Origin of the sequence: Pseudomonas sp. ADAK13, assembly GCF_012935715.1 — a bacterium.
Lineage (GTDB): Bacteria > Pseudomonadota > Gammaproteobacteria > Pseudomonadales > Pseudomonadaceae > Aquipseudomonas.
Window position 1 is genome coordinate 6779251 of sequence record NZ_CP052860.1, and the last position, 55733, is coordinate 6834983.

Below are 55733 nucleotides of genomic sequence, written 5' to 3' on the forward strand. Positions count from 1 at the left end.
CCCTATGACGATATTGCCGAAGGCATGCGCATCGCGTTCATTCCTGTCGCCCGCCAGCACTACCGCGAATACCTCGGTTATGCCGGCTGGTTCTACGGTTCGGTCCAGGCGGATTTCCCCGCGCTGCAAATGGTCTGGCCGGACAAGCAAGGGCGCTTTCCGTGGGAGCCGACCTACGACCAGTCGTTCTCACGGCTCCAGCCGCTGCTGGACAAGTAGGGGTTACTTGCGCGCAAGCTTGTAGCGCACACAATCCTGATAAAAACTCTGGCGAATCACCTCGGGCTTGACCCGCGAGCGGCTGTCATAGGTCTGCTCGGTGATGCCCATGGCCATCATGTGCATCCAGGGTTTCTTGAACTGGTAGGTCTTCAGTTTCTGGCGCGCGGCATACAGCGACACCCCCGACAACTTCAATTCCTGCGCCCGGGCCGCCGTGCCCGCGCCCCAGCTGCACATGTATTTGTCGTTGTCCCGCAGCTCCCGTGCCTGAACCGAAACTGCCCCACCCGCCAGGGAACAGGCGATCAGCATGATTCCAACCTTGCGCATTTGCATCCCGCCTAACCACCTGAAAATAAAAGTGATTTTGGCGAGGATTTTGTTACAAAGGGGCCAGCAAATTGCCTTCTCGATGATTTTTCCGGCAGGGAAGCGGGTCAAGCGCCTACGCAAGTTTTAAGGCCTTTTGCCACTATTTGTTGCCGCCCGGCCATTGCCTGACGATAATCGCGGCGCTCTCCCACACTCACGCAAGGAAACGCCGTGAAAAAGCTTCTACTGTTGACCCCATTGCTCGCGCTGCTGTTGCAAGGTTGCGGCGTCACCATGACGCAATACGAGCCGAACTTCGACAACGTCCAGATCCTCAAGCAAAAAGCCCCGCTGCAACCCGTCAGCAATGCCCAAGTCACTGCTGCGTCGGGCGAAGGTTCGCTGACGGTACGTGCCAATCCAATCCGCTCACCCAGCGGCAGTATCCCGGCGCATATCCAGGCCGCAATCACTCAGGAACTGCAATTGGCAGGCCTGCTGAACCCGCAAGCCGAACGTCATCTGCAAGTGTTGGTGGTGAAGAATTCGCTGACGGCAGGCATGGGCTCCGGCAACGGCACGCTGGCCGCACGGTTTACGCTGCTCAAGGGGACTGACGTGGTGTACGACGCGACCAAGGAAGTGAATCACACCTGGTCCAGTTCGTTCTTCGGGTTCATTGCGATCCCGAATGCTGCCAATGCCTACAACCCGATGGTGCGGGATTTGCTCAAGTCGCTGTACAGCGACCCGCTGTTTATCCAGGCGCTGAAGTAAGGCCTGGGCTGCGAGGGCCGTTCACCCTGCCCTCGCAGCTGTTTCAGCTTATTGCTTGCAACGTGTCACGCCCGTGGCACGCCGGCATCCAGTGCCGAGTACTTCAGGTTATTACCGTCGACCATTTGCTTGAGCAAGGCATTGACCTGGCGGGTGAAGGTGTCGGTCACCGCGTCTTTTGGCGTGTTGGCCATCAGCGGGATAAACCAGATACCCATCCAGGTATTGATCGCGTCATGGTTGGTGCCGGTGCTCAGCGTCTGGCCTTGTGCGTCCACCGACTCCAGCTTCATGGTGTACTGATCAGTCCCCAGCGCCGGGATGATGGTGAAGGTAAAGCCGCTGATAAACGCCAGGGCCAGTTGGCCGCCACCCGGTGGATGGTTGTAGACCTTCAGGCGCAGGTTGTAATCGCCCGGCTGCTTCTGGAATTCATCCAGGGTAACGCGACCAAACAGGCCGGAGTCGGTCAAGACTTTCTGCAGCTGAGGCTTGAGCATTTCCCGCGCTTGCGGAACCTCGGCGGCGGCGGCGTTGGTCGGCTCGCCCTGGTAGAACTTGAAGTCTACGTAGACGTTAGGTTTGTTGGCGTAGCTGGCCTTCGACGGCAGCGTGACCGGTGCTACTTCGTCCTTCGTGAAACTGGCGCAGCCGCTCATCGACAACGTGATCAGGGCCAACCCCAGCATTTTTCCAATGTGCATTACGACTTCCTTAGTGAATGGAGCGTCTCCATGGCCGGAGTGCTGGGGCGGATGATAAAGAGTGAGCCGCAATGTTAAAAGGCCATCTCTGATAAATACCTGCTCATACCGGCACTAATTGGCCGAGACCAGCTTGAGGCCGATCACGCCTGCCAGGATCAGCACGATGCACAGCACCCGCAACGGCGCGGTGGAGTCGCCCAGCAACGCCATGCCGAGGATCGCGGTGCCGGCGGCGCCGATTCCCGTCCAGACCGCATAGGCGCTGCCCACTGGAAGGGTGCGCAGCGACATCGAAAGCAGGATCACGCTGGAAACGCCGGTCACCACGGTGAGCAGTCCGGGGGTAAATCGGGTGAAGCCATCCGAGGCCTTCATCGCGAACGCGAAGGCGATTTCAAGGATGCCGGCCAAGCCGAGGAGTAGCCATGCCATGGGGTGAACCCTCAGGAAACTCATTGGGTGTGTGGCGAGGGGCCCAGCCGCCTCGCCACCGCGAATCCGCTTCGGCTTAGGCCTTGGCGGCAGCCGCTGGCGTGGTGCGGAAGGTGATGCCCAGCCGGTTGAAGGCATTCATCAAGGCGATGCCGTAGGTAAGATCAGCCAGCTCCTTGTCACTGAACTCGGCGGCCGCCGCCGCGTAGTCCGCGTCGGAAACATCACTGGCGGTAACGGCTTCGGCAAAGGCCAGCGCCACGCGCTCACGCTGGGTGAAGACAGCGCCAGCGTCATGCCACACCGGCACCAGCACCAGCTTGTCCACGGCCAGGCCTTGCTTGAGCAGGTCCCGCGAGTGCATGTCGATGCAAAAGGCGCAGCCGTTGACCTGGGAAACCCGCAGGTAGACTAGGTCGATCAGCTCCTTGGACAGGCCACTGTTCTGCAGGTAGACGTAAACCCCGCCGAACGCTTTGTAACCTTCAGGGGAAGCTTTGGAGTAGTCGAGACGCGTTGTCATGGTGAAATCCTGTAGCAGTGGGATGAAGCCGCCATCTTGCGGCGCCATGGCCTACTCCAAAAGATCCATGATCTGGCTTGAACACCAGGCCATGAATGCGCCGGCATGGCCTACTCTGAATCTTGATTCTTGGCCCTTTGGCATGGGTCATGGGGTTCGTAGACTGAGGGCCATCCATCCAGGAAGCACCGCCCCATGAATATTCTGCATGTCAGTGCCAGCCCTCGCGGGCAAGCGTCGGAGAGCACCGCGCTCTCCCACAAGATCATTGAATGCCTGCGCCAGCGGCACCCGGCTGCCGAGGTGACCCGGCGCGTTATCGCCGGGAATGCGCTGGCGCCGCTGGACGAGCCTTATGCAACGTCCCAGCAGTCGCCGGTGGATGTCTCATCAGAGGGTTCGATGGCCCAGTCCGAGCAGCTTGTTCGCGAAGTGGAACTGGCCGATATCGTGGTGATTGCCACCCCCATGCATAACTACTCGGTGCCCGCAGCCCTCAAGCTATGGCTCGATCACATCGCGCGGGTGCGCCGCACCTTCGATATCTCCGCCCAGGGCAAGGTCGGCTTGTTGCAGGACCGGCCCGTGTTCGTCGCCGTGGCCTCGGGCGGGCGATTTTCCGGGGAGCGTGCGCACCAGCCGGACTTCCTGACGCCGTACCTGAAAACCATCCTGGGCATGATCGGCCTGCATGACGTGACCTTCTTCACCGTCGAAGGCACCGCTTCACGCCCGGAAACCCTGGCCCAGACCCGCCTCCAGACCGACCAGGCGCTGCACGACTACTTCGCCACCTGAACAGGACTCGCCGCCGGATGAGCACTTCGATCAAGGCCTTTTCGCCGCTGGACGCCGGCTCTGCCGAGCCGATCTACCGGCAACTTTACTGGCGGTTCCGCAGCGCGATTGCCGACGGTCTGCTCAAGCCGGGGGAACGCATACCGGCGGCCCGGGCCCTGGCCAAGGAGCTGGGTCTGGCCCGGGGCACCATCGACACGGCGTATTCGCTGCTGGCAGCCGAAGGCTATATCCAGGCGCGTGGCCAGGCCGGCACCGTGGTGGCGGAAGGGATCAAGTCCAGCCTGCCGGAGCGCCCCGCCACCGCCAGCGATCACAACGCCGTGAGGCAAAAGGCCGCCGTGCTGCCGTTTCAAATGGGCCTGCCGGCACTCGATGCGTTCCCGCGCAAGATCTGGTCGAAAATCGCCGCCCGCTGCGTGCGTGCCACCCAGGTCGCAGACATGGCCAACCCCTGCGTCTATGGCCTGAACTCCCTGCGCACGGCGATTGCCAGCTACCTGCAGGTCGCCCGGGGTATCCATTGCTCGCCTGCGCAAGTCTTCGTCACCTCGGGCTACCGCAACACCCTGGGCCTGATCGCCCATGCGCTGCTGGAACCGGGCGACCGGGTGCTGGTGGAAGACCCGGGCTACCTGTTCACCCGACCGTTGCTGGATTACCTGAATATCCACGCCATACCGGTACCGGTGGACCAGGACGGCATGCAGGTGTCCCAGGCCGTGCAACCGGGCAAAGGCGCCCGCGCCGTTGTGGTCACGCCGGCCCATCAAAGCCCGCTGTGCGTCTCGCTGTCGTTGCCCCGGCGCCTGGAACTGCTGGATTGGGCCAGCCGCCAGCAGGCCTGGATCATCGAGGACGACTACGACGGCGAATACCGCTACGTGAGCCGCCCGCTGCCGGCCCTCAAGAGCCTGGACCGCGACGGCCGGGTGCTTTACGCCGGGACGTTCAGCAAGGTGTTGTTTCCCGGTATCCGCCTCGCTTATCTGGTGGTGCCGGCGGCGCAGGTGGAACGCTTCGAACACGTCAGCCAGACCTTCCTCGGCGGTTGCCCGGAATTGACCCAGGCGATCGTCGCGACGTTTATGGCCGAAGGGCATTTTGCGCGGCATATCCAGCGTATGCGCAAACTCTACGGTGAGCGTCGGGAAGCCACCGCCAGGGGCCTGCGCAAGGCCTTGGGCGCGCATATTTCGATTGATGCCCAACCGGGCGGAATGCACCTGATCCTGCGCCTGAACGCGCAACAGTCAGACCGCCTGTGCGTGGTGCGCCTGGCGCAGGCCGGGATTTATGCAGAAGCCTTGAGCGACTGGAATATTCAAGGGCAGACCGGCCCCGGCCTGCTGCTGGGCTTTGCCAATATCGAATCCGAGGCCGTCGCCGAGGCCCTTGGGAAACGCATCCTGGATACGCTCATGGCCTGATCGGCGAACGCTCTGTTTTTTGGCCTTGGCGCTGCTGCTCCCGAATCCTTTCGCCAAGGCCTTTTTTATTTACCACTGATACGTGGCACTCGCCTGCACGGTGCGCTGTGAGCCATACCAGCACCACGAGTAGGAATAGCACGACGCGACGTACTCTTTGTTCGCCAGGTTGGTGGCGTTCACCGCCAGGCGCAGGTTGTCACCCTGGCGGTTGATGTGCGGAATGTCGTAGTGCACCGCCGCATCAAACAAGGTGTAGCCCGGCACTTTCAGGGTGTTGGCGGTATCGCCCCACGACGAACCGACATACCGCGCACCCGCCCCGACACCGAAGCCTTTCAGCGTGCCGTCGTGCAGGGTGTAGTCCGCCCAGGCCGAGGCGGTATGGCGCGGTACGGCGTAGGTGGTGGTGCCTTCGGCCGCGATGGCCGGGCCGACGCCGATGTCGCTGATGGGCGCATAACGCACGGTGTTGTTGGACTTGCTGATGCGGTTATCCAGGTAGGCATAGGCCGCGGTAATGTCCAGGTTATCGTTCAGGCTGGCCTTGCCTTCCAGTTCGAAGCCACGGGACTGCACTTCACCGTCCTGCACTTGGCAGCGCGAGCCGTTGCACAGGTGGGAAGCGTCCGGGTCCAGTGTCGGCACGTTGGTCTGGCGCAGGTCGAAAATGGCCGCAGTGATGAAGCTGTTGCTGCCCGGCGGCTGGTACTTGATGCCGATTTCCGTCTGTTTGCCTTCGGTAGGCTGGAACGTCGAACCGCCGTAGCCCGTGCCGGATTGCGGCTGGAAGGATTCCGAGTAGCTGACATACGGCGCCAGGCCGTTATCGAACAGGTAGACCAGGCCCAGGCGGCCGGTGAAGGCTTTGCTGTCCTGGGACGACTTGGTCTTTTTCTGGGTGGTCATGGCCAGGGTGCTGTTGTCGGTGGTGGCCCAGTCATAGCGCCCGCCCATCAACAACACCCACTTGTCCCACTTCATCTGTTCCTGCAGGTACACGCCGGTTTGCTCACTGCGCGAGGTGGCGTCGCTGGTGTAGGCCGGCACCGGCACTGCTGCTCCGTAGACCGGGTCGAAAATATCCAGCGTAGGCCCGGCGGTGTACACACCGCTGCCCGACTTGGTGTCGGTGCTGGTGTTCTGGTAATCGGCGCCCATCAGCACGGTGTGCTGCAACGGCCCGGTGTCGAATTTGGCCTGCAACTGGTTGTCGAGGGCGTAGGCGTCGATGTTCACGTCGCTGGCAGTGGTCGAGCGCCGAATGGTGCGGTAGTCGCTCTCCAGGTAGTTGCTGTAGAGGCTGCGGTACTGCCCTTCGCTGCGCAGGTACCGGGCGTTCTGGCGCACGGTCCAGACATCGTTGAAGTGATGTTCGAAGGCGTAGCCGATGGAATAATACTCGCGGTCACTCTTCTCGAAGCTTTTCTCGCCGTCGTAGAAATCCACGTCGATCTTGCGCCCGGTCGGGCTGTGCAGCACCGAGCCCCAGGCCGGCATCGAACCGTAGGACGCGCCCTTGGGGTCCTTCTGGAAATGCCCGAGCAAGGTCAGCGAGGTGTTGTCGTCCGGGCGCCAGGTAAAGGCGGTGGACAGGGACTGGCGACGGGTTTCGGTGTGGTCGATCTGCCCGTCGGCATCGTCGAACAAGCCGGCGACGCGGTAGGAATACACGCCTTGATCGTCCAGCGGGCCACTCAAGTCGAAGGTGGTGCGCTTCTTGTTGAAGGTGCCGTACTCCACGCCGACCTCATGGAACGGCGTGTCCAGCGGGCGCTTGCTGACCATGTTGATCACACCGCTGGGCGTGCCCTGCCCGTACAGCACCGACGCCGGCCCGCGCAGCACTTCGACGCGCTCTAGGTCAAAGGCGTCTTTTTGCGGCAAGGCGTCCCGGCTCGAGGGCATGCGCAGGCCGTCGAGGTAGGTGGCCGGGGCGAAGCCACGGATGGTCAACTGGTCGAGGCGCGAGGCGGTGGAGCCACGGGTTTCCGGAATCACGGCGGCGCTGTAGCGCAAAATCTGGTTGAGGCTTTCGGCGTTCTGCGCGCGCATCTGGTCTTTGGTGACCACGGAGATCGACTGCGGGGTTTCGATCAGCGCGGTGTCGGTCTTGGTGCCCGACAGGCTGCGGGTGGCCACGTAGCCGGACACCGGGCCGGTGGGGCTTTCCGACTGATAGGCGCCGCTGATGGTGGTGGCCTGCAATTCCATGGCGCCATCGCTGGGCGGGATGGCTTCGAGGCGGTAGCGGTTGTCGGCAATCTTCAGGGCTTGCAAGCCGCTGCCGGCCAACAATTGGGCCAGGGCGGCGTCGGTGCTGTACTGCCCGTTCAGGCCATTGCTGTGCTTGCCACGGGTCAGGCTGGAATCAAACGCCAACACCAGGCCTGCCTGTTCGGCGAGACTGTTGAGGGCCCGGCTCAGGTCGCCGGCGGGAATGGAGAACGCAGCGCTTTGCGCCGCGTAGGACGCTTGAGGGGTCAGCAGGGGTACGGCGGCAAATGCCATCGCCACTGAAAGGGCCAGTGGCGGTAAGGGACGAGCAAGGCGCGACATGAGAAGTCCTGGGAAATGGGGGTTCTATTAGTCATGACGGTCATGTCGGAAAATCGGGTATGAATGAGAGCGGTTTTTATTCAGATTTTTTACAGCGGCTTGATCACCACCACCAAATCGGTGAAGTACTCCACCTTGATTGGCAGGTTATCCGCCAGTGACGCCAGCGCTGCGCCGGTGTCGTCGAGCTTGAATACCCCCGACACGCGCAGCCCTTGCAGTGCCTGCGGGTCAAAGCGCACCAGGCCATGGCGGTAACCGGCGAGGGTTTGCAGCACCTCGCTCAAGGGTTGGTCATCGACCTTGAGCAGGCCGCGGGTCCAGGCATCCGGGTCGGCATTGCCGATGGCGTGCGGCTCGCCGGCCTGTCCGTCACGGAGCGTGGACGTCTGCCCCGCCGGCACTTTCACCTCGCCTGCACGGTTGCCTTTGACGGCCACGGTGGACTCGATCACGGTGACCACGGTCGATCCGTCTTCGGCCTTGCGCACCAGGAATCGCGTGCCCAACGCCGTGGCCGTGCCCTGGTCGGTGTGCACCACGAACGGCCGTTGCGCGTCCTTGGCCACCTCGACCCACATCTCGCCCTGCAACAGGTCGATCACCCGTTGATGGCCATCAAACTTCACGTCCAGCGCCGAGTTGCTGTTGAGTTGCACCTGGCTGCCGTCCGTCAATGCCACCTGGCGCCGCTCCCCCACGCTGGTGCGCTGGTCGGCCATCCACACCGGCATCCGCTCAAAGCCGGCCCAGCCGCACAACAACACACCCAGCAGCGCGACGGCCTGGGTACCACGGGCGGCAAACCTGGTTTTCTGCGGTGCAAATGCACGGTTCAGGGCCATGCGCGCCGGCGCAGCGGGCAGTTCGTCGAGGCTGCCCCACAGGCTGCGCATACGCTTGATGGCGACGGCATGCCGTGGGTCGGCCTGGCGCCAACGCTCGAAGGCCGCGCGGTCGGCCTCGGTCACGGGGTCGTCGTGCAACAACGTCAGCCAGCGGGCGGCTTCACTGATGATCTGCTCGGAACTCACGACAGCGGGTCCGCCCCGTGCAGGGTGTGATAGCAGTGCACCAGCGCGCTGGAAATGTAGTTCTTCACGGTGCTGGGTGACACCTGCAGTTGTGCGGCGATTTCGCTGTAGGTCAGCCCGTCGAGACGGCTGAGCAAGAAGGCTTCGCGGGCCTTGGCGGGCAAGCCGGTGAGCATCTCGGCGATGCGCTCCAGGGCCTGGAGCGCCACATGAATCGCCGCCGGGTCGGGCATGCCGGCGTCTTCACTCTGAATCGCCAGGGCTTCCATATAGGCCTTTTCGATCCGCCGCCGCCGCGCGCCATCAATCATCAGGCGCCCCGCCGTCGTTGCCAGAAACGCCCGTGGTTCCTTGATGGTGTGGGGTTCGGCCAGCAGCAGGATGCGGATAAAAGCGTCGTGGGCCAGGTCTGCCGCATGTTGCGAACAGCCAAGTTTCTTGCGCAGCCAACCGTGCAACCAGGAATGGTGGTCGCTGTAGAGGGTGGCGATGGTCTGCTGGCGACGGGCTGTATCACCCTCAGCTACAGGAAAGTCATGCATGCGCAAAAATTTCTCAAACAAGAAAGATTACCAATTGCGCGAACGATGACAGTAAAACGAAGGGGGAGCAAGAGGCCCGGCGACCGAAGCCACCGTGTGTGAGGTGCAGCGAGCCGGCTGCGGGTAGACGATAACGGGCTGTTAATACCTTACTTGGTTAAAACAATCCTTAGTTGGCAGGCACTCCCGCGCCTGCCAACTTAATAGGTGGATGATAACAATCGACTAACGTCTATAACACTGCGCTTACTTGCAGCCAATTCTCTGAGGCAGTTGCCCCTGCTTTGACTTAAGTGCAGTTTGCACCGCTTGCGGCAACGTGCTCCAGAATGTCAGCCCGGAACGTTGCTCAATCTGTTCGACCGTTGCGCGGTAGTCACAGAAGTTGGCGCCCTTGGGTGTGTCCTGATTCATGATGAACGAGGCATAAAGACCGTCTTGCGGCGACTTGCCCACGGAAACAATCTTCCAGTAACCACTGGGAATCGTGTGGACCTTATTAGTCCCCGGCAAGCTGCCGATGAATTTCTCATACAGTGGGCCGGTCATCACATACACCTCATCCACTGCGGCGTCCTGGCTCAGGTTGCGCTCCTGATCCTCCAGGCGTGCCCACGGCCCCTGGTTCAGATCGGACTTTTGCGGAGTGATGTTGGATAGGTAATTGAGGGTCTGCCAGTCGGCGACGCCGGCCATCGACGCGAGGTTTGCCTGGTGCCCGCGATCGACCTTCAGTGCCACGTTGGCGCCATTATAGTCAACCGGGTCAAGGGTTTCGCCCGCAGGAATGTCCGGATCGGTCTGCCAATTGCGCGGTTTTCCGCTGGCTGGCGTGGACTTGGTAATCCGGTAGGCCACCCAGTTGGCGAACTTGGTCGAGGCATTGTTATTGAGGGTGTAGGCCTGGCGATTCAACGTCAGCGGCCCACCGCCGGAAGGGCAGCCCTGGGAGCAGTTATCGACTGCGGCGGCCTGCTCCACGGGCGCCTGGATGGCGCGCTCCGGCACCCGTGAAGGCTGGGTGCTGATACAGCCCGCCATCAGCGGCACCCACAACAACGCGACGTATTTGAACAGTGCTTTCCTTTGCATGGTAATACTCCATTTACAACCGATTAATTAAGTTTAAAGCGATAAAACGAGCGCAATTGATCCCGGCAGTGCGAAAGCCACTTCGTGATGAAATGACAACACTATCAAGTTGATTGCTGACAGTTGGATAACTGTGTTTGCGCGTACGGCGACATTCCATGTGCGTACCCGCTTAAGTACCCACGCCGGTGGCGCAAGGAACTAACTGCTCCTGAAGAAGCATCTTTCAGTGGAGCAGGCTTTATCTTATACAGGTAATTGTTACAAAAAAACTAGCACTAAAAGCAAAAAAACCGGCTCGTGGACGGGGGCGCTGAACTTGAAACCCCTTCTCGGGAACGCGACACTGCACGCCCCCGAAAAAGGCTGATTTTCATGACTCCATCCCCCTCGACCGTCTCTGCGCGGGAGGCTTACCAGTTGCTCAAGGACATCGCCCTTGGCACCCGCACCGTGCAGGTTGCAGCGTCCCCGATCGAGATCGAGGGAACACTGTTTCGCGCCGATGGCTGGCAGATCACCCTGCTGGCGCACGATGGCGTACTTCGCGGCTGTCTCTCCTGCGAATCCCCCGACGGCAGGACCGGCAGCCCCGAGAACTGGCAGCGTTTCGGCACCGATCCGGTCAGCTTGCTGAGTGCCTGGGAGCAGGCGCAAATCGAGGCCCTGCTTTAACGCCAGCTCCAGGAAACGCCGGTGTACACGCCCATGCCATCCCCCGGCGTCGACCGCGCCACGTCCATCCCTTTGTCGTCATAACCCGGCGTGACCGTATTCGCGTAGCGCCGGTTGGTCAGGTTGCGCAGGTCGACCCAGGCTTGCCAGTCATGCTTCGGCGCGTCATACCCGAGCGTCGCACCGAGTAAGGTGTAGGCGGCCGCGTAGTAGGAATTGGCGTAGTCCACAGCCACCCGCGATGAATGCTCGCCGTTGAGGCTGGTGTAGAAGCCGCTCGGGTGGCTGTAGCGCAGTTGCGCCTGGTAGTAGTGCTTGGGAATGCCGGGCAAGGTGTTGTCGCCGAAGCGGTCGTCGTTGCGGTAGTGGAAGTCGCTGTAAGTGTAGGCCTGACGCAAGTCGAACCGGCCAGTGCGGCCACCCTCCCACAGCGGGCTGATCAGGCTCAGTTCCACGCCTTGGTGCACGGTAGGGCTGGCGTTGGATTCGGCGATGATCGCAGACGTGGTGGACGTTGCGGCCTGGGTTTCAACGCTGAGCAGTTCGTGGCGCACCTCGGAACGGTACAGCGCCAGGTCCCACTGGCCGAACCACGCTTCACCGCGCCCACCGACTTCCAGGGTGGTGGCGGTCTGGTTTTTCAGTTTCACGCCTTCACGTTGCAGGCCGCTCGCCGGGCCGCTGCCCTTGGGGAAATACAGATTGGAACCCCAGATCATCGACCACGCATGGGGCGGCTCAACCGAACGGCTCAGGTTGCCGTACACCTGCAGTTGCGGGCTGAAGTCATAACGCAGGCCCACCCGTGGCGCGTAATCCCAATCGTGCTGGCTGACCGGTGTGTGGGTCTCTGGGTAGCTGACTTCGGTTTCGCGACGGGTGTAGATCGCCGCCAGGCCGGTGGTCAGCCAAAGGTCCGGCACCAACTCAAGGTCATTGCCGATATGCAGCACGCTGTCGGAACCCAGGTAGCTGTAGTCGCGGGTCTTGGTGCCGGGCGCGTAGCCGGCCGTATTGCCGGTCGGGATCCGTACGAACTCCGAGCCACCGTTATTCGGCATCGCCTGGGTGGTGCGCAGGCCGAGGGTGGTCTTGCTGTCGCGCCCGAACAACGTGTCCTGGCGGATGTAATTCACGGTGCCACTGACGTCGGTGTACGCGACCTTCAGGCGGTTGGTGCCCTCGCGCAGGTCCATCGGGTAATCGTGATACGCCAGCCCGACCTCGACCCGGGCGTTGTCGTCCAGGTGCAAGGTGGTTTTGTTGGCGATCCAGGTCGAGCCCGGCTGCGTGCGTTTCGAATCCCGCGCCACGTTGAGGGCGGCAGCGGCGCGTGGATCGTGGCTGATCTGGTCGCGGGTCAGCTTGCCGGGGGAATCGTTGTCGGTTTCGCGGTAGCGGAAGTAGAAGCGGGTTTCCAGGTCGGGGTTGAAGCGGTAGCCAAAATTGGCCGCCATGCCTTTGCCGCTGCCGGCGCTGTGGTTCTGGAAGCCGTCGTAGTGCGAGTCGGTAAGGCTGATGTAGTAGTCGGCGTCCCCCAGCACCTGCCCCGAGCTGATTTCCCGCTGGCCGTAGCCATGGCTGCCGGCTTCGTAGCGCACCTGCAACGTGGGGGCGTCGTAGCCGGTATGGGTCACGTAGTTGACCGCCCCGCCCAGGGCCAAGGCGCCCTGGTCAAACCCGTTGGCGCCGCGCAGCACTTCAACGCGGCTGAGCCACAACGGGTCCTTGAGCTCGTAGGGCGTGCCACCCGGGCCGGTCAGCGGCAGGCCGTCGAAGGTCTCGTACAGGCCGGAAGCGTGGGCACCCGGGCCACGGTTGATGCCCGAGCCACGGATCGAAAGCTTCACCCCTTCGTTGTTCGCCGCCTTGGCGTACACGCCAGCCTGGTATTTGAACACGTCCTCGTTGGTGCTCACCCGCCCCTGGTCGACGCTGCCCATGTCGATGTAGTTGGTGGCGCCGGGCACGCTTTTAAGTTGAGCCTGAGCCAGTTCATCGGCGCTGAGTTCGGCGCTGCTGACTTCGACGGGTGCCAGTTGCAGCGTGTCGTCGGCCTGGGAGACCGGGCTGAAGCTCAGGGCAGCGCCAAAGCCGAGCAAGGGCCAGGCTTTTCGGGCGGGGAACAGAAACGCGGGGGGCATGGGGGTAAATCCTTGGAATTCGTTTTTGCGACGGGCTTGGTCCGGCGCAAGGTCTGTGGTGTGATGCCGGTGAGGCTCTCCGGGTCACCCCTAATGAACGGACAGCCGTGATTCGGCGTTAAGTCCAAAATCGAATTACCAAATGCAAACTCAGTATTTATGGAAATAAGTAGTACGGATTACTGTAGGGCCATTGAGTCCCCAGAGATTTACGTCATGCAAGCATCTGCCACCGTCATCGATTTCACCCTCCACCGCAAACGCCGCCAGGCTCGCGCAGCGGCTGAGTTGATGTGGGCGATGTACGCGGCACGGGCCGGGGTCGCGGTGTTTACCGCACACGTCACCTCCTCCAGCGATACCCGCCGGGCGTGAGGCGATGAATTTCCTGCATGCGATTCCCGAAGTGCCCGACCTCCCCTCCAAATCCAAAGACTGCAACAGCGGCGACGACGACGCCATCGGCCAGTGCGTCGCCCATAACCTGCAACGCCTGCGCAGTAAACGCTACCTGTCGCTGGATGCCCTGGCACGCAACTGCGGCGTGAGCCGGGCGATGTTGGCGCAGATTGAATCCGGGCGCAGCGTGCCGTCGATCAAAGTGCTGTGCAAGATTGCCAAGGGTTTGAAAGTGTCGGTGGCGGCCTTCCTGGAAAACCGTGCGTTCGAAGGGGTTGAACTGCTGCCGGCGCAACAGAGCAAACGCCTGGTGAGTGCCGATGGCACCTTTATCAGTCGCGCGCTGTTTCCCTACGATATGGCGCGCCAGTCGGAGTTCTACGAGATACGCCTGAAGGCCCTCGGCGAGGAGATTTCAGAGGGCCATGGGCCAGGCATCCAGGAAAACCTGGTGGTGGCCCAGGGCGTGCTGGAAGTCAGCGTGAACGAGGAACGCTACCTGCTTTCCACCGGTGACTCGATCCTGTTCTACGCCGACCAGCCCCACCGCTACCGAAACCCCGCAGACAGTGAGGCGGTGGCGTTCCTGGTGATCACCTACCCGGAACGGCTGGACTGAAACGCAAAAAGCCCCGGCACTCGCCGGGGCTTTCTGGTTTCACGCCAAACGAATCAGCAGGTGCAGCACATCATCGGCATGCCGTTGCAGCTCATCATCATCGGCATGGCGCAGTCGTTCATCATTTTCATCATCAGCATGCAGCAGTTGTTCATCATGTCCATGCTCATGCCCGGCATCGGCATCATCTTGCAGGTCACGCAATCTGCTTCCATCTTGCATTCCATGACGCACTTCATCATCGGCATAGGCATGCCCATCGGCATCATCATCGGCATGTTCATGGCAGACATGCTGCTCATCATCGCCATGCCGTCTTCAGACATGCACATCATCGACATGTTGGCGCACTGCATCATCATCGGCATGCCGCAGTTCATCATCATCGCCATCATTTCGGCGTTGTTCTTGAACATCGCCATGTCCATGCCCGCGGCCGGCTTCATGGTGCACATCATGGCCTCGTCGGTCATCTTGCAGGTCATGGTGGCCATCATCATCGGCATGCCCATCATCGGCATCATAGGCATCGCGTTGTTCATTGGCATCTGCATGGCGTTCATCATGTTCGAAACTCCGTAATCGACAGGAAATGAGTAAGTTCTGGGGCCGATTCTAGAGATGCCGTACAACGGCGCAAGGCGCTGGCCCAGCAGCAAGAATAGATGCTGGATGGGGATTTATCGGAGCGAGGCAGCCGATAATTCCGTGATAACAGACCCTATGACGCGATCACGCCGGACAGCTCCGTTATCGGGGCTGAACCGGCGCGATGGATATGCGTTTGGGGAATGGCCTCCAATCAGAAGGAAATAAACGATCTAACCACGGTAAAAATACCCGTTCACCCGGCGAAGAATCGGTTCGCCGGACGCGGCAACCCGAGGTTTTCCCGCAGGGTAGAGCCTTCGTACTCCCGCCGGAAGATCCCGCGCCCCTGTAACTCGGGCACTACCTTAGCGACAAAATCATCGAGGCCGCCCGGCAGCCACGGGAACATGATGTTGAAGCCATCGCTGCCCTCTTCCTCCAGCCACTGCTGCATCTCATCGGCAATGCTGTGGGCCGTGCCGACAAACGACAAGCCGGCATACCCGCCGAGGCGCTGGGCCAGTTGGCGCACCGTCAGTTGCTCCCGATCAGCCAGCGCCAGCACCCGCTCCCGGGAGCTTTGGCTACCGTTGGTTTCGGGAATCGCCGGCAGGTAGTGGTCAGGATCAAACTGGGTTGCGTCGGTACCCAGTGCTATCGACAGCGAGGCAATCGCACTTTCGTAATGCACCAGGCTGTCGAGGTGAGCACGAATTCGGCGGGCCTCTTCCGGTGTATCGCCGACCACCACAAACGCCCCGGGCAGAATCTTCAGGTGGTCGGGATGCCGCCCCACCGCCCGCATCCGGCGCTTGATATCGGCATAGAACCTGCGCCCCTCCTCGAGCGTGCCCGGCGCGACAAAAATCACCTCGGCGGTTTCTGCCGCCAGTTGCCGCCCGGGCTCCGAGGCACCGGCCTGCACGATCACCGGCCAGCCCTGCACCGGCCGGGCAATGTGCAGCGGGCCGCGCACGTTGAGGTAGCGGCCCTGGTGATTGAGGGTGTGCAGCTTGTTGGGGTCGAAGTACACGCCGCTGTCGGCATCGCGGATGAAGGCGTCATCGGCCCAACTGTCCCAGAGGCCGGTCACCACATCGTAGAACTCCCGCGCCCGGGCGTAACGTTCGTCGTGGGCGTAGGCCTGTTCCAGGCCAAAATTCTGCGCGGCATCCGGGTTGGCGGTGGTGACGATGTTCCAGCCGGCGCGACCGTTGCTCAAATGGTCCAGGGACGCGAAGCGCCGGGCGATGTGGAACGGTTCGTCGTACGTGGTCGAGGCCGTGGCCACCAGGCCGATGTGCTCGGTGACCTGGCTCAGGGCCGACAACAGGGTGAACGGTTCAAATGAGGTGGCCGTGTGGCTGCGCTTCAACGCCTCGATGGGCATGTTGAGCAGGGCCAGGTGGTCGGCCATGAAGAAGGCATCGAAACGCGCCTTCTCCAGGGTCTGCGCAAACTGCTTGAGGTGCGTGAAGTTGAAGTTGGCGTCGCGGTAAGCGCCGGGATAGCGCCAGGCGCCGGTGTGGATGCTGACCGGGCGCATGAACGCGCCCAGTTTCAGTTGGCGTGGAGTGGTCATGGAAAGCCCCTGATCGAGAGGGGCTCAGCATCGGATGGGCGAACGGCGTCTGTCTAATAACGAAAGGATCTGGCTTATGCCGGGACTGACCGGCTGTGGTAGTCCGCCAGAAACTCTTCGGAGGCAACATGATCCGCCATGCCCCGCAGTTGCGCCGCCGAATCATGCCCCAACACGTCCTCCACCCGGTTATTGGCTGAGGCCCAGTACACCAGCGCCTCACTGAAAAGCGCCTGGCCCTTGGGTGTGAGTACGCAACGTTTGGTGCGCTTGTCCAGAGCGTCCGGGCGCAGCTCGACAATCCCGTCGCGCACCAGCGGCTTCATGGCATGGGTCAGCGCAGACATCAGGATCGCCAGGCGTCCGGCCAGTTCCTGCAACGTCGGCCCACCCTGCTCATCCACCGCCGCCAACCGCGTGATTTCACCCAGCAAGCCGACCTGCGTGGCCTTCAGGCCAATCGGCGCCAGCGCTTCGTCATACAGCTGCCCCAAGCGCCTGGCGGCACGGCGCAGGGCGTTGTTGGTGCACGCCACGTCGCCCAGTAAATCCAAAAGGTCGGCGCGTGCTTTATCGGTGTTGATCTTCTCTGTTGGCATTTTCAGCTCCTCCATGCCGCTAGAATGATTGAGTACTAAACCATTGACAAGGACAAATCCCAAGCTTATAACTTGAGCCCTCAACAATATTGGTTGAGTACTCATCTATTGGAGCCGTTCATGTCGACCCCCGCTTCCACAAAAATTACCCTCATCACGGGCGCGTCCTCCGGTATTGGTGCGGTGTATGCCGACCGACTGGCGGCTCGCGGCTACGATTTGATCCTGGTCGCCCGCCGTGAAGACCGTTTGAAAGCCCTGGCGGCGAAGATCACCCAGGCCCACGGACGTCAGGTGCAGACGATCGGCGCCGACCTGGTCAACCCTGCGGACCTGGCCCGCGTAGAAAGCCTGCTCGCCGGCAACCCGGCGATTCAGGTGCTGGTGAATAACGCCGGCCTGGCCCGCCTGCACCCGCTGGCACAGTCCTCGGTCGAGGACTCCATGACCCAGATTGCCCTGAACATCACCGCCCTCACCCGCCTGACCCACGCAGCGCTGCCCGGCATGCTGGTGCGTAATGAAGGTGTGATCATCAACGTGGCGTCGGTATTGGGCGTGCACTCGCTGCCGGTCAGTTCCGTATACAGCGGCACCAAGAGCTATGTCCTGGCGTTCAGCCGTGGCTTGCAGGCAGAGCTGGCAGAAACCGGAGTGAAGGTGCAGATCGTGTTGCCGGCGTCCACCGCCACCGAGATTTGGGACGAGTCGGGCATTCCGCTTTCCGCACTGCAAAAAGAGTCGGTCATGACCACTGAAAATCTGGTGGACGCGGCATTGGCCGGGCTTGACCAGGGCGAGTCGATCACCTGGCCGTCGGTGGCCGATGGCGGGTTGTGGGATACCTACGATGCCGCACGCGGCGCGTTGTTTGCGGCCACGCAGACGGGTAAACCGGCACCTCGGTACGGGATTGTCTGAGGCGCCCGCAGGTCTTACTGAATACCGATGGAAATGCGCCGCACAGTCTGCTCCTCACGGGGCAGGCTGATGTCGCCTTCGTAGGTGCACTCGCGGCCGGTGCAGCTGTTTTCCACGGTCACCGGCGCAAGGCTTTTGACCGGGAAACGCGGCTTGGGCTCAGCCTGCGGCGTGAGGGGTACAGCGCTGAGGACGGGGGCCTCGTAGGTCAGGTCCAGGTTGGACGCGTGGGCCTGGGTGGCCAGAACGGCGAGCAGTGCGCTCGCCATGACAGTCCTTGTAAACAACATCGAAATCTTTCCGGGCAGCAAAAAATGAAGGGGCCATGATAAACCCTTGAGCCACCGGATTGAAGTCAGAGCGTCTGGACGGCGGGTTCCAGCACCAGAACGTTGGAGGGGCCGGCACGAAATGTCGGGTTGTGCTTCGCGGCTTCCAGCATGTGGGGCGCTGCGTGGTGATCCTTGAGCGCCGCCTTTGACGCCCACGTCTCGATCAACACAAAACTGTCGCTGTTGCCTTCCACCGGATGCAGGTCGTACTGGATGCAACCCGCTTCGGCCCGCACCAGCGGAGCGAGCCCGGCAAACGCGTTCAACTGGTCCGCGCCCCGCCCAGGCTGGGTATTGATGATGACGACAAGCCGCACTTCATCGGACATAAACAGCACCGTTATCGATAAGGGAATTGAGGGGCCACAGTAAGGGATGCCATGCTCTGGCGCTACGAAAAATCTATCAGTAAGCTACTTTCACTGAATGGATTGAGTCAGCACTCAAGCCCTCCCCTTTTCTGCACCCGGCGATAACCACGTGATCGAAGTAACCGAAGTTTCCATTGCCCAACTGCGCGCCGCGCTCGAGTCCGGCCAGACCACGGCGGTGGAGCTGGTAGAGGCCTACCTCGCCAGGATCGACGCCTACGACGTGCCCAACACGCCTACCGCCCTCAACGCAGTAGTGGTGCGCAACCCGCAAGCGCTGGAGGAAGCCCGGGCAGCCGATGCTCGCCGGGCCAGCGGCACAACTCTGGGGCCGCTCGACGGCATTCCCTATACGGCTAAGGACAGTTATCTGGTCAAGGGCCTCACCGCCGCTTCCGGCAGCCCGGCGTTCGCGAACCTGACCGCTTACCGCGATGCGTTCACCATCGAACGGCTGCGCGCAGCGGGCGCCATTTGCCTGGGCAAGACCAACATGCCGCCCATGGCCAACGGCGGCATGCAGCGCGGCGTGTATGGCCGGGCCGAGAGCCCGTACAACGCCGACTACCTCACCGCACCGTTCGCCTCGGGCTCCTCCAACGGCGCCGGCACCGCCACCGCGGCGAGCTTCGCGGCATTTGGCCTGGCGGAAGAAACCTGGTCCAGCGGACGCGGCCCGGCCTCCAACAACGGCCTGTGTGCCTACACCCCGTCCCGTGGCGTGATCTCGGTGCGCGGCAACTGGCCGCTGACCCCGACCATGGACGTCGTCGTGCCCTATGCCCGGACCATGGCCGACCTGCTTGAAGTGCTCGACGTAGTAGTCGCAGAAGACCCCGACACACGCGGCGACCTGTGGCGGATGCAACCCTGGGTGCCGATCCCCGGCGTGGCCTCGGTACGCCCCGAGTCCTATGGCGCCCTGGCCGCGACCGGCGATGCACTCGCCGGCAAACGCTTCGGCGTGCCGCGCATGTACATCAACGCCGACCCCGAAGCAGGCACCAGCGACGACCCGGGAATCGGCGGCCCCACCGGCCAGCAAATCAAAACCCGTGCCTCGGTGATTGACCTCTGGGAAGCCGCGCGCAAATCCCTCGAAGCGGCGGGCGCAGAAGTGATCGAGGTGGATTTCCCGCTGGTCTCCAATTGCGAAGGCGACCGCCCCGGCGCGCCGAAAGTGTTTACCCGTGGCCTGGTGTCCAAGGAATTTCTCCACGATGAATTGTGGGAACTGTCGGCCTGGGCGTTCGATGATTTCCTGCGCGCCAACAACGACCCCACGCTGAACCGCCTGGCCGATGTCGACGGCCCGAAAATCTTCCCCCACGACCCCGGCACCCTGCCCAACCGCGAAGATGACCTGGCCGCCGGCATGGACGAGTATGTGCGCATGGCGGAGCGCGGCATCACGCCATGGGACAAGATCAGCACCGTGCCCGACGGCCTGCGCGGCCTGGAACAGACACGACGCATCGACCTTGAAGACTGGATGGACACGCTGGGGCTGGACGCCGTGATCTTCCCGACCGTCGCCGACGTGGGTCCGGCGGATGCGGATGTGAACCCGGCCTCGGCGGATATCGCCTGGAGCAACGGGGTGTGGGTGGCCAACGGCAACCTCGCCATCCGCCACCTCGGTGTGCCGACCGTGACGGTGCCCATGGGCGTTATGGCGGATATCGGCATGCCGGTGGGGCTGACCTTTGCCGGCCGTGCGTATGACGATTCGGCGCTGCTGCAATTGGCGTCGGCGTATGAGTCGACAGGGAGCAAGCGTCTTGTGCCGCCGCGCACGCCGAAGCTGGTGGCGGGCACGCCGTAAACCAAAAAGGGATTGGAACCGTTCAGGCTCCAATCCCTTTCGTTGCAGCATCAGCATCATCGCCCAGTTTGCGCATCAACTGATCGGCTTCCGACCCGGGCTCAAAGCGAAAGCCGCGCATCTCGTCGAGCAGCAACGTGTCGCTGATTGCCCCCCACAACTGCTCCGGGCTCGGCTTGTTGCGCAGCAGGATGTAAGAAAGCAACAGCCGCTCGATGGGAACGCCTCGATGGCAGGCGGTTTCAATAATTGCCAGCAGGATAAAGCGCAGTCGAACTTCCCGCTCCGTGGGCCAAACCGTTTTTCGCTTACCCACTGCAGGGCCTCAGTTTCAGGAAAAGCGTGAGGCTATGGCCGAGTGGTTTTTGTTTCAAGCGCTGCAGGGGGAGAAAGCCCTGCTCCTACGAGAAACAGAGAAAGGGCTTACGAAATCGCCCTTACCCACGCTTACCCATCAACGGATCGCTGATACTGTGCGCGCCGGTTTCAATCCGCCCCGCCACCCGCCGCACCCAACCGTGTTCGTCACGCAACTTGAAGTCGTACCAACCACCGTTCGGCTGGCACGAGAACGTGCGCTGCACGGTGCTGCCGCCGGCAATCTCAAGCAACCAGGGCCCTTGTTTGGTGTAGGGGCAGCGCTCGATGGTCACCGACGCGGTGCGCTTACCAGGGTTGACCAGGGTCAGCAGCAACGTATCGCCGTGATAGGCCAGGGATAACTCGGGCTCACGTCGCAGCAGATTCCCCTTGAATGCACGGTGGAAGCCGTTCGGCCCCAACAGCCAGAGCTTGTAGGCCCCGGCGACTTGCCAGGTGTCGCTGAGGTGCTTGCCGGCCTCCACGGTGTAGCGCCGGGGTATGTCATCCAGGTGCAGGCGGTCGTAGACGTGGAACACCACCCCTTGTTCGCCATGGTTGAAGAAGTCCAGGCTCACGGAACTGGCGCGACGGTCAACTGAACCCTCGACATTCAATTGGTACGGCAGCGCCCGGGAGGGCCGCGCCATGCGGGCCTGGAACGGTGCCTGTTGCTGGCCCACGGTTGGCACGGCGACCTGGGGGAGTTGTTCCTGGCGTTGGCGCAGGGTGTCGGCGGCCTGGCGACTGATGGTGTGCAGCGGCGGCAGGGTTTCGGTGTTGGGGTTGACGAAGTTGAAGGCTGATGTGAGGTCGCCGCATACGGCCCGGCGCCAGGCGCTGATATTGGGTTCGCGCACGTGGAAGCGCTTTTCCAGAAATTGCAGCACAGAGGTGTGGTCGAACGCCTGGGAGTTGACCCAACCACCCCGGCTCCACGGCGACAGCACCAGCATCGGCACCCGTGGGCCGGGCCCGTACACCCCGCCGTCGGGCGCGGGTTGCTCGGTTGAACCGGGTGGCGCCGGATGGGTGAAGATCTCGCTGTCGAACTTCACCGTGGACTTGCCGGCAAAACTGCCGTCCAGCCGTTTGGACGGTGCGGATGGTGACGGCACGTGGTCGAAGAAACCATCGTTTTCATCGTAGTTGACCAGCAACACGGTCTTGCTCCAGACCTCCGGGTTGGCGGTCAACGCCTTGAGGATTTCCTGGGTGAACCAGCCACCCTGCACCGGGCTGGAAGGCCCGGGGTGTTCGGAGTAATCGGCCGGGGCCACCAGCCAGCTCACCTGCGGCAGGCGACCGTCGTTCACGTCCTTGCGAAAGCCCTGGATGATCGCTTCCAGGTCGCTGCCGCTGACCGCCGGCAGTGTGTTGCCGTTGCCCTTGTACAGCGGCACGCGGGCATTCAATGGGTCGCTGTAGGGCACGAAGTCCTTGAAGTCCTTCGGTGGCACCGCGGGGTTGCCAGCCGCAACGCTGGCCGCACGAAATTGCCGAAAACCGGCCAGGGGATTGTCGCCAAAGTTATCCGGCAAGTACTGATAAACCTTCCAGCTCACGCCCGCCTCTTCAAGGCGTTCGGGGTAGGTTTTCCAGGTGTAGCCCACGCTTACCGCACCGGGGCCGTCCCACTCGTTGACCACCGCCGCGACGTTCGCACCGGTCGGGCCGTTGGTGCCGGTCCAGTGGAACAGCCGGTTGGGATTAGTGCCGGCGTGCACCGAACAATGGTAGGCATCGCACAAGGTGAAGGTGTTGGCCAGGGCAAACTGGAACGGCACTTCCTGCTCGCGGTAGTAGCCCATCGACGTGGGCGTCTTGAATGTCGGCCAGGCATGCATCCGGCCACTGCCCCAGGCAGCGTGCTCGTCCACCCAGGAATGAGGCGTGCCGCTGACCCGCTGGGCGTTGCCACGGGAACTGTCCAGGTGATAGGGCAAAATCCGCCGCCCCACGCCCTGCTGTTCCCACACCCGGTGCCCGCCCGGCAGTGGAATGGTGAAGCGGTCACTGAACCCGCGCACGCCGGGCAAGGTGCCGAAGTAGTGATCGAACGAGCGGTTTTCCTGCATCAGGATCACCACATGCTCGACGTCCATGAGGGTGCCGGTGCGGTTGTTGGCGGGGATCGCCAGGGCCTGGCGAATGGAGTCGGGCAACAGGGTGTAGGCGGATCCGATAGCGGCGGCTTGCAGCAGTGTCCTGCGTGTAAGAGTCGGCATAAGACGATTCAATCCCTTGAAGTTCTGGAGCGAGGCTCAGGACAAAATAGGGACTCAAGGCGACAAAGAAATGACATCGCTCGAATCGCGTTCAACCTGCCCCACTTGATACTCCCTCGGCGTACACCCGAACTCGCGCTTGAACACCGTGTGCAGGTACTGCGCCGATTTGAAGCCGCAGTCGTAGGCGATATCCGCGATGCCCGCCCCGGTATTTTCCAGGCTGGCCACCGCCGCCGCGAGTTTGAAGCGCAGGATTTCGTCGTGGACGCTGCGGTTCAGTTCGCTGCGAAAATGCGCTTCCAGGGATGAGCGCGACACCCCGACGTAGTTGGCGACCTGGGCGGTCTTGATGCCCTGGCAGGCGTACTGGCGAATGAAGTGCAACGCCTGCATCACGTAGGGATGGCCGAGGGGTTGGTGCAGGCTTGAGGTCTGCACGTTGACGGCTTCCGGCGGCACCAGGATCTGGCTGCCTGCCGAGGGCATGCCGTGCAGCATCTGATGCAGCAGGCGCGCGGCGGTGCGGCCCATTTTTTCGGTGCCCTGGATCACCGAGCTCAGCGGCACGCGGGTCAGGGTGCGGGTCAGCGGGTCGTTGTCGATGCCGATCAGTGCCACTTGCTCCGGCACCGGGATGCCCGCCGTGAGGCAGGCTTGCAGCAACTGCCGGGCGCGGGCGTCGCTGACCGCGATGATGCCGATGGGCTTGGGCAGGCTGTGCAGCCAGGCGATCTGCTGCTCCACCGCCGAGTCCCACAGCGGTGCGCTGGTACCCAACCCGCGATACACCTCCACGGGCAAACCATCGCGCTCCAGCAGGCGGCGGAAGGCTTTTTCGCGCTCCTGGGCCCAGCGGTTGATATCCGCTTCCGGCAGGCTGAAGCAGGCGAAGCGCGTCAGCCCGGCTTCGATCAGGTGTTCATAGGCCAGCCTGATCAGGGCGAAATTGTCGGTGGCCACGTACGGGATATGCCGGGGGTAAGCGCGCTCATCCTCGTAAGACCCGCCCACCGCTACCACCGGTAAATGCACCCCCGCCAACGCCGGGCCCATCGCCGGGTCATCAAAGTCGGCAATGATGCCGTCGCCATGCCAACGCTCGATGCCCTTGAGCCGGCACACAAAATCCTCCTCCAGAAACAGATCCCACGACACCCGCGTGCTGCTCAGGTAGTTGCCGATCCCGGTGATGATGCCGCGATCGTAGATCTTGTTGCCATTGAACAGCAGGGCGATCCGGTGCACAGGCGGGACAGTTTTCACAGGGGCGGCTCCTGGCGAGGTATCGCCCAACTATGCGCCCAAAGCCACTCAAAATCGAACCCCGCTCTGGTGATTTTCATAATCGATTGGCCGGAGGCCGTTGCTAGTATCGAGGCAAGGTTAACGTGTACTCATAACAACAAGGATCTGGCGATGCCCTACTTTCCCGCTGTCGAAAAAATCCTCTACGAAGGCCCTGATAGCACCTCTCCCCTGGCCTTCCGGCACTACGATGCGAACAAGCTGATCCTCGGCAAACCGATGCGCGAGCACCTGCGGATGGCCGCGTGTTATTGGCACACGTTCGTCTGGCCCGGCAGTGACATGTTCGGCTCCGGCACCTTCCAGCGGCCCTGGCAGCAACCGGGGGAAGCGCTGCAGGTGGCGCGCGGCAAGGCCGAGGCGGCGTTCGAGTTTTTCTCCAAGCTGGGCATCGATTACTACAGCTTCCACGACACCGACGTTGCCCCCGAAGGCGCAAGCCTGGCGGAATACCGCGACAACTTTGCACGGATGGTCGACCAACTCGAACACCATCAGGAACAGACCGGCATCCAGCTGCTGTGGGGCACCGCCAACTGCTTCAGCAACCCGCGCTTTGCCGCCGGTGCCGCCAGTAATCCGAACCCTGAAGTGTTTGCCTATGCGGCAGCCCAGGTGTTCAGCGCGATGAACGCCACTCACCGCCTCAAGGGCTCCAGCTATGTACTGTGGGGCGGCCGCGAAGGCTACGAGACGCTGCTCAACACCGACCTCAAGCGCGAGCGCGAGCAACTCGGGCGCTTCATGCGCATGGTGGTCGAGCACAAATACAAAATCGGCTTCACCGGCGAGCTGTTTATCGAGCCCAAGCCGCAGGAGCCGACCAAGCACCAGTACGACTACGACACCGCCACCGTGTTTGGCTTCCTGCACCAGTTCGGCCTGGAGAAAGAGATCAAGGTCAACATCGAGGCCAACCACGCCACCCTCGCTGGCCACAGCTTCCACCATGAAATCGCCACCGCCGCTTCCCTGGGCATTTTCGGCAGTATCGACGCCAACCGTGGCGACCCGCAGAACGGCTGGGACACCGACCAGTTTCCCAACAGCGTCGAGGAACTGACCCTGGTGACCTACGAGGTGCTCAAGGCCGGTGGCTTCAAAGGCGGCGGCTACAACTTCGACTCCAAGGTGCGTCGCCAAAGCCTCGACGAAGTGGACCTGTTCCATGGCCACGTGGCCGCGATGGATGTGCTGGCGCTGTCTCTGGAGCGCGCAGCCGCCATGGTGCAGAACGATGCCCTTGAGCAGTTCAAGGCCCAGCGTTATGCCGGCTGGGACAAATCGTTCGGGCGCGCCGTGCTCGGCGGCGACTTCAGCCTGGAGTCGCTGGCCGAGCATGCCTTCAGCCACCAACTCAACCCGCAAGCGGTCAGCGGCCGCCAGGAGATGCTCGAAGGCGTGGTGAATCGCTTTATCTACCCATGACCGCTACGCTCTAGCGTTTCGTGTGCAACACGCTCCAGGTCCAGAAGTGCGTCTAAACAACAATAAAAGGGACTCACCATCATGAAACACCTGAAAACTGTCTTATTCACCAGCGTTCTGGCACTGCTCTCCCATTCGGTCATGGCCGATCCTGCCCATCCGAAAATCGGCTTTTCCATCGACGACCTGCGCCTTGAGCGCTGGGCCCGCGACCGTGATTACTTCACCGCCGCCGCCGAGCAACTGGGGGCCAAGGTCTATGTGCAGTCGGCGGATGCCAACGAGCAGCGGCAGATCTCGCAGATCGAAAACCTGATCTCCCGGGGCGTCGATGTGATTGTGATCGTGCCGTTCAACGCCACGGTGCTGAACAACGTGGTGGCCGAGGCGAAGAAAGCCGGGGTGAAAGTGCTGTCCTATGACCGGCTGATTTTGAATGCCGATATCGACGCCTACATCTCCTTCGATAACGAAAAAGTCGGCGAGATGCAGGCCCAGGGTGTGTTGAACGCGCAGCCTAAAGGCAATTACTTCCTGCTCGGCGGCGCCCCTACCGACAACAACGCGAAGATCCTGCGCCAGGGTCAGATGAAAGTGCTGCAGCCTGCCATCGACAAGGGCGACATCAAGATCGTCGGCCAGCAATGGGTCAAGGAATGGAACCCCACCGAAGCCCTGAGCATTGTCGAAAACGCCCTGACCGCCAACAGCAACAAGATCGACGGCATCGTCGCCTCCAACGACGCCACCGCCGGCGGCGCGATCCAGGCCCTGGCCGCACAAAAACTGGCGGGCAAGGTGCCGGTCTCCGGGCAGGACGCCGACCTCGCCGCGATCAAACGCGTGATCGCCGGCACCCAGACCATGACCGTCTACAAGCCCCTGAAGCTGCTGGCGTCCGAGGCGGCCAAGCTCTCGGTGCAACTGGTGCGGGACGAGAAGCCGGCCTACAACTCGCAGTACGACAACGGCAGCAAACAGGTCTCGAGCATCCTGCTCAAGCCGACCGCGTTGACCAAAGACAACGTCAACGTGCTGGAAGAAGACGGGTTCTACACCAAAGCGCAAATCGCCGGGCAGTAAGCGCACGGCTCACTGCAGGAGCGGCTTGAGGCCGCTCCTGCATGCCACCCCGCCTTTTCGCTGTGGAATGAGTGCCCGCCATGTCCGACTACTTGCTGGAAATGAACAACATCGTCAAAACCTTCGGTGGCGTCAAAGCCCTGAACGGTATCGACATCAAGGTAAAACCCGGGGAATGCGTGGGGTTGTGCGGCGAGAATGGCGCCGGCAAATCGACCCTGATGAAAGTGCTGTCGGCGGTGTATCCCCATGGCACCTGGGACGGCGAAATCCTTTGGGATGGCCAACCGTTGCGCGCGCATTCCATCGCCGAAACCGAAGCCTGCGGCATCGTGATCATCCACCAGGAACTGACCCTGGTGCCCGACCTCTCGGTGGCCGAAAACATCTTCATGGGTCACGAGCTGACGCTGCCCGGCGGGCGCATGAACTACCCCGCCATGATGCACCGCGCCGAAGCCCTGATGCGCGAACTGAAAGTGCCGGACATGAACGTCGCCCTGCCCGTCTCGCAATACGGTGGCGGCTATCAGCAACTGGTGGAAATCGCCAAGGCGCTGAACAAGCAGGCGCGCCTGCTGATCCTGGATGAACCCTCCTCGGCCCTCACCCGCTCGGAAATCGAGGTGCTGCTGGACATCATCCGTGGCCTCAAGGCCAAAGGCGTTGCCTGCGTGTACATCTCCCACAAGCTCGATGAAGTCTCGGCCATCTGCGACACCATCGCGGTGATCCGCGACGGCAAACACATCGCGACCACTCCCATGGCCGACATGGACGTGTCGCGCATCATCACCCAGATGGTCGGCCGTGAGATGAGCAACCTCTACCCCACCGAACCTCACACGGTGGGCGAGGTGCTGTTCGAGGCGTGCAACATCACCTGCTATGACGTCGACAACCCGGGCCGCAAGCGCGTGGACGATGTCTCGTTCAGCCTGCGCCGGGGCGAGATCCTCGGTATCGCCGGGCTGGTGGGCGCGGGCCGCACGGAGTTGGTGTCGGCGCTGTTCGGCAGTTATCCCGGGCGCTATGAAGGCGAGGTGTGGCTGGAGGGCAAACCCATCGATACCCGCACGCCGCTGAAGTCGATTCGCGCGGGGTTGTGCATGGTCCCGGAAGACCGCAAGCGCCAGGGCATCGTCCCGGATTTGGGCGTGGGGCAAAACATTACCCTGGCGGTGCTGGACAGCTTCTCGCACCTGACACGTATCGACGCCGAGGCAGAACTGGGCAGCGTCGAGCAGGAAATCAAACGCATGCACCTGAAGACCGCCAACCCGTTCCTGCCGATCACCAGCCTCTCCGGCGGCAACCAGCAGAAAGCCGTATTGGCGAAAATGCTCCTGACCCAACCCCGGGTACTGATTCTCGACGAACCTACCCGTGGCGTGGACGTGGGCGCCAAATATGAGATCTACAAACTGATGGGCGCGCTGGCGGCCGAAGGCGTGTCGATCATCATGGTGTCCTCGGAACTGGCCGAAGTGCTGGGCGTATCCGACCGGGTGCTGGTGATCGGCGAAGGCCAGTTGCGCGGCGACTTCATCAACCAGGGCCTGACCCAGGAACAGGTGCTCGCCGCCGCCCTCAGCCAACCGAACGGGCATGACAATAATAATGATCGGAAGTCCGCGTAAATGAATCAGGTCAAACAGCTTTTCACCCGCTACAAAATGCTCGCCCTGCTGATCGCCGTGGTGCTGATCTGGGTGTTTTTCAGCTGGCAGACCGAAGGCGGTTTCCTGACCCCGCGCAACCTGTCGAACCTGCTGCGGCAGATGTCCATCACCGGCATCCTGGCCTGTGGCATGGTGCTGGTGATCATCAGTGGCGAGATCGACCTGTCGGTGGGCTCGATGCTCGGTTTGCTCGGCGGCGTCGCGGCGATCCTGGATGTGGTCTATCACATTCCGCTGCCGCTCAACCTGGCCATCGTCGCTCTCTGCGGCTTGCTGATCGGCCTGGGTAACGGCTACATGACCGCGTACCTGCGCATCCCCTCGTTCATCGTCGGGCTGGGCGGCATGCTCGCGTTTCGCGGGGTGCTGCTGGGCATTACCGGCGGCACCACGATTGCACCGGTATCGCCCGAGTTGGTGTACATCGGCCAGGGCTATCTGCCGACGGTGGTGGGGGTGATTCTTGGCGTGTTGCTGTTCGGGCTGGCGGTATTCCTGACCTGGCGCCAACGCCACAACCGCGCCCTGCACGGGCTGGCGCTGCCGTCGATGCTGCGCGACAGCGTGCGCGTGGTGCTGATCGGTTTCGTACTGGCCGGCTTCGTCTACACCCTCAACAGCTACGACGGGATTCCCGTGCCGGTGCTGCTCCTGCTGGTGCTGCTGGGCGTGTTCAGCTACGTCACCAGCCAGACCGTGTTTGGCCGCCGCATCTACTCGGTGGGCAGCAACATGGAAGCCACGCGCCTGTCGGGGATCAACGTGCAGGCGGTCAAGCTGTGGATCTTCGGAATCATGGGCGTGATGTGCGCCCTCGCCGGCCTGGTCAACACTGCACGCCTGGCGGCCGGCTCACCTTCGGCGGGCAACATGGGCGAACTGGATGCTATCGCGGCGTGCTTTATCGGCGGCACGTCGATGCGCGGCGGTTCGGGCACCGTGTACGGCGCCCTGCTCGGCGCGCTGGTGATCAGCAGTCTGGATAACGGCATGTCGATGCTCGACGTGGACAGTTATTGGCAGATGATCGTCAAGGGCAGCATCCTGGTGCTGGCGGTGTGGGTGGATGTGAGCACACGGACCGGGCGTCGTTGAGTACGCGGCGCGTTACTGCACCGGCAGGAAATTCATCAGCAACAGGCTCTGCGCGTAGTTGAGGCCAATGCGTCGATAGCGTTCGTCGAGCATCTGGGTCAACAGGTCGAGACGCGCGACGATCTTGCCGAACTCGACCGCGAAACTGAGGTTGCTGCCCGCCTCCGAGATCTCGTTGGAGAACAGCAACAGCGAGCCATTGGCATCCTGGCGCTGGCTGAGCAGCCAGGTTGCCTTCTCGATGTTACGCGCGGCATTGCTGACGAACTGTGGGTTGATCGAGTCCGTTATATAGAACTCGGTGCGCCCGCCGTGTGCAGTCACGAGCATGCTGCCAATCGCGTAGATAAAGGCGCCCACCCGATCGCCGCGAAACTCCGGGCTCAAGGAGTAACTCAGCGCCACCAGGTCACGGCGATCCCCAAGGGCGGGCAGCGGCTGGCGAAGTTCGATGGCCTGACGGATTTGCCGGGCGGCGGTTACAGCGTCCGTGTAACCCGATTGACGCCATTGGTTGGGGTTGCGCAGGTAGAGCTTGCTCATCAGCAAATACAGGCTTTGCAGATTGTCGCGCATGCTCAGTGTTGCCATGCGATCGACGCTGGTCTGGAAGAATTCATCGGGCTTGCCGTTGCTGAACTGCTTGGCAATATCACGCCCCTGTTGCTGGCTGCAACCGTTGGCGCACAGCATCAAAACCGCCGCCAGCAACAGCGGCTGGCGCATCCATCGGGTGATAAAAACAAGTAACGTGCGATCCATCGGCACCAGGTCTGGGTCTGCTGTCCACGCGGGAATTAGTGTGGTCGGGACAAAGATAGATCGGAAGAATGGGAAAAAGTGCGGTGGGGGCGGCAGGAATGTTGACGACAGCAGAGCCCGACACTGGGGTCGGGCTTGTCTGGGACATCAGTTGTCGGGGTGTTCACTCGCGACAGAATCGGCGGCGTCTACGTCCGACATGTCCTCTTCCAAAGGGGCGTCGTCGTCCGGGGGTAGAGGCGCCTCGGCGTGGTCCCGCCGAGGTTCATGACCGGTTTCATTGTCTGTACCGCGCGTTACGCCCTGCTGGGATTGATTCCCTGGGGCCTTCTCGTCAATTTCCATGCTGGCTCTCCGTTCTGCAGCACGGGGTGTCCGTGCTTGAACATGAGAAACGGTGCGGGGTTGGGAAGTGCCGGGTGGTGGACGAACGGTGGGGCTCAATTTCATAACGGCCCTAACGATCCCAGAGTCTCCATCAAGCGCAAGATCCGTGGTTTTTCGGCGGGCTTTTCGCCGATACAGCACACGCCCGGGTCGGTGAGAGAGCACCAGACCGACACGCGGTCGCCTACCTGCAGGCCGTCGGTGGCTTTACGAAGCGTTGCTGTTGACCAAGCGTCAACCGTCTCATTGAGAGACTTGTGAAAATGCTGACCATTGACGCTATAGCTGAAGCTCATGAATTGCCCTGTGGCCCACGATGCCTCACTCCCGACAAAGGTGACGTAGCCCTGGACCACTTGCCCTTCAGGTATGTCCTTGGCACTCATGGGTTCTCTCCTGAGATACAGCGCTGCATGGACGATCCTCGCGGTGAAATCTTCAGAAAGATTAGCAAGGGTTCGAGAAAGCGCTTTTACACCCGCGGGACTGAGAGTGGACACCCATGACAACGGTAAGCAACTGCGCATTGACATATCGGTAAATCTCGATATTCTCACCTCATGGACTTACTCGAAATATTCAAAGCCCTCTCAAACCAGACACGCCTCGAAATCCTGAAAGGTTTGAAAGACCCCGAAAAGAACTTCCCTCCACAAGATGAAGGTGATGTTCACACGGTGGGCGTGTGCGTCAGCAGTATTCAGGAAGGCATCGGACTGTCGCAGTCGACGGTGTCCGGTTATCTCGCAACCCTGCAACGAGTGGGTCTAGTGGAAGTCAGGCGTATCGGCCAGTGGACCTACTACAAGCGCAATGAAGCAACCATCAGCAAGCTTGCCGAGATCCTCGGGAAAGAGCTGTAATTTTTTATCCCATAATATCGAGATTTCGCGATATCCCTTTTTATCGAAACGAGGAGATACAATGAAAGCGTTGATACTCAATTCATTTGGCGGCCCCGAATCGTTCGAACTTTGCGACGTTCCCAAGCCGGTGCCACACGCAGCACAAGTGCTGGTGCGCGTCCACGCAACCTCCATCAACCCGCTGGATTATCAGGTCCGACGTGGCGACTACCCTGACCTGGTCCCCCTACCCGCCATTACCGGGCATGACGTATCGGGTGTTGTTGAAGCAGTCGGCCCGGGTGTGACGTCTTTCGCACCAGGAGACGAAGTCTGGTACACCCCGCAGATATTTGAAGGGCCAGGCAGCTACGCCGAGTACCACGTGGCTGCCGAAAGCATAATCGGCAGGAAGCCCCCTTCACTGAGTCACCTTGAGGCGGCCAGCCTGAGCCTGGTCGGCGGAACAGCCTGGGAAGCACTGGTGGTGCGCGCGGCACTCAGAGTGGGAGAAAGCGTTCTGGTGCATGGCGGCGCGGGAGGCGTCGGCCACGTGGCGATCCAGCTGGCAAAAGCCATGGGAGCCAAGGTGATCACAACCGTGCGCAACGTAAACGTTGAGTTCGCACGAAGCCTGGGCGCCGATGTGATCATCGACTACGAAAAAGAGGATTACGTCGACGCCATCCTGCGAGAAACCGGTGGCCGTGGGGTCGATGTCGTGTTCGATACCATCGGCGGCAATACATTGTCCCGTAGCCCGGATGCGCTGGCGCAACTGGGTCGTATTGTCACGATTGTGGACATTGCACAACCACAGAACCTCGTTCAGGCCTGGGGCAAGAACGCGAGTTACCACTTCGTTTTCACCCGGCAGAATCGCGGCAAGCTGGATGAAATGAGTGCACTGATCGCGAACGGTCAACTGCGGCCACACATTGGCGCGGTCTACTCCCTTGCCGACATCCCGCTCGCCCATTCCCGCCTGGAAAGCCCTAACAATGGTATTCAAGGGAAAATCGCGATTGCCGTGTCTTCCGGCTTGCAGGAGGATTGGCCCGACGATGTTTAAGCTGACGGCACTGAAGGGAGCACGGGTAAATGGCATCACTGATAGAAAGGCTCGACGGCCCAAGGACCGCACAGCAGGAGCTGTTCTACGACCTCGAGGATGCAATGGCCGTGATCGCCTGGTCGGTGAATGAGCTGGCCACTATCGCCGGGGTCGCCAACTCACCAGATGAAGCGATCGCCCTGATGAAGATGGGCGCATTGCTCGCAGCCCAGCAGAAAAAGCTCAGCGGCTATGCGGATGAGGTGAAGGCGGGAAAGATTGTACGAGCGTGAATACCTTTAAGCCCGCTCCCATCGCGGGCTTTTATTTGCCCGGGATTCAGCAAAAGGGATATCAAAACATTCATCCAGTTTCATTTGTTGATGGCCTGGGCTGTCGCCTTAATGCTCCAACACGAACTCGTGCACAGGAGCAAAAATAATGAAAAAACGTCAACCGCTACTTCAGCTCAATACCTTGGCAGTGGCACTGGCATTTGCCTTGCCGGCCATGAGCTATGCAAGCGACCAGTCCGACTCGAAGGGTTTTGTCGCCGACAGCAGTTTGAATATCCTCAACCGCAACCTGTTCTGGAACCAGAACGGCAACGGCAGCCATACCCGTGACTGGAGCCAGGCGCTGATGGCGACCTACAGCTCGGGCTTTACCCAAGGCACCGTCGGCATCGGCATCGATGCGTTTGCCGACCTGGCGCTGCGCATCGACGGGAACACCGACCGTGCCGGCGGCCCGAACATTCCATCCGACGCCAATGGCAACCCGGACCATGGCCTCGCCAAGGCCGGCGGAGACATCAAGTTGCGTATTTCCAACACCACCCTCAAGGTCGGCGACTTGCAGCCCACCTCGCCCGTGTTCGCCACTGCCGATAACTACCTGATGCCACAGACCGCATCGGGCTTCCAGATCGACAGTCATGAAATCACCGGCCTGAACCTGGAAGCCGGCCATTACACCTCCGGCACGGGTACCACCACCACGTCGCGCAGCGGCGACATTCTCGCCAGCTATGCAGGTGTGAGTGCGCCGTCGGCCAGCTTCGCGGGGGGCAAGTACCAGTTCAGCAAGGAATTCACTGCGTCGCTGTACGGGGCGCACCTGGAAGACGTCTGGAATCAGTACTACGTCAACTTGAACCTGGTTCATCCACTGACCGCTGACCAATCCGTCGCGGTGGACTTCAACCTCTATCGCACACTGGACGACGGCAGCGCCAAGGCCGGGACCATCGACACCACCGCAGCCTCGCTGGCGGCGGCCTACACCCTGGGTGCACAGACCTTCACCCTGGCCGGACAGAAGGTGCATGGTGACGAGCCGTTCGACTATGTCGGTTTTGGGGAGACCAATGCCGGTGTCGGCGCGGGCCGCTATGGCAACTCGATCAACCTGGCTGACTCGGTGCAGTACTCCGACTTCAACGGCCCGGGCGAGAAGTCCTGGCAGATGCGTTACGACCTGGACATGAGCACCTTTGGCGCCCCCGGCCTGAGCTTCATGGCCCGTCATATCCGCGGTTCCGGCATCGACGGAACGCATACGCCCGGCAATTCGGCCTACACCGGGTTCTATGGTGCCAACGACCAGGAACACGAAACCGACGCCGAAGTGAAATACGTCGTACAGAGTGGTCCGGCCAAGAAACTGTCCTTCCGCCTGCGCGAAGCCTGGCACGATGGCGATGCGTCCACCGGGGGGCATTTGGTGCAGACGCGGCTGATTACCGAGTATCCGTTGAATATCTTCTAAACAGACGGGCTTGCCCGGTTGATGGATCAACCGGGCACAGCGTAGCTCGGCACACCCATCAGTCGAGCAGCATTCTTCTTAAAAAGATGTGCAATGCAAAGCCAGTAAGTTTTCTTACTTCGACGAGTTCCTCGGATCGTCATGGCTATCGATATATTCAAGGCCCAGCGGGCCTGTCCCATAAACTTGAGAGATATATTCTCCCGACTTGGCCCAATGGAAATGTGGAGTATTGGCCGGAAGTACGACTACGCTGCCAGGGCCATAGGCAACCAGCTTGGTCGAATCAAAAACAGTACCAAAGCCAATATAAAACACACCCGACATCACGGTGTATATACGATCTTCGGGGTGCGTATGAGGCATTAATTTGGTGCCGTTCGGGACTTTAACCCGCACGACGTAGGGTGCTGGTTTACTCGGATCTCCAACCAGAACAGACAACTTCACCTCTTTCGGGAAGGCTGGAAAGCTACGCCATTCCACATCTTCATTGTGTAAAGCCCCGGTACTTCCCAGTGGCAGTGGTTGTGCCTGGACTAATGGCGCAACAGCGCTCGCGACTATAAACGTGGTCAAGCAAGCAGCTTTAACAATGCTTTGAATCATGAAAGACACCTTAGATACGCAATAACAGACCGGTATTGCCACCCGCATTACCGATAAATCCGGCGAGCGAAGCGTGGCAGTAGCCGCTGGCGACAGAATATTTGGGGCACTATATTTGGGTGCAACGTTTTCGATAATGGCGTCCATGCGTATTTCAGTTGATACATAATGTAATCAATACGATACGCCGCCGAGTATTCACCCTCCTCCGATACGGTTTGGCGCACGCATGCCACGGTTGTCCAGTCGTAGGGTGCATGGACCTGGGCGAAGCGAGTCAACTGCTGGGACACACGGAAAAGCGGTCAATTGGTGAATCGGTGAGATAGGGAAACCGACCCGCTGACCCCGCTTGCAACGAGTTGCGGAAACGGCCTGAAATGATGCGGAGACGATCAGCCGTCAGGCTGCCAGCTTTGCCGAATGCCAGAAACGCAAAAGCCCCGCAATAGCGGGGCTCTTGAGTCAATCTTGGCGGGAAAGCAGGGATTCGAACCCTCGGAACGCTATTAACGTTCGCCGGTTTTCCAGAGCTCCTAGCTACCCACCAAGCTACAGGTCTTATTCTGCAAGGGGTGCGCTTTTGCGTGGAAATCTGCGAGAGACTAAGCGTCTGAAACTTCTTTCTCGAGGGTAAGCTTTGGATCAGCCACTTCTACCCAGCCCTTCTTCAAATACTCAGCTGCCACAATTTTACGTATCAAGAAACAGTAGGTGATTGGCAGTCCGGCAATAGGTATGGCTGCCCAAGGTGGGCCTGCAAGCACCCCCAAACCTATAGCAATAGCCCAGATTAACAAATGGCGCCAAAGGCCGGCGAAGCAAAGATAGAGGGGGCCCAGGAACAATATTGCCAGAACCTGAAACGCATCGACCTCTTCAACTTGGTCACTGTCTGGACTTTTGAAGTATTGGGTCATTGCACTCTCCATGCGTGTGTCGGGGGGTAACTCGGCAAATTAGGACTGGAAAATCCAGATCTGGCGAATCAGTGAAGCTGAAAAGCGTGATTCAAGACTACTTATCGGGCTCGAATTTCGCGAACATCATGCCGAAGAAAAAACCTCCGACCATGGCCAGATAGACAGATTTATAGCCGGAGACGTTATAGGCCAGCCAGTAGTTGACTGCGGTGACTACGACGAAAGCCAAGAAAAACTGCCTACGAGAAAATCGACTGAAAAAGCGATTTGCGGCCGCATTTATGGCCTTGAGTTTGTTCATTGCGCCTCATCCTTGAAAAACGCGGAGATCCTAACTCAAACACCTTTCGCCCGCCACGCAGTACCGTGCATGGCGCTGCTTGCAGCCATGATTTCCGGGCTCCAGTTTTGCGGAGTTGCGGAAACTGCCAGAAATGATGCGGAAACGATTAGATGTTTCACTATCACCATTCCTGAACCCCAGAAACGCAAAAACCCCGCAATAGCGGGGCTCTTGAGTCAATCTTGGCGGGAAACCAGGGATTCGAACCCTGGGAACGCTATTAACGTTCGCCGGTTTTCAAGACCGGTGCATTCAACCACTCTGCCAATTTCCCTTGTGCAACACAGGATTAGCGTAGCCCATCCTGTCTCAGCGGGCGCCATAATACCCGAATGAAACACACTGTCAAACTCTCGCCATAGCTTGTTACAGAGCGTCTGTTATGATCCTTGCGACTGAATGTTTCAAAACTGAAGGAGTGTCGCCATGCGCGAACAGAATTACGCAGTGAATGGAAACGCGCAGGCTGAGCAGCTAGAGGTTAGCCGCGTCCTGCGCAATACGTACGGCTTGCTCGCTCTCACCCTCGCGTTCAGCGGCGTGATGGCCTTCGTCGCCCAGCAGATGCGCGTCGGCTACCCGAACATCTTTGTGGTGCTGATCGGCTTCTACGGTCTTTTCTTCCTGACCAACAAGCTGCGCGACTCGGCCTGGGGCCTGGTGTCGGCGTTTGCCTTGACCGGTTTCATGGGCTTTATTCTCGGCCCGATCCTTAACCGTTACCTCGGCATGGCCGGCGGCGCGGAAGTGGTCAGCTCGGCATTTGCCATGACCGCCCTGGTATTTGGCGGCCTGTCGGCTTACGTGCTGATCTCCCGCAAGGACATGAGCTTCCTGGGTGGCTTCATCACCGCCGGTTTCTTCGTGTTGCTGGCCGCCGTACTGGCAAGCATGTTCTTCCAGATCAGCGGCCTGCAACTGGCGATCAGCGCCGGCTTCGTGCTGTTCTCCTCGGCCTGCATCCTGTTCCAGACCAGCGCGATCATCCAGGGTGGCGAGCGTAACTACATCATGGCTACCATCAGCCTGTATGTATCGATCTACAACCTGTTTATCAGCCTGTTGCAGATCTTCGGCATCATGGGCCGCGACGACTGATCGCAGCCACATGCAAAAAGCCCGCTTCGGCGGGCTTTTTGTTGCCTGCGGCTTTATCATTGCCACAGGTTTTGCCTTCAGAGTGTTCCATGAAGTTTGCGATTGCGCTTTTCGAAGCCCCCCATGCGCCCTGCTCGCGCCGTGCCTTGCTGTTCGCCCAGGCAGCGCTGGCGGGCGGGCATGAGATTGTGCGGCTGTTTTTCTATCAGGATGGCGTCTACAGCGCGTCCAATAACATTGTTGCGCCACAGGACGAGCAGGACATCGCCCGCCAGTGGCGTGAGTTTGTCAGCGAGCATCAGCTCGATGGCGTGGTGTGCATCGCTGCGGCCCTGCGCCGTGGGGTATTGAATGCCGAAGAGGCCACCCGCTATCAACGCAGCGCGGTGAACCTGGAGGCGCCCTGGGCGCTGTCCGGGCTTGGGCAACTGCATGACGCCGCCCAGGTCGCTGACCGCTTGATCTGCTTCGGAGGCCCGTGACATGTCGAAATCCTTGCTGGTGATCAGCCGACAGGCACCGTGGTCCGGCCCCAGCGCCCGCGAAGCGCTGGATATCGTGCTGGCGGGCGGCGCGTTTGATTTGCCGATTGGCCTGTTGTTTCTGGATGACGGCGTGTTTCAACTGGCCGCGAGCCAGGATGCCAAGGCCGTGCAACAGAAAGACCTCAGTGCCAACCTCCAGGCGCTGGAGTTGTTTGGCGTTGAAGATGTGTTTGCCTGCAGCCACAGCCTCTCGGCACGCGGCCTGACCGCCTCCGGTAGCGCACAGTCGCTGAGCAGCGAACAGATCTCACAGATGATTGACCGTTACGACCAGGTGATTACCCTCTGATGTCGACTTTGCATGTGGTGTCCCACTCTCCTTTTACCGATAGCCGGCTGGACAGCTGCCTGCGCCTCTGTGGCACCCGGGACGCAATCCTGCTGTGCGGCGATGGCGCCTACGCCCTGCAACCCGCCAGCGCACCCTGCCAGGCCCTGCAAGCCAAGGGCCTGAAGGTGTTTGTGCTGGCCGAAGACCACCAGGCGCGTAATCTTGCGGTGCCTGACTGGGCCGCCAGCGTCGATTACCCGGCCTTCGTCCAGCTGTCGATCGATTACGACAAGGTCAACACCTGGCTATGAACACCCTGACCGTAGGCGAACGCACCCTTGAACTGGACAAGGACGGCTACCTCGCCGACCTGAGCGACTGGTCCAGCGACGTGGCCAACGCCCTCGCCACCGCCGAAGAGCTGGAGCTGACCCCGGAACACTGGGAAATCCTCGAGCTGCTGCGGGGCTTCTACAGCGAATTCCAGCTGTCGCCGGCCACCCGCCCGCTGATCAAGTACACCGCCTTGAAGCTGGGCCCGGAAAAGGGCAACAGCCTGCACCTCAACCGACTGTTCAAAGGCACTCCCGCCAAACTCGCCGCCAAGCTGGCGGGCCTGCCCAGGCCGACGAATTGCTTATGACTGATTTTGCCCCGTTGATCACTGAAACACCCGCCGAACACCCGTTTGCGCCGTTCGTGCGGATCCTCGGCAAAGGCAAGCGCGGCGCCCGCAACCTCACTCGTGAGGAAGCTCGTGAGGCGATGGGCATGCTGCTGGATGAGAAGGTCGAAGACACCCAGCTCGGCGCCTTCCTGATGCTGTTGCGGCACAAGGAAGAAAGCCCGGAAGAGCTGGCGGGTTTCACCGAAGCCGTGCGCGAGCGCTTGAATGCGCCGTCGCTCAACGTGGACGTCGACTGGCCTACCTACGCCGGCAAGAAACGCCACCTGCCGTGGTACCTGCTGGCAGCCAAGTGCCTCGCGCAGAACGGCGTGCGCATCTTGATGCACGGCGGCGGCGCGCATACCGCGGGCCGGCTCTATACCGAGCAGTTGCTGGAAGGCTTGCAGATTCCGCTGTGCCGCAATTGGCAACAGGTCGAGGCCGCCCTTGAACAGGGCAGCCTGGCGTTTATTCCCCTGGGAGATTGGGCGCCGCAACTGCAGCGCATGATCGACCTGCGTAACACCCTGGGCCTGCGTTCGCCGATCCACTCACTGGCGCGCATCCTCAACCCGTTGAGCGCCCGCTGCGGCCTGCAAAGCATCTTCCATCCGGGCTACCAGGGTGTGCATCGCGATGCCAGCGGCCTGCTCGGCGACAACACCATTGTGGTCAAGGGCGATGGCGGCGAGATCGAGATCAACCCGGACACCATCAGCCACCTATACGGCACCACCGGCGGCGAAAGCTGGGATGAAGAGTGGCCTGCCCTCTCCGCCCAGCGCCACGTCAAGCCTGCCGCCCTGGAGCCCGAGCACCTCAAGGCGCTATGGCGCGGCGACGTGCAGGACAGCTACCCGCAACTGGCACTGATCGCCACCATGGCGTTGGCCTTGCGTGGCCTTGGTCACCCGCGGGAGCAGGCGTTCGAACTGGCCCAGCAGTACTGGGACGCCCGGGACAGATCGATTTAGTCGATCATTAACCCCCAGCCTTTGCGCTTTTTGTTCGAACCCAGACCTTTAGACTGCACTCCAACGCTTATTAGCCAAGGAGTCAGTCATGGGTTTGCTGATCGAAGGACGCTGGCATGACCAGTGGTACGAAAGTAGCGCAGACGGCGCCTTCCAACGGGAACAGGCGCAACGCCGCAACTGGGTAACCGCCGATGGCGAGCCCGGCCCAACCGGTGAAGGCGGATTCAAAGCCGAAGCCGGCCGCTATCACCTGTACGTTTCCCTCGCCTGCCCCTGGGCACACCGCACACTGATCCTGCGCAAGCTCAAAGGCCTTGAAAGCCTGATAGATGTATCCGTAGTCAGCTGGCTGATGCTGGAAAACGGCTGGACCTTCGACAAGGCTCATGGCTCCAGCGGCGACAAGCTCGACGACTTCACCTACATGCACCAACGCTACACGGCTGACACCGCCAGCTACACCGGGCGCGTGACGGTGCCGGTGTTGTGGGACAAGAAGCTCAAACGGATTGTCAGCAATGAATCGGCGGAGATTATTCGCATGTTCAACAGTGCGTTTAATGAACTGACGGGCAATCAGCTGGATTTCTATCCCGAGGCCCTGCGCTCAACCATCGACGCACTGAACGAGCGGATTTATCCCGCCGTGAACAACGGCGTGTACCGCGCAGGTTTCGCCACATCGCAGAAGGCCTATGAAGCGGCATTTGATGATGTGTTTGCCGAGCTGGATCACCTTGAACAGCATCTGGGTGAGCATCGTTACTTGGCGGGGGAATACCTGACCGAAGCCGATGTAAGGCTTTTCACAACGGCGATCCGGTTTGATGCGGTGTACTACAGCCACTTCAAATGCAACCTGCGGCGGATTGCGGATTATCCGAACCTGTCGAATTGGCTACGGGAACTGTATCAGTGGCCGGGGATTGCCGAGACGGTGGATTTTGCCCACATCAAGGGGCACTACTACGCCAGTCACCGCACGATTAATCCGACGGGGATTGTGCCGAAGGGGCCGTTGCAGAGGTTTGAGGCGGAGCATGATCGGGCGAGGTTGAGCGGGAAAGGCATCTTGAGCTGAAAACACCCTGTGGCGAGGGAGCTTGCTCCCGCTGGGTTGCGAAGCGACCCCAAAAGAGCGGACTGCTGCGCAGTCCAGCGGGAGCAAGCTCCCTCGCCACAGGATTGGTGTCAGACCTCGGACTGAGCGCCTTCAAACCACTTCAGCTTCTCACGCAACTGCACCACTTCTCCCACGATTACCAGGGTCGGCGCATGCACTTCATGCTCCGCCACCATACGTGGCAGATCAGCCAGGGTGCCGGTAAACACCCGCTGGTTGGACGTAGTGCCCTGCTGGATCAACGCCGCCGGCGTATCTGCCGAACGGCCATGCTGGATCAGCTGTTCGCAGATGATCGGCAACCCGATCAAGCCCATGTAGAACACCAGGGTCTGCGAAGGTCCTACCAGATCACTCCACGGCAGGTCCGAAGTCCCGTCCTTCAAGTGCCCGGTAATGAAGCGAACCGATTGCGCATAGTCGCGGTGGGTCAGCGGAATACCGGCATACGCCGCGCAGCCGCTGGCCGCGGTAATGCCCGGCACCACCTGGAACGGGATGCCATGGGCCGCCAGTTCTTCGATCTCTTCACCACCACGACCAAAGATAAACGGATCGCCACCTTTCAGACGCAGCACGCGCTTGCCCTGCTTGGCCAGGTCAACCAGTTGCTGGTTGATCTGGTCTTGCGGCACCGCGTGGTCGGCGCGACGCTTGCCGACATACACCCGCTCGGCATCGCGACGGCACAGCTCAAGAATCGCCGGCGCCACCAAACGGTCGTATAGCACCACATCGGCCTGTTGCATCAAGCGCAAGGCGCGAAAGGTCAGCAGGTCGGGATCACCCGGGCCAGCGCCCACCAGGTAGACTTCGCCCGGCGCATGCGGCGGCGCGCCATTGATTTTCTCTACCAGCAGTCGCTCGGCTTCATCGCCCTGCCCGGCCAGTTGCCGATCAGCGATCGGGCCCTGGAACACGTCTTCCCAGAACGCCCGACGCTGCTGCACATCCGGAAACAAGCCTTTGACCTGGCTACGAAACCGCGCCGCCAACCCGGCCAATTGGCCGTAAGTCGATGGAATCCAGGTTTCCAGCTTGGCGCGAATCAAGCGTGCCAGCACCGGCGCATCGCCACCGCTGGACACTGCGATCACCAATGGTGAACGGTCGACAATCGCCGGGAAGATCACGCTGCACAAGGCCGGCGCGTCCACCACATTCACCGGTACGCAACGACGCCGAGCGTCACTGGACACTTGCGCGTTCAGCGGCTCGTCGTCGGTCGCGGCGATGATCAGGGTGCAGCCGTCGAGGTCAGCCTCCTGATAACCGCGCAAAATCAGTTCACCGCCACTGCCCTGCACCAGTTCACGCAACTGGTCTTCAATCTGGGGAGCAACCACCCGCAACAACGCGCCGGCGTCGGCCAGCAGCCGGGATTTGCGCAAGGCAATCTCCCCGCCACCGACGACCAACACACGACTGCCGCGCAGGTTATGAAACAGCGGCAGAAATTCCATTTAGCCGATGACCTCAACGCCCGCCATGTACGGCTTGAGCACCTCAGGCACGCGGATCGAACCGTCGGCCTGCTGGTAGTTTTCCAGCACGGCCACCAGGGTACGGCCTACCGCCAGGCCCGAACCGTTGAGGGTGTGCACCAGCTCAGGCTTGCCGGTTTCCGGGTTGCGGAAACGCGCCTGCATGCGACGGGCCTGGAAATCACCGCAGTTGGAGCACGACGAAATCTCACGGTATTTGTCCTGGCTCGGCACCCACACTTCCAGGTCGTAGGTTTTCACGGCGCTGAAACCCATGTCGCCGGTGCACAGCGCCAGAACGCGGTACGGCAGCTCCAGCAGTTGCAGGACCCGTTCGGCGTTGGCGGTCAGGCCTTCCAGCGCTTCCATGGAGGTCGACGGCTCGACCACCTGCACCATCTCGACCTTGTCGAACTGGTGCTGGCGGATCATGCCGCGGGTGTCGCGGCCCGAGGCACCGGCTTCACTGCGGAAGCAGGGCGAGTGGGCAACAAACTTGATCGGCAGTTGCTTGGCGTCGAGGATTTCCCCGGCCACGATGTTGGTCAGCGACACTTCGGCGGTCGGGATCAGGTACAGATCGGCTTCGCCATCGCGGCTGATCTTGAACAGGTCTTCCTCGAACTTCGGCAACTGGCTGGTGCCCATCAACGCCGGAGCCTGAACCAGGTACGGGGTGTAGGCCTCTTCGTAGCCGTGTTCGCCGGTGTGCAGGTTGATCATGAACTGCGCCAGGGCACGGTGCATGCGCGCGATCGGGCCGCGCAGCAAGGCAAAGCGTGCGCCGGACATTTTGGCCGCTGTTTCAAAATCCAGGCCACCGGTCAATTCGCCCAGGGCAACGTGGTCCTTGATCTCGAAATCGAAAGCCTTTGGTGTGCCCCAGCGACGGACTTCGACGTTGCCGTCTTCGTCTTCGCCGATCGGCACGGATTCGTGCGGCAGGTTCGGGATGCCCAACAGGATCGAATCCAGCTCGGTCTGGATCGCGTCCAGCTCGACTTTGCCGGAAGCCAACTCGCCAGCCATACGCTCGACATCCGCCATCAATGGCGCGATGTCTTCGCCGCGCTGCTTGGCCTGACCGATGGATTTGGAACGCGCATTACGCTCAGCCTGCAGTGCTTCGGTGCGGGTCTGGACGGTCTTGCGCTGTTCTTCCAGCGCTTCGATGCGCGCAACATCCAGGCTGAAGCCACGGGATGCCAGGCGGTCCGCTACGTCCTGAAGGTTGCTACGTAACAGTTTGGAATCGAGCATGTCGGTCTCTCGTTTATCAAAGTTTGGTCAAGGACAGGCCAGCCCAGGTGGCGAGCAGCCCGCCGAACACGCTGATGGCCAGGTACCCGAAGGCGACCGGTGCCTGCCCGCTTTCCAGCAGGCGTAGCGTGTCCAGTGAAAAGGATGAAAAGGTCGTCAGACCGCCTACAAAGCCGACAATCAAGCCGGCACGAATCTCGATCGGCACTTCCGGGCGAATCAGAAACCACCCGTACAACAAGCCGATGATCAAACAGCCCACCAGGTTGACCGCCAGGGTCGCCGCATAAAAATGCTTTGGCCAATTGGCGCTGACCCACGTGCTGGTGGCGAAACGCAATAATGTACCAGCGATGCCGGCCACGGACACGGCAAGAATCGTTCTGAGCACTACTTTCTCCGCTGTTTCGGGCTAAGCCGGTCTAGTTGGGCGAGGTGATTGAGCTTTTCGCCGATCTTCAGCTCCAGGCCACGGGGCACCGGCTGGTAGAACGGCTGCGGCTCAAGGTCATCCGGGAAGTAATCTTCGCCAGCCGCGTAGGCGTCCGGCTCATCGTGGGCATAACGGTATTCATCGCCGTAGCCAAGCTGCTTCATCAGCTTGGTCGGCGCGTTGCGCAGGTGCAGCGGCACTTCCAGCGAGCCATGCTCGGCGGCGGCACGCAGGGCGGACTTGAAGCCCATGTACACCGCGTTGCTTTTCGGCGCGCAGGCCAGGTAGGTGATGGCCTGGGCCACCGCCAACTCGCCTTCCGGGCTGCCCAGGCGTTCCTGCACTTCCCAGGCGGCCAGGCACAGGCTCAGCGCGCGCGGGTCGGCATTGCCGATGTCTTCACTGGCCATGCGCACCACGCGCCGGGCCAGGTACAGCGGGTCGCAACCACCGTCTATCATCCGTGCAAACCAATACAGTGCGCCGTCGGGATTGGAGCCGCGCACCGACTTGTGCAACGCGGAAATCTGGTCGTAGAACGCCTCGCCGCCCTTGTCGAAACGCCGGCGGGTGTCGCCCAGCAGGCTTTGCAGCAGGTCGACGCCGATTTCGCTGCCGTCCTCGGCCAGGTCGGAAGCGTTCTCCAGCAGGTTGAGGAAGCGTCGACCATCGCCATCAGCAGCGGTCAGCAGAATCTTGAAGCCTTCCTCGCTGACACTCAGCTGCCGCTTGCCCAAGCCCTTGTCTTCGCTCAGCGCGCGCTGCAACAGCTTTTGCATCGCTGCTTCATCGAGGCTTTTGAGCACATAGACACGCGCCCGGGACAGCAAGGCGTTGTTCAGTTCAAAGGACGGATTTTCGGTGGTGGCGCCAATAAAGATCAGCGTGCCGTCTTCGACATACGGCAAAAACGCATCCTGTTGCGACTTGTTGAAGCGATGCACTTCGTCGACAAACAGAATGGTGCGCTTGCCGTATTGCCCGGCCTGCTGCTTGGCGACTTCCACCGCCTGGCGGATTTCCTTGACCCCCGCCAGCACCGCCGAAACCGTTTCGAAGTGTGCATCCGAGACTTTCGCCAGGAGCCGCGCCAGGGTGGTTTTACCCACGCCCGGCGGCCCCCAGAAAATCATCGAGTGCAGCGCACCCTGCTCCAAGGCTTCGCGCAAAGGCTTGCCGCGAGCGAGCAGGTGTTCCTGCCCGACGTACTCGTCCAGGTTGGTCGAGCGCAGGCGCGCCGCCAGAGGCTGAGCAATCGGGTCACTTCGAAACAGGTCCATGGGCAGCGTTTGAAACCTCTAGGCAGTTTATTCCTGGATCACGTCGGCACCCTTCGGGATGTCGAACTTGAACTTGGACGCGGCCACCGGCTCGTTGGCCTTGACCCCGGTGAACAGGATATTGGTGCGCTGGCCGACACTGTCAACCAACTGCATGTCGTTGATCACGCCGTTGCGGAACGACAGGCGCAGGCTGTCGAACAGCGTGTCCTTGGATTTCGGCTTCAGCGTGAAGTCGATGACGTTGCTGGCCTGCTTGGAGGTGATGTCAAAGCTCTGGCTGATCTGCGACACATCGCCCGACAACAGCAGCGCCGGCGTCTGGCTCAGGCGCGGGTCCAACTTCTTGATGGTGGCCTGTTCAAGGTCCGGGTCCCACAGGGTGACTTTCTGGCCGTCGGACACGATGGTCTGGTCGTTAGGCGCGTCGGTCTTCCAGTAGAACAGCCCTGGACGCTGCACGGCCATTTCGCCGGCGGTTTCCTGCAGCTGGGTGCCGCCACCGTCCAGGGTCAACTGTGAGAAGCGCGCGGTCAGGGTCTTGGATTTGTCCAGCAGGTTGGTCAGGCTCGCAACGGAAGCCGGATCAGCGTGAGCCGAAACAGCAGTCAGGGCCAGTGCCGGCAACAACAGCATGCGGATAAGACGCATGGGAGTCCTCATAGATTCGTTTGCAAGGCGTGCCGCGTGTTGCCACGCGGCACGTAATCAGTCACGCATCTGCGCTGGCGCTATGACTTCGCGCGAGCCGTTGGTGTTCATCGAGGTGACCACGCCAGCCATTTCCATGGCTTCAATCATGCGGGCTGCGCGGTTGTAGCCAATCTTCAGCTTGCGCTGTACAGCGGAGATCGAGGCGCGGCGGCTCTCAAGGACGAACTGCACCGCTTCGTCGTAGAGCGCATCGGTCTCGGCATCATCGTCGCCACCGCCGCTGCCACCGTCAAAGCCGCTGCCGGCCTCTTCGACGCCCGCGAGGATGTCGTCGTTGTATTCCGGGGCGCCACGCAGTTTCCAGGCTTCCACCACACGGTGCACTTCATCGTCGGAGACGAAGGCGCCGTGAACACGGATCGGCAGGCTGGTGCCCGGCGGCATGTAGAGCATGTCACCGTGGCCCAGCAGCTGTTCGGCGCCGCCCTGGTCGATGATGGTCCGGGAGTCGATCTTGCTCGACACCTGGAACGCCATGCGGGTCGGAATGTTGGCCTTGATCAGACCGGTGATCACGTCCACCGACGGACGCTGGGTAGCGAGGATCAAGTGAATACCGGCAGCCCGTGCTTTCTGGGCGATACGGGCGATCAGCTCTTCGACCTTCTTGCCGACGATCATCATCATGTCGGCAAATTCGTCCACCACCACGACGATGGTCGGCAGCTTGGTCAACAGCGGCGCTTCGTCGTGAATGCTTTCGCGCTTGTACAGCGGGTCGGTCAGCGGTGTGCCGGCGTCCTGGGCTTCCTTGACCTTGGCGTTGAAGCCCGACAGGTTACGCACGCCCATCTTCGCCATCAGCTTGTAACGCCGCTCCATCTCGGCGACGCTCCAGCGCAGGGCATTGGCGGCGTCCTTCATGTCGGTCACCACCGGGCACAACAGGTGCGGAATACCTTCGTAGATCGACAGCTCAAGCATTTTCGGGTCGATCATGATCAGCTTGGCGTCATCCGGGCCAGACTTGAACAGGATCGACAGGATCATCGCGTTCACACCCACCGACTTACCGGAACCGGTGGTACCGGCCACCAGCAAGTGGGGCATTTTCGCCAGGTCGGTGATCACCGGCTTGCCGCCAATGTCATGGCCCAGGGCCAGGGTGACCGGCGATTTGAAGTTGTCGTATTCCGGGGTCGACAGCACTTCGGAGAAACGCACGATCTGCCGGTCTTCGTTGGGAATCTCGATACCGACGGTGGTCTTGCCCGGAATCACTTCCACCACCCGCACGCTGGTCACGGCCAGCGAACGCGCCAAATCCTTGGCCAGGTTGGAAATACGGCTGACCTTCACGCCTGCAGCCGGCTGGATTTCGTAACGGGTAATCACCGGGCCCGGGTGGATCGAATCCACCGAGACTTCGACGCCGAATTCCTTGAGTTTGATTTCCAGCAGATGGCCGACGGCCGCCAGGGACTCAGGGGAGTAGTTGAGCTGTTTCTTTTCCGCAGGATCAAGAATCGAGATCGGCGGCAAGGTGCCTTCCACAGCACTGTCGACAAACAAGGGTGCCTGCTTCTCTTTCTGCACGCGGTGGCTCGGCTCGGGCACCTTGGTCGGCGCCGGGGCGATCACCGGCGGCACCTGCTTCTCGCGGTCCGACATGTGCTTGGTCAGGGCCTGTTCGCGTTCGATCAGGCGTTCCTTGACCTTGGCCTGTTCACGCCGGTCCGGCGTGCTCGGGGCCACGACTTCGTTGACGCGGGTATCCACCTCACGCAGTTGGGCAACCATGCGTTTGCGATCCACCCGGGCCGACCACCAGCGATTGGCCGCGCCCTGGAACAGTTCGAGCAGGTCGAGGGTGATCTTGCCGGTCACGTCCATGACCTTGAACCAGGACAGGTCGGTAAACACGGTGAGGCCGAACAGGAACAGCGCAATGAACATCAGGGTGCTGCCCTGGATGTTCAGGGTCCGGCGGGCCAGGTCGCCCAGGCTTTCGCCCAATGCGCCGCCGGCACCGGCCGGCAAACCGGTCGGTGCGTGGAAATGGATATGGGCCAGCGCCGCGCCCGACAGCACCAGGAACACCAGGCCGATCAGGCGCCAGGAGAACAGCCAGCCGCTCCACTGCCACGGCTCATGGCGCTGGCGGAAGATCTGCCAGGTCTTGATGGCCAGCAGCAACGGGAAGATATACGCGAAGTAACCCAGCACCATGAACAGGATATCGGCGCTGTAGGAGCCGGCCGGGCCGCCGAAGTTCTGCACGTCTTCGATCTTGCTGTTGTGGCTCCAGCCCGGATCGTCCTTGCCATAGGTGAGCAAGGCCATCATCAGGAACAGGCACAGGGCGCCGATGGCGATCAGTGCACCTTCCTTGAGTCGGTAGTGCAGGTGCTGGCGCCAGGCGGGCACGACTGCGGCTTTAGGTGTTGCGGCGGATTTCTTCAAAACGGGTCTTTTCCTGCGCCTTTAGCGCGTCCATCTATTGAATGACTGCAAAACACTGCCCAATCCGGGCAGGTAAAAATGAACGAGTGCCGATGAAGCTACTTTTAACACTCTGCAACTGATTCATGAAACGGCGATAACGCCTTAATGGCCGCATTGTACGGGTTTGTGCGCGCGATGCCACGCACTTGGCCCCACGTTACACAGCATAGCCAATGTTCAGTTTCATAACGTTCAATTTGAGCATGCATTGTCTTTACTGACAAAGGCTTATGAGCTGTTTTTGCTAATCCAGGCTAGCTTGCCGACCGGCGTACGCGATTACGACCACGGCCCCGGCATAGAGTTGCAGAAACACCCCTTCATGCTTATCTGCCCCGATCCCATGTTCGGGGTAGCCCCAGAGCGTTTCGTCGACAATAATCACAGCTCTTGCAACGGGCAACATTGCCGTTTCCGCCCTCCCCTTCCATAAGCCTGGATGCCATGCTGACCTGGTTACAACGCAACACCCTGACATTCCCACCGCTGGCCAAGGCCATGCGCGAACCCAATGGCCTGCTCGCCGCCGGTGGCGACCTTTCGGCAGACCGCTTGATCCAGGCCTATCGCCATGGCTGCTTTCCCTGGTTCTCGGAAGGCCAGCCTATTCTCTGGTGGTCGCCCGACCCGCGCACCGTGCTGTTCCCCGACGAACTGCATGTTTCCCGCAGCCTCGGCAAGCTGTTGCGCCAGCAGCGCTACACCGTGACCTTCGACCAGGACTTCGCCACCGTCATCCAGGCCTGTGCGGCGCCTCGCAGTTATGCCGAAGGCACCTGGATCACCGAAGCCATGCAGAGCGCCTACCTGCAACTGCACCAGCGCGGTTATGCGCACTCGGTGGAGGTCTGGGACGAGGGCGAACTGGTGGGCGGACTGTACGGCCTGGCGATGGGCCAGTTGTTTTTTGGCGAATCGATGTTCAGCCGCGCCGACAACGCCTCGAAATTCGGCTTCGCCACCCTGGTCAGGCAATTGCAGGCATGGGGCTTTGTGCTGATCGACTGCCAGATGCCCACCGACCACCTGCACAGCCTCGGCGCCCGCGCCATTCCCCGCAGCGACTTTGCCGGTTACCTGCGCGACCATTTGGACCAAACCAGCTCTGCTCCGTGGGTTTCCTAGGCGACTTCCCCGCACCTGGCTTACACTTATTTCAAAGCTTATCCGAGGGTTGATCATGACCGAGCTGGCGCGTTTGAAGTTTTATGCCACTCAACCCCACTCTTGCAGCTATCTGCCCGATGAGCAGGCCACCACGCTGTTCCTCGACCCCAGCCAGCCGATGGACGTGCATGTGTATGCCGATTTGTCGGAGATGGGCTTCCGGCGCAGCGGCGACCACCTTTACCGGCCCCACTGCCAGAACTGCAACGCCTGCGTACCGGCGCGGATCCCGGTGGCGCAGTTCCTGCCCGACCGCAATCAGAAACGCATTCTCAAGCGCAATGCCGACTTGACCGTCACCGCCGCCAAACCCGGCTTCAGTGAAGAACACTTCGACCTTTACCAACGCTACATCGAACAGCGCCACGCCGACGGCGACATGTTCCCGCCCAGCCGTGACCAGTTTTCCACGTTCCTGGTGCGCGACCTGCCCTTCTCGCGTTTCTACGAGTTTCGGCTCGACGGGCGGTTGGTCGCGGTCGCCGTCACCGACTTGCTGCCCAATGGCTTGTCGGCGGTCTACACCTTTTATGAGCCTCGCGAGGAGCGTCGCAGCCTGGGACGGTTTGCGATCCTGTGGCAAATCGGCGAGGCCTTGCGCCTGGAATTGGAGGCGGTGTACCTCGGATACTGGATCAAAAACTGCAAAAAGATGAACTACAAGACCCAATATCGACCCATAGAACTGCTAATTAACCAAAGATGGGTCACCTTGAACTAGAACCTCTTGGCTTAAACACCCTTTTTCGGGCACAATGCACGCCGCTTTTGCCTGGCGCAGTTGCACCGGGCCATTCACTGGATACCGAGGGCTTTACTGCATGTCGAAAGAAGACAGCTTCGAAATGGAAGGCACTGTCGTCGACACCCTGCCCAACACCATGTTTCGTGTGGAGTTGGAAAATGGGCACGTCGTAACCGCGCATATCTCCGGCAAGATGCGCAAGAACTACATTCGTATTCTTACCGGTGACAAAGTGCGCGTCGAACTGACGCCCTATGACTTGAGCAAAGGGCGCATCACTTACCGCGCCCGTTAATCAAGTCAATACAAGACGCCCGGTTATGCCGGGCGTTTTTGTGTGCGCGCCATTTAACAGTCGCCACTTGACCCTGTGGGAGCTGGCTTGCCTGCGATAGCGGTCTGTCAGTTACTGCATGCTTGACTGGCCCACCGCCATCGCAGGCAAGCCAGCTCCCACAGTTGATCTCCATCAGTTTCAAGGCAGCAAAAAGGCGCCTCTCGGCGCCTTTTGCTTTGTCGCAGTCAGCTATCAGGCCATTTCAGCTGTGGTTTCGAAGTCGAAGGTCAGCTCGCCGTCCTTCAGATCGATATGCACCACGCCACCATGGTCTGCCAGTTCGCCGAACAGGATCTCTTCCGCCAGTGGGCGCTTGATCTTGTCCTGAATCAGGCGAGCCATTGGCCGAGCGCCCATTGCCGCGTCGTAGCCGCCTTCCGCCAGCCAGTTGCGCGCCGCGTCCGTAACCTCCAGCTGCACGCGCTTGTCTTCCAACTGCGCCTGAAGCTCGGTGAGGAACTTGTCCACCACGCTTTTGATGACCTCATGGCTGAGGCGACCAAACTGGATAATGGTGTCCAGGCGGTTGCGGAATTCCGGCGTGAAGCTCTTCTTGATCACTTCCATGGCGTCGGAAGAGTGATCCTGATGAGTAAAGCCAATGGAAGCCCGCGCGGCCGTTTCGGCACCGGCGTTGGTGGTCATGATCACGATCACGTTGCGGAAGTCCGCTTTGCGCCCGTTGTTGTCGGTCAGGGTACCGTGATCCATCACCTGCAACAGCAGGTTGAAGACTTCCGGGTGGGCCTTCTCGATCTCATCGAGCAGCAGTACGCAATGCGGCTGTTTGGTGATCGCCTCGGTCAACAGGCCGCCCTGGTCGAAGCCGACATAGCCCGGAGGCGCACCGATCAGGCGCGACACGGTGTGACGCTCCATGTACTCGGACATGTCGAAACGCACCAGCTCGATGCCCATGGCCTTGGCCAGTTGCCGCGCCGCTTCGGTCTTGCCGACACCGGTAGGGCCGGCGAACAGGAACGAACCGACCGGCTTGTCCGGCGACTTGAGGCCCGCACGGGACAGCTTGATCGCGGTGGACAACGAGTCGATGGCCGCATCCTGACCAAACACGGTCAGCTTGAGGTCGCGCTCCAGGTTACGCAGCAGCTCCCTGTCGGAAGTGTTGACGTGTTTTGGCGGAATCCGCGCGATCTTCGCCACGATGTCCTCGACCTGTGGCACGTCGATGCGCTTCACACGCTTCTCGACCGGTTGCAGGCGCTGGTAGGCACCCGCCTCGTCGATTACGTCGATGGCCTTGTCCGGCATGTGCCGGTCATTGATGTAGCGCGACGCCAGCTCGGCGGCTGCACGCAGCGCCTCATCGGTATACTCGATGCCATGGTGCGCTTCGAAACGCCCCTTGAGCCCGCGCAGGATGCCGATGGTGTCTTCAACCGAAGGCTCGGACACGTCGACTTTCTGGAAGCGGCGCGCCAGGGCACGGTCTTTTTCGAAGATCCCGCGGAACTCCTGGAACGTGGTCGAACCGATGCAACGGATATCACCCGAAGACAGCAGCGGCTTGAGCAGGTTCGAAGCATCCATCACGCCACCGGAAGCAGCACCGGCACCGATAATGGTGTGGATTTCGTCAATGAACAGGATCGCCTGCGGGCGTTTTTTCAGCTCGCCGAGCAACGCCTTGAAGCGCTTCTCGAAGTCGCCACGGTACTTGGTCCCGGCGAGCAACGCGCCCAGGTCAAGGGAGTAGACGACGCTGTTGGCCAGCAGGTCTGGCACCTGATTATCGACGATGCGCTTGGCCAGGCCTTCGGCAATCGCGGTTTTACCCACGCCCGCCTCACCGACCAACAGCGGGTTGTTCTTGCGACGACGCGCCAGGATCTGCGCCACGCGCTCAACTTCCAGCTCACGCCCTACCAGCGGATCGATCCGCCCCTGGCGCGCCAGTTCGTTGAGGTTGCTGGCATAAGCATCCAGCGGGTTGCTCGAAGAAGAAGACTCACCGCCCTCGTCATCCTGCATATCCTGCTCACCTTCTGAGTGATCGCCATGCCCTGGCACTTTGGAAATGCCATGGGCGATGTAGTTGACGACATCAATACGGGCAACGCTTTGCTGCTTGAGCAGGAACACAGCCTGGCTTTCCTGCTCGCTGAAGATCGCCACGAGCACGTTGGCCCCTGTGACTTCGCGCTTGCCGGAGCTCTGTACGTGGAAAACGGCACGCTGCAGTACCCGCTGGAAGCCCAGGGTTGGCTGGGTCTCGCGGTCCTCGTCATGAACGGGGATCAACGGCGTGGTGGAGTCGATAAACTCCTGCAGGTCATGCTTGAGTTTGTCGAGATTGGCACCACACGCACGCAGTACGGTGGCGGCAGCTTCGTTATCCAAAAGTGCCAGCAGCAGGTGCTCGACGGTCATGAATTCATGACGCTTCGAACGGGCCTCCTTGAAGGCAAGATTGAGGGTGACTTCGAGCTCGCGGTTTAACATAGCTTCACCTCATACCCAAGTGGTCGGAGTTAACCGTCCTTCTCGATTTCACAGAGTAGCGGATGCTGGCTTTCCCTGGCGTACTGGTTGACCTGCATGGCCTTTGTCTCGGCGATGTCGCGGGTAAACACTCCACATACTGCCCGTCCTTCTGTGTGAACGGCCAGCATTACCTTGGTCGCCAACTCGCGGTTCAGGTTAAAAAACACCTCGAGCACTTCGACGACGAAATCCATCGGTGTGTAGTCATCATTGAACAAAACCACCTTGTACATCGGCGGCGCCTGTAAAGCAGGCTTGGCCTCCTGAACAGCAATGCCTGCAGAACCGTCGTCGTCCTCTTGATGATCCGGGCGATCCTGATTGAATGTTAGTCGAATCTGGCTGATTGCATGCATGGAAAGAAAGGTTCGTCAGTGGTTCAAATACAGTGGTGGGGGCGGCCTGTCAGAATTTCAACTCTGACCGGCTGGTCGCCTTGACTATCGGCAAATCAGTGTTACAACCAATAGAACCCACAGTGGGTAAAAAAGGTCCGCGCAGTCAACCTTATTTATTCGGGTTAGGACGGATAAACTGGATGATACTCCAGTGATGGAGTCTGGTGCAGAGGGATATGGGCATGGCAAGCGGTAAGGTCAAGTGGTTCAACAATGCCAAGGGTTACGGCTTCGTGGTTGAAGACGGAAAGGAAGAAGACCTATTTGCGCATTACTCGGCTATCCAGATGGATGGCTACAAGACACTGAAAGCAGGGCAAGCGGTTTCCTTCGAGATCATTCAGGGACCCAAAGGCCTGCATGCAGTGAATATCGGTGCTCCCGTCAGCGCCAGCACACCTAAAGCAGACGTCGCTCAAAAACCAAAAAAACAGCCGGCCTGATCAGCGCTGAGCAAACGCTCTAAAAAAAACCGGCCTCAGGGCCGGTTTTTTTGTGCCCGCGTATCAGCCTACATGTGCGAAATCAGCGCATCCCCGAACGCCGACGAAGACAGCAGCTTCGCGCCGTCCATCAGGCGATGGAAGTCATAGGTCACGGTCTTGGCAGAAATCGCACCATTGGTGCCCTTGATGATCAAGTCGGCCGCTTCGGTCCAGCCCATGTGACGCAACATCATTTCCGCCGACAGGATCAGCGAACCCGGGTTGACTTGGTCCTTGCCGGCATACTTCGGCGCGGTACCGTGGGTGGCTTCGAACATTGCCACGGTGTCGGACAGGTTGGCGCCCGGTGCGATACCGATACCGCCCACTTCCGCCGCCAGGGCGTCAGACAGGTAGTCACCATTAAGGTTAAGGGTGGCGATCACGTCATATTCGGCCGGACGCAGCAGGATCTGCTGGAGCATGGCGTCCGCAATCGCGTCCTTGACCACCACGTTCTTGCCGGTACGCGGGTTCTTGAATTGCATCCACGGCCCGCCGTCCAGCAAGGTCGCGCCGAATTCTTCGGCCGCCACTTCATAGGCCCATTCCTTGAAGGCACCTTCGGTGAACTTCATGATGTTGCCTTTGTGCACGATGGTCAGCGAGTCGCGGTCGTTATCCACGACATACTGCAAGGCCTTGCGTGCCAGGCGCTTGGTGCCTTCCAGGGACACCGGCTTGACGCCGATCCCGCAGTTCTGGTCGAAACGAATCTTGGTGACGCCCATCTCTTCCTTCAGGAACTTGATGACCTTGATCGCTTCCGGGGAGCCCGCCTTCCACTCGATGCCGGCGTAGATGTCCTCGGAGTTCTCCCGGAAGATGGTCATGTCCACATCGCCAGGCCTTTTGACCGGGCTTGGCACACCTTCAAACCAGCGCACCGGGCGCAGGCACACATAAAGGTCGAGTTGTTGGCGCAGGGCCACGTTCAGCGAACGGATGCCGCCACCGACCGGGGTGGTCAGCGGGCCCTTGATGGAGACCACGTAATCCTTGACCGCATCCAGGGTTTCCTGGGGCAGCCAGGTGTCCTGGTCGTAAACCTGAGTGGCCTTTTCGCCGGCATAAACCTCCATCCAGGAGATTTTGCGCTTGCCGCCATAAGCCTTGTTAACAGCTGCATCGACCACCTTGATCATCACCGGGCTGATGTCGACGCCAATACCGTCACCTTCAATGAAGGGGATGATCGGGTTGTCAGGAACATTGAGAGAATGGTCTGCATTGACGGTGATTTTGTCGCCGACTGCCGGAACCTGAATCTTCTTGTATCCCATGCTGAACTCCATCTATGGATTGAACATCTGGCTGCGTTCGAGCCTACTCCAGATAAATGAGGACTGAAACCTCAGGCCCTGCACATTTGCGTCGAAAACAGCACATTTAGCGGCCTACAAGCTTGAAAGCAAAGGGAAAAGCGCCAATCTTGA

Annotated in this window: 60 protein-coding genes and 1 tRNA gene (1 of these 61 running past the window's edge); 29 read left to right on the forward strand and 32 right to left on the reverse strand. The window is 60.7% G+C overall.

Translation table 11 applies throughout. The features are described from left to right. Positions 1-219, forward strand: the 3' end of a protein-coding gene (locus HKK54_RS31355; RefSeq protein WP_169388997.1) for a DUF4262 domain-containing protein. 333 nt of this gene lie to the left of the window's left edge; the window shows 219 of its 552 coding nt (coding positions 334-552); its start codon lies beyond the left edge, outside the window; it ends in the stop codon at positions 217-219. 3 nt (positions 220-222) lie between these two features. Here HKK54_RS31355 and HKK54_RS31360 read toward each other — a convergent pair whose 3' ends face one another. Further along, positions 223-552, reverse strand: coding sequence for a hypothetical protein (locus HKK54_RS31360; protein WP_029615983.1), 330 nt, complete (start codon positions 550-552; stop codon positions 223-225). Positions 553-765: 213 nt separating this feature from the next. Here HKK54_RS31360 and HKK54_RS31365 point away from each other — a divergent pair, with 213 nt between their 5' ends. Beyond that, on the forward strand, positions 766-1311 hold the full coding sequence (locus HKK54_RS31365; protein WP_010172395.1) for a hypothetical protein: 546 nt from the start codon (positions 766-768) through the stop codon (positions 1309-1311). A gap of 65 nt (positions 1312-1376) precedes the next feature. Here the strand turns inward: HKK54_RS31365 and HKK54_RS31370 are convergent, their stop codons facing one another. The 3 genes from HKK54_RS31370 to HKK54_RS31380 all read right to left on the reverse strand — a co-directional run bounded on the left by HKK54_RS31370 (position 1377) and on the right by HKK54_RS31380 (position 2973). Further along, positions 1377-2015, reverse strand: coding sequence for a hypothetical protein (locus tag HKK54_RS31370; RefSeq protein ID WP_010172397.1), 639 nt, complete (start codon positions 2013-2015; stop codon positions 1377-1379). Positions 2016-2129: 114 nt separating this feature from the next. Further along, positions 2130-2450, reverse strand: coding sequence for a DMT family transporter (locus HKK54_RS31375; RefSeq protein ID WP_169388998.1), 321 nt, complete (start codon positions 2448-2450; stop codon positions 2130-2132). A gap of 76 nt (positions 2451-2526) precedes the next feature. Further along, positions 2527-2973 carry a carboxymuconolactone decarboxylase family protein gene (locus tag HKK54_RS31380; protein WP_029615984.1) on the reverse strand — a complete coding sequence of 149 codons (447 nt, stop codon included), beginning with the start codon at positions 2971-2973 and terminating at the stop codon, positions 2527-2529. A 195-nt stretch (positions 2974-3168) separates the two neighbouring features. Here HKK54_RS31380 and HKK54_RS31385 point away from each other — a divergent pair, with 195 nt between their 5' ends. Together HKK54_RS31385 and pdxR are read left to right on the forward strand one after the other, a co-directional pair. After that, positions 3169-3771, forward strand: a complete 603-nt coding sequence (locus HKK54_RS31385) for an FMN-dependent NADH-azoreductase (RefSeq protein WP_169388999.1) — start codon at positions 3169-3171, stop codon at positions 3769-3771. A 17-nt stretch (positions 3772-3788) separates the two neighbouring features. Further along, complete coding sequence (gene pdxR, locus HKK54_RS31390) at positions 3789-5201, forward strand: MocR-like pyridoxine biosynthesis transcription factor PdxR (RefSeq protein ID WP_169389000.1); 1413 nt, start codon at positions 3789-3791, stop codon at positions 5199-5201. Between the two features lie 69 nt (positions 5202-5270). Here the strand turns inward: pdxR and HKK54_RS31395 are convergent, their stop codons facing one another. From HKK54_RS31395 to HKK54_RS31410, 4 genes are all read right to left on the reverse strand, one after another. Next, complete coding sequence (locus tag HKK54_RS31395) at positions 5271-7760, reverse strand: TonB-dependent siderophore receptor (protein ID WP_029615985.1); 2490 nt, start codon at positions 7758-7760, stop codon at positions 5271-5273. A gap of 89 nt (positions 7761-7849) precedes the next feature. Beyond that, the gene (locus tag HKK54_RS31400) at positions 7850-8794 is read right to left on the reverse strand and encodes a FecR family protein (RefSeq protein ID WP_169389001.1); all 945 of its coding nucleotides are present in this window, start codon (positions 8792-8794) and stop codon (positions 7850-7852) included. Then, the gene (locus HKK54_RS31405) at positions 8791-9336 is read right to left on the reverse strand and encodes a sigma-70 family RNA polymerase sigma factor (RefSeq protein ID WP_010172411.1); all 546 of its coding nucleotides are present in this window, start codon (positions 9334-9336) and stop codon (positions 8791-8793) included. The genes HKK54_RS31400 and HKK54_RS31405 overlap by 4 nt, the downstream gene beginning before the upstream one ends. Before the next feature lie 246 nt (positions 9337-9582). After that, a complete protein-coding gene (locus HKK54_RS31410; protein WP_169389002.1) occupies positions 9583-10428 on the reverse strand; it encodes a DNA/RNA non-specific endonuclease in 846 nt (281 codons plus the stop codon). Between the two features lie 375 nt (positions 10429-10803). Between HKK54_RS31410 and HKK54_RS31415 the strand changes: the two genes are divergently transcribed. After that, on the forward strand, positions 10804-11103 hold the full coding sequence (locus tag HKK54_RS31415) for a DUF7693 family protein (protein ID WP_169389003.1): 300 nt from the start codon (positions 10804-10806) through the stop codon (positions 11101-11103). Here the strand turns inward: HKK54_RS31415 and HKK54_RS31420 are convergent. Then, the gene (locus HKK54_RS31420) at positions 11100-13247 is read right to left on the reverse strand and encodes a TonB-dependent receptor family protein (protein WP_010172416.1); all 2148 of its coding nucleotides are present in this window, start codon (positions 13245-13247) and stop codon (positions 11100-11102) included. The genes HKK54_RS31415 and HKK54_RS31420 overlap by 4 nt on opposite strands. A 216-nt stretch (positions 13248-13463) precedes the next feature. Here HKK54_RS31420 and HKK54_RS31425 point away from each other — a divergent pair, with 216 nt between their 5' ends. Genes HKK54_RS31425 through HKK54_RS33495 form a run of 3 tightly spaced genes read left to right on the forward strand, consistent with a single transcriptional unit; the run spans position 13464 to position 14847 of the window. Continuing rightward, on the forward strand, positions 13464-13622 hold the full coding sequence (locus HKK54_RS31425) for a hypothetical protein (RefSeq protein WP_169389004.1): 159 nt from the start codon (positions 13464-13466) through the stop codon (positions 13620-13622). Positions 13623-13626: 4 nt separating this feature from the next. Continuing rightward, positions 13627-14265: a helix-turn-helix domain-containing protein gene (locus HKK54_RS31430; RefSeq protein WP_010172420.1), complete on the forward strand. Its 639-nt coding sequence runs from the start codon at positions 13627-13629 to the stop codon at positions 14263-14265. 60 nt (positions 14266-14325) lie between these two features. Continuing rightward, the gene (locus HKK54_RS33495; RefSeq protein ID WP_178121011.1) at positions 14326-14847 is read left to right on the forward strand and encodes a hypothetical protein; all 522 of its coding nucleotides are present in this window, start codon (positions 14326-14328) and stop codon (positions 14845-14847) included. Positions 14848-15109: 262 nt separating this feature from the next. Here HKK54_RS33495 and HKK54_RS31440 read toward each other — a convergent pair whose 3' ends face one another. Both HKK54_RS31440 and HKK54_RS31445 read right to left on the reverse strand, forming a co-directional pair. Then, a complete protein-coding gene (locus HKK54_RS31440) occupies positions 15110-16438 on the reverse strand; it encodes an LLM class flavin-dependent oxidoreductase (protein ID WP_169389006.1) in 1329 nt (442 codons plus the stop codon). A gap of 74 nt (positions 16439-16512) precedes the next feature. Beyond that, positions 16513-17037: a MarR family winged helix-turn-helix transcriptional regulator gene (locus HKK54_RS31445; RefSeq protein ID WP_010172425.1), complete on the reverse strand. Its 525-nt coding sequence runs from the start codon at positions 17035-17037 to the stop codon at positions 16513-16515. A 120-nt stretch (positions 17038-17157) separates the two neighbouring features. On the opposite strand from HKK54_RS31445, the gene HKK54_RS31450 reads away from it, so the two are divergent. Next, entirely contained in the window at positions 17158-17958 is an 801-nt protein-coding gene (locus HKK54_RS31450) for an SDR family NAD(P)-dependent oxidoreductase (protein ID WP_169389007.1), read from the forward strand. Between the two features lie 14 nt (positions 17959-17972). Here the strand turns inward: HKK54_RS31450 and HKK54_RS31455 are convergent, their stop codons facing one another. Together HKK54_RS31455 and HKK54_RS31460 are read right to left on the reverse strand one after the other, a co-directional pair. After that, on the reverse strand, positions 17973-18227 hold the full coding sequence (locus tag HKK54_RS31455) for a hypothetical protein (protein WP_010172429.1): 255 nt from the start codon (positions 18225-18227) through the stop codon (positions 17973-17975). Between the two features lie 86 nt (positions 18228-18313). Further along, entirely contained in the window at positions 18314-18619 is a 306-nt protein-coding gene (locus HKK54_RS31460) for a putative quinol monooxygenase (protein WP_169389008.1), read from the reverse strand. Between the two features lie 151 nt (positions 18620-18770). Here HKK54_RS31460 and HKK54_RS31465 point away from each other — a divergent pair, with 151 nt between their 5' ends. Next, the gene (locus tag HKK54_RS31465; RefSeq protein WP_169389009.1) at positions 18771-20486 is read left to right on the forward strand and encodes an amidase; all 1716 of its coding nucleotides are present in this window, start codon (positions 18771-18773) and stop codon (positions 20484-20486) included. A gap of 22 nt (positions 20487-20508) precedes the next feature. Here the strand turns inward: HKK54_RS31465 and HKK54_RS31470 are convergent, their stop codons facing one another. From HKK54_RS31470 to HKK54_RS31480, 3 genes are all read right to left on the reverse strand, one after another. After that, complete coding sequence (locus HKK54_RS31470) at positions 20509-20802, reverse strand: hypothetical protein (RefSeq protein WP_010172434.1); 294 nt, start codon at positions 20800-20802, stop codon at positions 20509-20511. A 121-nt stretch (positions 20803-20923) separates the two neighbouring features. Beyond that, the gene (locus HKK54_RS31475) at positions 20924-23074 is read right to left on the reverse strand and encodes a phosphocholine-specific phospholipase C (protein WP_169389010.1); all 2151 of its coding nucleotides are present in this window, start codon (positions 23072-23074) and stop codon (positions 20924-20926) included. A 54-nt stretch (positions 23075-23128) separates the two neighbouring features. Beyond that, entirely contained in the window at positions 23129-24340 is a 1212-nt protein-coding gene (locus tag HKK54_RS31480; protein WP_169389011.1) for a XylR family transcriptional regulator, read from the reverse strand. Positions 24341-24493: 153 nt separating this feature from the next. Between HKK54_RS31480 and xylA the strand changes: the two genes are divergently transcribed. From xylA to HKK54_RS31500, 4 genes are all read left to right on the forward strand, one after another. Next, positions 24494-25810: a xylose isomerase gene (gene xylA / locus HKK54_RS31485; RefSeq protein WP_010172440.1), complete on the forward strand. Its 1317-nt coding sequence runs from the start codon at positions 24494-24496 to the stop codon at positions 25808-25810. An 81-nt stretch (positions 25811-25891) separates the two neighbouring features. After that, the gene (gene xylF / locus HKK54_RS31490; protein WP_169389012.1) at positions 25892-26893 is read left to right on the forward strand and encodes a D-xylose ABC transporter substrate-binding protein; all 1002 of its coding nucleotides are present in this window, start codon (positions 25892-25894) and stop codon (positions 26891-26893) included. An 80-nt stretch (positions 26894-26973) separates the two neighbouring features. Continuing rightward, positions 26974-28533 carry a D-xylose ABC transporter ATP-binding protein gene (gene xylG, locus HKK54_RS31495; protein WP_169389013.1) on the forward strand — a complete coding sequence of 520 codons (1560 nt, stop codon included), beginning with the start codon at positions 26974-26976 and terminating at the stop codon, positions 28531-28533. Then, complete coding sequence (locus HKK54_RS31500) at positions 28534-29670, forward strand: sugar ABC transporter permease (protein WP_010172446.1); 1137 nt, start codon at positions 28534-28536, stop codon at positions 29668-29670. It begins immediately after the preceding gene. 12 nt (positions 29671-29682) lie between these two features. On the opposite strand, the gene HKK54_RS31505 is transcribed toward HKK54_RS31500, so the two are convergent. The 3 genes from HKK54_RS31505 to HKK54_RS31515 form a co-directional block, all read right to left on the reverse strand. Then, positions 29683-30432 carry a hypothetical protein gene (locus HKK54_RS31505; RefSeq protein WP_169389014.1) on the reverse strand — a complete coding sequence of 250 codons (750 nt, stop codon included), beginning with the start codon at positions 30430-30432 and terminating at the stop codon, positions 29683-29685. A gap of 147 nt (positions 30433-30579) precedes the next feature. Further along, on the reverse strand, positions 30580-30777 hold the full coding sequence (locus HKK54_RS33755; protein ID WP_010172449.1) for a hypothetical protein: 198 nt from the start codon (positions 30775-30777) through the stop codon (positions 30580-30582). Positions 30778-30878: 101 nt separating this feature from the next. Beyond that, entirely contained in the window at positions 30879-31205 is a 327-nt protein-coding gene (locus HKK54_RS31515; RefSeq protein WP_010172451.1) for a DUF3592 domain-containing protein, read from the reverse strand. Between the two features lie 174 nt (positions 31206-31379). On the opposite strand from HKK54_RS31515, the gene HKK54_RS31520 reads away from it, so the two are divergent. The 4 genes from HKK54_RS31520 (at position 31380) to HKK54_RS31535 (ending at position 34488) form a co-directional block, all read left to right on the forward strand. Continuing rightward, the gene (locus tag HKK54_RS31520) at positions 31380-31682 is read left to right on the forward strand and encodes an ArsR/SmtB family transcription factor (protein ID WP_169389015.1); all 303 of its coding nucleotides are present in this window, start codon (positions 31380-31382) and stop codon (positions 31680-31682) included. A gap of 61 nt (positions 31683-31743) precedes the next feature. Next, positions 31744-32736, forward strand: coding sequence for a zinc-dependent alcohol dehydrogenase family protein (locus HKK54_RS31525; protein ID WP_169389016.1), 993 nt, complete (start codon positions 31744-31746; stop codon positions 32734-32736). 29 nt (positions 32737-32765) lie between these two features. Next, complete coding sequence (locus HKK54_RS31530) at positions 32766-33011, forward strand: hypothetical protein (RefSeq protein WP_169389017.1); 246 nt, start codon at positions 32766-32768, stop codon at positions 33009-33011. Positions 33012-33159: 148 nt separating this feature from the next. After that, complete coding sequence (locus tag HKK54_RS31535; RefSeq protein ID WP_169389018.1) at positions 33160-34488, forward strand: OprD family porin; 1329 nt, start codon at positions 33160-33162, stop codon at positions 34486-34488. A 114-nt stretch (positions 34489-34602) separates the two neighbouring features. On the opposite strand, the gene HKK54_RS31540 is transcribed toward HKK54_RS31535, so the two are convergent. The 4 genes from HKK54_RS31540 to HKK54_RS31555 all read right to left on the reverse strand — a co-directional run bounded on the left by HKK54_RS31540 (position 34603) and on the right by HKK54_RS31555 (position 36637). Then, on the reverse strand, positions 34603-35244 hold the full coding sequence (locus HKK54_RS31540; protein ID WP_237151033.1) for a cupin domain-containing protein: 642 nt from the start codon (positions 35242-35244) through the stop codon (positions 34603-34605). Between the two features lie 458 nt (positions 35245-35702). Beyond that, positions 35703-36017, reverse strand: a complete 315-nt coding sequence (locus HKK54_RS31545) for a hypothetical protein (protein ID WP_169389019.1) — start codon at positions 36015-36017, stop codon at positions 35703-35705. Positions 36018-36114: 97 nt separating this feature from the next. Further along, a complete protein-coding gene (locus tag HKK54_RS31550; protein WP_010172460.1) occupies positions 36115-36321 on the reverse strand; it encodes a hypothetical protein in 207 nt (68 codons plus the stop codon). A gap of 225 nt (positions 36322-36546) precedes the next feature. Continuing rightward, a tRNA-Ser gene (locus tag HKK54_RS31555) sits at positions 36547-36637 on the reverse strand. Positions 36638-36789: 152 nt separating this feature from the next. On the opposite strand from HKK54_RS31555, the gene HKK54_RS31560 reads away from it, so the two are divergent. From HKK54_RS31560 to HKK54_RS31590, 7 genes are all read left to right on the forward strand, one after another. Beyond that, positions 36790-37461: a Bax inhibitor-1/YccA family protein gene (locus HKK54_RS31560; protein ID WP_169389020.1), complete on the forward strand. Its 672-nt coding sequence runs from the start codon at positions 36790-36792 to the stop codon at positions 37459-37461. An 89-nt stretch (positions 37462-37550) separates the two neighbouring features. After that, positions 37551-37943 (forward strand): sulfurtransferase complex subunit TusD, encoded by a 393-nt coding sequence (tusD, locus tag HKK54_RS31565; RefSeq protein WP_169389021.1) that lies wholly within the window; start codon positions 37551-37553, stop codon positions 37941-37943. Between the two features lies 1 nt (position 37944). Continuing rightward, on the forward strand, positions 37945-38295 hold the full coding sequence (gene tusC / locus HKK54_RS31570) for a sulfurtransferase complex subunit TusC (protein WP_169389022.1): 351 nt from the start codon (positions 37945-37947) through the stop codon (positions 38293-38295). Then, entirely contained in the window at positions 38295-38588 is a 294-nt protein-coding gene (gene tusB, locus HKK54_RS31575; protein WP_169389023.1) for a sulfurtransferase complex subunit TusB, read from the forward strand. Before tusC ends, tusB begins: the two co-directional genes overlap by 1 nt. Then, positions 38585-38920: a TusE/DsrC/DsvC family sulfur relay protein gene (locus HKK54_RS31580; protein WP_010172469.1), complete on the forward strand. Its 336-nt coding sequence runs from the start codon at positions 38585-38587 to the stop codon at positions 38918-38920. The genes tusB and HKK54_RS31580 overlap by 4 nt, the downstream gene beginning before the upstream one ends. After that, positions 38917-39918 (forward strand): glycosyl transferase family protein, encoded by a 1002-nt coding sequence (locus HKK54_RS31585; RefSeq protein ID WP_169389024.1) that lies wholly within the window; start codon positions 38917-38919, stop codon positions 39916-39918. Before HKK54_RS31580 ends, HKK54_RS31585 begins: the two co-directional genes overlap by 4 nt. A gap of 88 nt (positions 39919-40006) precedes the next feature. After that, the gene (locus HKK54_RS31590; protein ID WP_169389025.1) at positions 40007-41002 is read left to right on the forward strand and encodes a glutathione S-transferase family protein; all 996 of its coding nucleotides are present in this window, start codon (positions 40007-40009) and stop codon (positions 41000-41002) included. Between the two features lie 110 nt (positions 41003-41112). On the opposite strand, the gene cysG is transcribed toward HKK54_RS31590, so the two are convergent. The 6 genes from cysG to HKK54_RS31620 are packed head-to-tail and all read right to left on the reverse strand — an operon-like array spanning position 41113 to position 48618. Beyond that, the gene (gene cysG / locus HKK54_RS31595) at positions 41113-42507 is read right to left on the reverse strand and encodes a siroheme synthase CysG (protein WP_010172475.1); all 1395 of its coding nucleotides are present in this window, start codon (positions 42505-42507) and stop codon (positions 41113-41115) included. Beyond that, positions 42508-43788, reverse strand: coding sequence for a serine--tRNA ligase (serS, locus tag HKK54_RS31600; RefSeq protein ID WP_010172477.1), 1281 nt, complete (start codon positions 43786-43788; stop codon positions 42508-42510). A 16-nt stretch (positions 43789-43804) separates the two neighbouring features. After that, positions 43805-44179 carry a fluoride efflux transporter CrcB gene (gene crcB / locus HKK54_RS31605; RefSeq protein ID WP_010172479.1) on the reverse strand — a complete coding sequence of 125 codons (375 nt, stop codon included), beginning with the start codon at positions 44177-44179 and terminating at the stop codon, positions 43805-43807. Further along, positions 44179-45501: a replication-associated recombination protein A gene (locus HKK54_RS31610; protein ID WP_010172481.1), complete on the reverse strand. Its 1323-nt coding sequence runs from the start codon at positions 45499-45501 to the stop codon at positions 44179-44181. The genes crcB and HKK54_RS31610 overlap by 1 nt, the downstream gene beginning before the upstream one ends. A 27-nt stretch (positions 45502-45528) precedes the next feature. Beyond that, positions 45529-46152, reverse strand: coding sequence for an outer membrane lipoprotein chaperone LolA (lolA, locus tag HKK54_RS31615; RefSeq protein ID WP_010172483.1), 624 nt, complete (start codon positions 46150-46152; stop codon positions 45529-45531). Positions 46153-46209: 57 nt separating this feature from the next. Beyond that, complete coding sequence (locus HKK54_RS31620) at positions 46210-48618, reverse strand: DNA translocase FtsK (protein WP_169389026.1); 2409 nt, start codon at positions 48616-48618, stop codon at positions 46210-46212. Between the two features lie 486 nt (positions 48619-49104). Between HKK54_RS31620 and aat the strand changes: the two genes are divergently transcribed. The 3 genes from aat to infA all read left to right on the forward strand — a co-directional run bounded on the left by aat (position 49105) and on the right by infA (position 50867). Continuing rightward, the gene (aat, locus tag HKK54_RS31625) at positions 49105-49785 is read left to right on the forward strand and encodes a leucyl/phenylalanyl-tRNA--protein transferase (RefSeq protein WP_010172489.1); all 681 of its coding nucleotides are present in this window, start codon (positions 49105-49107) and stop codon (positions 49783-49785) included. 55 nt (positions 49786-49840) lie between these two features. Then, on the forward strand, positions 49841-50548 hold the full coding sequence (locus tag HKK54_RS31630) for an arginyltransferase (RefSeq protein WP_169389027.1): 708 nt from the start codon (positions 49841-49843) through the stop codon (positions 50546-50548). A 100-nt stretch (positions 50549-50648) separates the two neighbouring features. Then, positions 50649-50867, forward strand: a complete 219-nt coding sequence (gene infA / locus HKK54_RS31635) for a translation initiation factor IF-1 (protein ID WP_002553999.1) — start codon at positions 50649-50651, stop codon at positions 50865-50867. A 234-nt stretch (positions 50868-51101) separates the two neighbouring features. Here infA and clpA read toward each other — a convergent pair whose 3' ends face one another. Then, positions 51102-53372 (reverse strand): ATP-dependent Clp protease ATP-binding subunit ClpA, encoded by a 2271-nt coding sequence (gene clpA / locus HKK54_RS31640; protein WP_010172706.1) that lies wholly within the window; start codon positions 53370-53372, stop codon positions 51102-51104. Between the two features lie 29 nt (positions 53373-53401). Beyond that, positions 53402-53770 (reverse strand): ATP-dependent Clp protease adapter ClpS, encoded by a 369-nt coding sequence (clpS, locus tag HKK54_RS31645; RefSeq protein ID WP_003219604.1) that lies wholly within the window; start codon positions 53768-53770, stop codon positions 53402-53404. Between the two features lie 218 nt (positions 53771-53988). Here clpS and cspD point away from each other — a divergent pair, with 218 nt between their 5' ends. Beyond that, positions 53989-54255, forward strand: a complete 267-nt coding sequence (gene cspD / locus HKK54_RS31650) for a cold shock domain-containing protein CspD (RefSeq protein WP_010172707.1) — start codon at positions 53989-53991, stop codon at positions 54253-54255. Between the two features lie 68 nt (positions 54256-54323). On the opposite strand, the gene icd is transcribed toward cspD, so the two are convergent. Continuing rightward, complete coding sequence (icd, locus tag HKK54_RS31655) at positions 54324-55580, reverse strand: NADP-dependent isocitrate dehydrogenase (protein WP_169389028.1); 1257 nt, start codon at positions 55578-55580, stop codon at positions 54324-54326. Between the last annotated feature and the right edge of the window lie 153 nt (positions 55581-55733).

Coding starts and splice junctions, on each gene's coding strand:
- HKK54_RS31360 (WP_029615983.1), bottom strand. CDS start 552: ATGCGCAAGGTTGGAATCATGCTGATCGCCTGTTCCCTGGCGGGTGGG.
- HKK54_RS31370 (WP_010172397.1), bottom strand. CDS start 2,015: ATGCACATTGGAAAAATGCTGGGGTTGGCCCTGATCACGTTGTCGATG.
- HKK54_RS31375 (WP_169388998.1), bottom strand. CDS start 2,450: ATGGCATGGCTACTCCTCGGCTTGGCCGGCATCCTTGAAATCGCCTTC.
- HKK54_RS31380 (WP_029615984.1), bottom strand. CDS start 2,973: ATGACAACGCGTCTCGACTACTCCAAAGCTTCCCCTGAAGGTTACAAA.
- HKK54_RS31385 (WP_169388999.1), top strand. CDS start 3,169: ATGAATATTCTGCATGTCAGTGCCAGCCCTCGCGGGCAAGCGTCGGAG.
- pdxR (WP_169389000.1), top strand. CDS start 3,789: ATGAGCACTTCGATCAAGGCCTTTTCGCCGCTGGACGCCGGCTCTGCC.
- HKK54_RS31395 (WP_029615985.1), bottom strand. CDS start 7,760: ATGTCGCGCCTTGCTCGTCCCTTACCGCCACTGGCCCTTTCAGTGGCG.
- HKK54_RS31405 (WP_010172411.1), bottom strand. CDS start 9,336: ATGCATGACTTTCCTGTAGCTGAGGGTGATACAGCCCGTCGCCAGCAG.
- HKK54_RS31410 (WP_169389002.1), bottom strand. CDS start 10,428: ATGCAAAGGAAAGCACTGTTCAAATACGTCGCGTTGTTGTGGGTGCCG.
- HKK54_RS31415 (WP_169389003.1), top strand. CDS start 10,804: ATGACTCCATCCCCCTCGACCGTCTCTGCGCGGGAGGCTTACCAGTTG.
- HKK54_RS31420 (WP_010172416.1), bottom strand. CDS start 13,247: ATGCCCCCCGCGTTTCTGTTCCCCGCCCGAAAAGCCTGGCCCTTGCTC.
- HKK54_RS31425 (WP_169389004.1), top strand. CDS start 13,464: ATGCAAGCATCTGCCACCGTCATCGATTTCACCCTCCACCGCAAACGC.
- HKK54_RS31430 (WP_010172420.1), top strand. CDS start 13,627: ATGAATTTCCTGCATGCGATTCCCGAAGTGCCCGACCTCCCCTCCAAA.
- HKK54_RS31440 (WP_169389006.1), bottom strand. CDS start 16,438: ATGACCACTCCACGCCAACTGAAACTGGGCGCGTTCATGCGCCCGGTC.
- HKK54_RS31445 (WP_010172425.1), bottom strand. CDS start 17,037: ATGCCAACAGAGAAGATCAACACCGATAAAGCACGCGCCGACCTTTTG.
- HKK54_RS31450 (WP_169389007.1), top strand. CDS start 17,158: ATGTCGACCCCCGCTTCCACAAAAATTACCCTCATCACGGGCGCGTCC.
- HKK54_RS31455 (WP_010172429.1), bottom strand. CDS start 18,227: ATGGCGAGCGCACTGCTCGCCGTTCTGGCCACCCAGGCCCACGCGTCC.
- HKK54_RS31460 (WP_169389008.1), bottom strand. CDS start 18,619: ATGTCCGATGAAGTGCGGCTTGTCGTCATCATCAATACCCAGCCTGGG.
- HKK54_RS31475 (WP_169389010.1), bottom strand. CDS start 23,074: ATGCCGACTCTTACACGCAGGACACTGCTGCAAGCCGCCGCTATCGGA.
- xylA (WP_010172440.1), top strand. CDS start 24,494: ATGCCCTACTTTCCCGCTGTCGAAAAAATCCTCTACGAAGGCCCTGAT.
- xylF (WP_169389012.1), top strand. CDS start 25,892: ATGAAACACCTGAAAACTGTCTTATTCACCAGCGTTCTGGCACTGCTC.
- xylG (WP_169389013.1), top strand. CDS start 26,974: ATGTCCGACTACTTGCTGGAAATGAACAACATCGTCAAAACCTTCGGT.
- HKK54_RS31500 (WP_010172446.1), top strand. CDS start 28,534: ATGAATCAGGTCAAACAGCTTTTCACCCGCTACAAAATGCTCGCCCTG.
- HKK54_RS31505 (WP_169389014.1), bottom strand. CDS start 30,432: ATGGATCGCACGTTACTTGTTTTTATCACCCGATGGATGCGCCAGCCG.
- HKK54_RS33755 (WP_010172449.1), bottom strand. CDS start 30,777: ATGGAAATTGACGAGAAGGCCCCAGGGAATCAATCCCAGCAGGGCGTA.
- HKK54_RS31515 (WP_010172451.1), bottom strand. CDS start 31,205: ATGAGTGCCAAGGACATACCTGAAGGGCAAGTGGTCCAGGGCTACGTC.
- HKK54_RS31520 (WP_169389015.1), top strand. CDS start 31,380: ATGGACTTACTCGAAATATTCAAAGCCCTCTCAAACCAGACACGCCTC.
- HKK54_RS31525 (WP_169389016.1), top strand. CDS start 31,744: ATGAAAGCGTTGATACTCAATTCATTTGGCGGCCCCGAATCGTTCGAA.
- HKK54_RS31530 (WP_169389017.1), top strand. CDS start 32,766: ATGGCATCACTGATAGAAAGGCTCGACGGCCCAAGGACCGCACAGCAG.
- HKK54_RS31535 (WP_169389018.1), top strand. CDS start 33,160: ATGAAAAAACGTCAACCGCTACTTCAGCTCAATACCTTGGCAGTGGCA.
- HKK54_RS31540 (WP_237151033.1), bottom strand. CDS start 35,244: ATGGACGCCATTATCGAAAACGTTGCACCCAAATATAGTGCCCCAAAT.
- HKK54_RS31545 (WP_169389019.1), bottom strand. CDS start 36,017: ATGACCCAATACTTCAAAAGTCCAGACAGTGACCAAGTTGAAGAGGTC.
- HKK54_RS31550 (WP_010172460.1), bottom strand. CDS start 36,321: ATGAACAAACTCAAGGCCATAAATGCGGCCGCAAATCGCTTTTTCAGT.
- HKK54_RS31560 (WP_169389020.1), top strand. CDS start 36,790: ATGCGCGAACAGAATTACGCAGTGAATGGAAACGCGCAGGCTGAGCAG.
- tusD (WP_169389021.1), top strand. CDS start 37,551: ATGAAGTTTGCGATTGCGCTTTTCGAAGCCCCCCATGCGCCCTGCTCG.
- tusC (WP_169389022.1), top strand. CDS start 37,945: ATGTCGAAATCCTTGCTGGTGATCAGCCGACAGGCACCGTGGTCCGGC.
- tusB (WP_169389023.1), top strand. CDS start 38,295: ATGTCGACTTTGCATGTGGTGTCCCACTCTCCTTTTACCGATAGCCGG.
- HKK54_RS31580 (WP_010172469.1), top strand. CDS start 38,585: ATGAACACCCTGACCGTAGGCGAACGCACCCTTGAACTGGACAAGGAC.
- HKK54_RS31585 (WP_169389024.1), top strand. CDS start 38,917: ATGACTGATTTTGCCCCGTTGATCACTGAAACACCCGCCGAACACCCG.
- HKK54_RS31590 (WP_169389025.1), top strand. CDS start 40,007: ATGGGTTTGCTGATCGAAGGACGCTGGCATGACCAGTGGTACGAAAGT.
- cysG (WP_010172475.1), bottom strand. CDS start 42,507: ATGGAATTTCTGCCGCTGTTTCATAACCTGCGCGGCAGTCGTGTGTTG.
- serS (WP_010172477.1), bottom strand. CDS start 43,788: ATGCTCGATTCCAAACTGTTACGTAGCAACCTTCAGGACGTAGCGGAC.
- HKK54_RS31610 (WP_010172481.1), bottom strand. CDS start 45,501: ATGGACCTGTTTCGAAGTGACCCGATTGCTCAGCCTCTGGCGGCGCGC.
- lolA (WP_010172483.1), bottom strand. CDS start 46,152: ATGCGTCTTATCCGCATGCTGTTGTTGCCGGCACTGGCCCTGACTGCT.
- aat (WP_010172489.1), top strand. CDS start 49,105: ATGCTGACCTGGTTACAACGCAACACCCTGACATTCCCACCGCTGGCC.
- HKK54_RS31630 (WP_169389027.1), top strand. CDS start 49,841: ATGACCGAGCTGGCGCGTTTGAAGTTTTATGCCACTCAACCCCACTCT.
- infA (WP_002553999.1), top strand. CDS start 50,649: ATGTCGAAAGAAGACAGCTTCGAAATGGAAGGCACTGTCGTCGACACC.
- clpA (WP_010172706.1), bottom strand. CDS start 53,372: ATGTTAAACCGCGAGCTCGAAGTCACCCTCAATCTTGCCTTCAAGGAG.
- clpS (WP_003219604.1), bottom strand. CDS start 53,770: ATGCATGCAATCAGCCAGATTCGACTAACATTCAATCAGGATCGCCCG.
- cspD (WP_010172707.1), top strand. CDS start 53,989: ATGGGCATGGCAAGCGGTAAGGTCAAGTGGTTCAACAATGCCAAGGGT.
- icd (WP_169389028.1), bottom strand. CDS start 55,580: ATGGGATACAAGAAGATTCAGGTTCCGGCAGTCGGCGACAAAATCACC.